Origin of the sequence: Oceanicoccus sp. KOV_DT_Chl, from assembly GCF_900120175.1 — a bacterium.
Lineage (GTDB): Bacteria > Pseudomonadota > Gammaproteobacteria > Pseudomonadales > Dasaniaceae > Oceanicoccus.
In genome coordinates, this window is the sequence record NZ_FQLF01000002.1 from 2017121 (window position 1) to 2074791 (window position 57671).

General features: G+C 46.6%; 51 protein-coding genes and 3 pseudogenes (1 of these 54 cut by a window edge). 30 read left to right on the top strand and 24 right to left on the bottom strand.

What is annotated here, in order from left to right; translation table 11 throughout:
• The 3 genes from UNITIG_RS13285 to UNITIG_RS13295 all read left to right on the top strand — a co-directional run.
• Positions 1-2313: the 3' portion of a CehA/McbA family metallohydrolase gene (locus UNITIG_RS13285; protein ID WP_101758814.1), read on the top strand. It extends 330 nt beyond the left edge of the window; only the last 2313 of its 2643 coding nucleotides appear in the window; its start codon lies off the left edge, out of view; it ends in the stop codon at positions 2311-2313.
• Between the two features lie 18 nt (positions 2314-2331).
• Positions 2332-3123 carry an SDR family oxidoreductase gene (locus tag UNITIG_RS13290; protein ID WP_101758815.1) on the top strand — a complete coding sequence of 264 codons (792 nt, stop codon included), beginning with the start codon at positions 2332-2334 and terminating at the stop codon, positions 3121-3123.
• Between the two features lie 238 nt (positions 3124-3361).
• On the top strand, positions 3362-4324 hold the full coding sequence (locus UNITIG_RS13295; protein WP_101758816.1) for a fibronectin type III domain-containing protein: 963 nt from the start codon (positions 3362-3364) through the stop codon (positions 4322-4324).
• Between the two features lie 60 nt (positions 4325-4384).
• On the opposite strand, the gene UNITIG_RS13300 is transcribed toward UNITIG_RS13295, so the two are convergent.
• The 3 genes from UNITIG_RS13300 to UNITIG_RS25620 form a co-directional block, all read right to left on the bottom strand.
• Positions 4385-4966 carry a TetR/AcrR family transcriptional regulator gene (locus UNITIG_RS13300; protein WP_101758817.1) on the bottom strand — a complete coding sequence of 194 codons (582 nt, stop codon included), beginning with the start codon at positions 4964-4966 and terminating at the stop codon, positions 4385-4387.
• Positions 4967-4983: 17 nt separating this feature from the next.
• On the bottom strand, positions 4984-5751 hold the full coding sequence (locus UNITIG_RS13305) for an SDR family NAD(P)-dependent oxidoreductase (protein WP_101758818.1): 768 nt from the start codon (positions 5749-5751) through the stop codon (positions 4984-4986).
• Between the two features lie 64 nt (positions 5752-5815).
• Positions 5816-6664, bottom strand: a complete 849-nt coding sequence (locus tag UNITIG_RS25620; RefSeq protein WP_101758819.1) for an SDR family NAD(P)-dependent oxidoreductase — start codon at positions 6662-6664, stop codon at positions 5816-5818.
• A gap of 126 nt (positions 6665-6790) precedes the next feature.
• Here UNITIG_RS25620 and UNITIG_RS13315 point away from each other — a divergent pair, with 126 nt between their 5' ends.
• The 10 genes and pseudogenes from UNITIG_RS13315 (at position 6791) to UNITIG_RS13360 (ending at position 15504) form a co-directional block, all read left to right on the top strand.
• Positions 6791-7564 carry an enoyl-CoA hydratase gene (locus UNITIG_RS13315; RefSeq protein ID WP_101758820.1) on the top strand — a complete coding sequence of 258 codons (774 nt, stop codon included), beginning with the start codon at positions 6791-6793 and terminating at the stop codon, positions 7562-7564.
• A gap of 61 nt (positions 7565-7625) precedes the next feature.
• Positions 7626-8648 carry a TIGR03617 family F420-dependent LLM class oxidoreductase gene (locus UNITIG_RS13320; protein WP_101758821.1) on the top strand — a complete coding sequence of 341 codons (1023 nt, stop codon included), beginning with the start codon at positions 7626-7628 and terminating at the stop codon, positions 8646-8648.
• A 12-nt stretch (positions 8649-8660) separates the two neighbouring features.
• Positions 8661-9092: a thioesterase family protein gene (locus tag UNITIG_RS13325; protein WP_101758822.1), complete on the top strand. Its 432-nt coding sequence runs from the start codon at positions 8661-8663 to the stop codon at positions 9090-9092.
• A complete protein-coding gene (locus UNITIG_RS13330) occupies positions 9092-9931 on the top strand; it encodes an acyl-CoA thioesterase II (protein ID WP_101758823.1) in 840 nt (279 codons plus the stop codon). The genes UNITIG_RS13325 and UNITIG_RS13330 overlap by 1 nt, the downstream gene beginning before the upstream one ends.
• Before the next feature lie 54 nt (positions 9932-9985).
• Positions 9986-10938, top strand: a pseudogene (locus tag UNITIG_RS13335) (DUF808 domain-containing protein).
• A gap of 68 nt (positions 10939-11006) precedes the next feature.
• A complete protein-coding gene (gene trmY, locus UNITIG_RS13340) occupies positions 11007-11600 on the top strand; it encodes a tRNA (pseudouridine(54)-N(1))-methyltransferase TrmY (RefSeq protein WP_101758824.1) in 594 nt (197 codons plus the stop codon).
• Between the two features lie 37 nt (positions 11601-11637).
• On the top strand, positions 11638-12843 hold the full coding sequence (locus UNITIG_RS13345) for an SAM-dependent methyltransferase (protein WP_101758825.1): 1206 nt from the start codon (positions 11638-11640) through the stop codon (positions 12841-12843).
• A 65-nt stretch (positions 12844-12908) separates the two neighbouring features.
• Positions 12909-13772: an MliC family protein gene (locus tag UNITIG_RS13350; protein WP_101758826.1), complete on the top strand. Its 864-nt coding sequence runs from the start codon at positions 12909-12911 to the stop codon at positions 13770-13772.
• A gap of 47 nt (positions 13773-13819) precedes the next feature.
• Positions 13820-14746, top strand: a complete 927-nt coding sequence (locus tag UNITIG_RS13355) for an ABC transporter ATP-binding protein (RefSeq protein ID WP_101758827.1) — start codon at positions 13820-13822, stop codon at positions 14744-14746.
• Positions 14743-15504 (top strand): ABC transporter permease, encoded by a 762-nt coding sequence (locus UNITIG_RS13360; RefSeq protein WP_101758828.1) that lies wholly within the window; start codon positions 14743-14745, stop codon positions 15502-15504. The genes UNITIG_RS13355 and UNITIG_RS13360 overlap by 4 nt, the downstream gene beginning before the upstream one ends.
• A 677-nt stretch (positions 15505-16181) precedes the next feature.
• Here the strand turns inward: UNITIG_RS13360 and UNITIG_RS13365 are convergent.
• The 4 genes from UNITIG_RS13365 to UNITIG_RS13375 all read right to left on the bottom strand — a co-directional run bounded on the left by UNITIG_RS13365 (position 16182) and on the right by UNITIG_RS13375 (position 20241).
• Positions 16182-17741: a long-chain-fatty-acid--CoA ligase gene (locus UNITIG_RS13365; protein WP_101758829.1), complete on the bottom strand. Its 1560-nt coding sequence runs from the start codon at positions 17739-17741 to the stop codon at positions 16182-16184.
• Positions 17742-17827: 86 nt separating this feature from the next.
• A complete protein-coding gene (locus UNITIG_RS13370; protein WP_101758830.1) occupies positions 17828-18970 on the bottom strand; it encodes an acyl-CoA dehydrogenase family protein in 1143 nt (380 codons plus the stop codon).
• A gap of 75 nt (positions 18971-19045) precedes the next feature.
• Positions 19046-19360: an acyl-CoA dehydrogenase family protein gene (locus UNITIG_RS24380; RefSeq protein ID WP_235015385.1), complete on the bottom strand. Its 315-nt coding sequence runs from the start codon at positions 19358-19360 to the stop codon at positions 19046-19048.
• The gene (locus UNITIG_RS13375; RefSeq protein ID WP_235015386.1) at positions 19333-20241 is read right to left on the bottom strand and encodes an acyl-CoA dehydrogenase family protein; all 909 of its coding nucleotides are present in this window, start codon (positions 20239-20241) and stop codon (positions 19333-19335) included. Before UNITIG_RS13375 ends, UNITIG_RS24380 begins: the two co-directional genes overlap by 28 nt.
• 288 nt (positions 20242-20529) lie before the next feature.
• Between UNITIG_RS13375 and UNITIG_RS13380 the strand changes: the two genes are divergently transcribed.
• The 4 genes from UNITIG_RS13380 (at position 20530) to UNITIG_RS13395 (ending at position 23917) form a co-directional block, all read left to right on the top strand.
• Entirely contained in the window at positions 20530-21234 is a 705-nt protein-coding gene (locus UNITIG_RS13380) for a TetR/AcrR family transcriptional regulator (RefSeq protein ID WP_101758831.1), read from the top strand.
• A gap of 98 nt (positions 21235-21332) precedes the next feature.
• Entirely contained in the window at positions 21333-22301 is a 969-nt protein-coding gene (locus UNITIG_RS13385; RefSeq protein WP_101758832.1) for a bifunctional MaoC family dehydratase N-terminal/OB-fold nucleic acid binding domain-containing protein, read from the top strand.
• Positions 22302-22312: 11 nt separating this feature from the next.
• Positions 22313-22735, top strand: coding sequence for a MaoC/PaaZ C-terminal domain-containing protein (locus tag UNITIG_RS13390; protein WP_235015387.1), 423 nt, complete (start codon positions 22313-22315; stop codon positions 22733-22735).
• 12 nt (positions 22736-22747) lie between these two features.
• Positions 22748-23917 carry a lipid-transfer protein gene (locus tag UNITIG_RS13395; RefSeq protein ID WP_101758834.1) on the top strand — a complete coding sequence of 390 codons (1170 nt, stop codon included), beginning with the start codon at positions 22748-22750 and terminating at the stop codon, positions 23915-23917.
• A gap of 395 nt (positions 23918-24312) precedes the next feature.
• Here the strand turns inward: UNITIG_RS13395 and UNITIG_RS13400 are convergent, their stop codons facing one another.
• Positions 24313-24999, bottom strand: a complete 687-nt coding sequence (locus UNITIG_RS13400; RefSeq protein WP_101758835.1) for a TetR/AcrR family transcriptional regulator — start codon at positions 24997-24999, stop codon at positions 24313-24315.
• A gap of 20 nt (positions 25000-25019) precedes the next feature.
• Between UNITIG_RS13400 and UNITIG_RS25110 the strand changes: the two genes are divergently transcribed.
• From UNITIG_RS25110 to UNITIG_RS13420, 4 genes are all read left to right on the top strand, one after another.
• Positions 25020-25679 (top strand): sulfotransferase, encoded by a 660-nt coding sequence (locus tag UNITIG_RS25110; protein WP_101758836.1) that lies wholly within the window; start codon positions 25020-25022, stop codon positions 25677-25679.
• The gene (locus tag UNITIG_RS13410; RefSeq protein WP_101758837.1) at positions 25604-26257 is read left to right on the top strand and encodes a sulfotransferase; all 654 of its coding nucleotides are present in this window, start codon (positions 25604-25606) and stop codon (positions 26255-26257) included. The genes UNITIG_RS25110 and UNITIG_RS13410 overlap by 76 nt, the downstream gene beginning before the upstream one ends.
• A gap of 648 nt (positions 26258-26905) precedes the next feature.
• Positions 26906-27946, top strand: a complete 1041-nt coding sequence (locus UNITIG_RS13415) for a Rieske 2Fe-2S domain-containing protein (RefSeq protein WP_101758838.1) — start codon at positions 26906-26908, stop codon at positions 27944-27946.
• A gap of 109 nt (positions 27947-28055) precedes the next feature.
• The gene (locus UNITIG_RS13420; protein WP_101758839.1) at positions 28056-28613 is read left to right on the top strand and encodes a hypothetical protein; all 558 of its coding nucleotides are present in this window, start codon (positions 28056-28058) and stop codon (positions 28611-28613) included.
• A 48-nt stretch (positions 28614-28661) separates the two neighbouring features.
• Here UNITIG_RS13420 and UNITIG_RS13425 read toward each other — a convergent pair whose 3' ends face one another.
• Together UNITIG_RS13425 and UNITIG_RS13430 are read right to left on the bottom strand one after the other, a co-directional pair.
• Positions 28662-29312: a hypothetical protein gene (locus UNITIG_RS13425; protein ID WP_101758840.1), complete on the bottom strand. Its 651-nt coding sequence runs from the start codon at positions 29310-29312 to the stop codon at positions 28662-28664.
• Between the two features lie 246 nt (positions 29313-29558).
• Entirely contained in the window at positions 29559-30761 is a 1203-nt protein-coding gene (locus UNITIG_RS13430; protein ID WP_101759283.1) for an alkane 1-monooxygenase, read from the bottom strand.
• A gap of 111 nt (positions 30762-30872) precedes the next feature.
• Between UNITIG_RS13430 and UNITIG_RS13435 the strand changes: the two genes are divergently transcribed.
• Positions 30873-31538, top strand: coding sequence for a TetR family transcriptional regulator (locus UNITIG_RS13435; protein WP_101758841.1), 666 nt, complete (start codon positions 30873-30875; stop codon positions 31536-31538).
• A 100-nt stretch (positions 31539-31638) separates the two neighbouring features.
• Here UNITIG_RS13435 and UNITIG_RS13440 read toward each other — a convergent pair whose 3' ends face one another.
• The 4 genes and pseudogenes from UNITIG_RS13440 to nirB all read right to left on the bottom strand — a co-directional run bounded on the left by UNITIG_RS13440 (position 31639) and on the right by nirB (position 38775).
• The gene (locus tag UNITIG_RS13440; protein WP_101758842.1) at positions 31639-33534 is read right to left on the bottom strand and encodes a DmsC/YnfH family molybdoenzyme membrane anchor subunit; all 1896 of its coding nucleotides are present in this window, start codon (positions 33532-33534) and stop codon (positions 31639-31641) included.
• Between the two features lie 73 nt (positions 33535-33607).
• Positions 33608-35827 carry a molybdopterin oxidoreductase family protein gene (locus UNITIG_RS13445; RefSeq protein ID WP_101758843.1) on the bottom strand — a complete coding sequence of 740 codons (2220 nt, stop codon included), beginning with the start codon at positions 35825-35827 and terminating at the stop codon, positions 33608-33610.
• Positions 35828-35893: 66 nt separating this feature from the next.
• Positions 35894-36226 (bottom strand): nitrite reductase small subunit NirD, encoded by a 333-nt coding sequence (gene nirD, locus UNITIG_RS13450; RefSeq protein WP_101758844.1) that lies wholly within the window; start codon positions 36224-36226, stop codon positions 35894-35896.
• A 12-nt stretch (positions 36227-36238) separates the two neighbouring features.
• A pseudogene (gene nirB, locus UNITIG_RS13455) lies at positions 36239-38775 on the bottom strand (nitrite reductase large subunit NirB).
• Positions 38776-39158: 383 nt separating this feature from the next.
• On the opposite strand from nirB, the gene UNITIG_RS13460 reads away from it, so the two are divergent.
• Positions 39159-40625: a NarK family nitrate/nitrite MFS transporter gene (locus UNITIG_RS13460; protein WP_101758845.1), complete on the top strand. Its 1467-nt coding sequence runs from the start codon at positions 39159-39161 to the stop codon at positions 40623-40625.
• Positions 40626-40712: 87 nt separating this feature from the next.
• Positions 40713-42455, top strand: a complete 1743-nt coding sequence (locus tag UNITIG_RS13465) for a bifunctional protein-serine/threonine kinase/phosphatase (protein WP_101758846.1) — start codon at positions 40713-40715, stop codon at positions 42453-42455.
• A gap of 72 nt (positions 42456-42527) precedes the next feature.
• Here UNITIG_RS13465 and UNITIG_RS13470 read toward each other — a convergent pair whose 3' ends face one another.
• Entirely contained in the window at positions 42528-43004 is a 477-nt protein-coding gene (locus UNITIG_RS13470) for a peroxiredoxin (protein WP_101759284.1), read from the bottom strand.
• Positions 43005-43178: 174 nt separating this feature from the next.
• Between UNITIG_RS13470 and UNITIG_RS13475 the strand changes: the two genes are divergently transcribed.
• From UNITIG_RS13475 to UNITIG_RS13490, 4 genes are all read left to right on the top strand, one after another.
• Positions 43179-43604 (top strand): universal stress protein, encoded by a 426-nt coding sequence (locus UNITIG_RS13475; RefSeq protein WP_101758847.1) that lies wholly within the window; start codon positions 43179-43181, stop codon positions 43602-43604.
• 57 nt (positions 43605-43661) lie between these two features.
• The gene (locus UNITIG_RS13480; RefSeq protein WP_101758848.1) at positions 43662-44270 is read left to right on the top strand and encodes a class I SAM-dependent methyltransferase; all 609 of its coding nucleotides are present in this window, start codon (positions 43662-43664) and stop codon (positions 44268-44270) included.
• A 33-nt stretch (positions 44271-44303) separates the two neighbouring features.
• Complete coding sequence (locus tag UNITIG_RS13485) at positions 44304-44609, top strand: DUF1330 domain-containing protein (protein ID WP_101758849.1); 306 nt, start codon at positions 44304-44306, stop codon at positions 44607-44609.
• 152 nt (positions 44610-44761) lie between these two features.
• Complete coding sequence (locus UNITIG_RS13490) at positions 44762-45598, top strand: 23S rRNA (adenine(2030)-N(6))-methyltransferase RlmJ (RefSeq protein WP_101758850.1); 837 nt, start codon at positions 44762-44764, stop codon at positions 45596-45598.
• Between the two features lie 115 nt (positions 45599-45713).
• Here the strand turns inward: UNITIG_RS13490 and UNITIG_RS13495 are convergent.
• Positions 45714-48045, bottom strand: a pseudogene (locus tag UNITIG_RS13495) (Tex family protein).
• 133 nt (positions 48046-48178) lie between these two features.
• The gene (locus UNITIG_RS13500) at positions 48179-49381 is read right to left on the bottom strand and encodes an HD-GYP domain-containing protein (protein WP_235015388.1); all 1203 of its coding nucleotides are present in this window, start codon (positions 49379-49381) and stop codon (positions 48179-48181) included.
• A gap of 230 nt (positions 49382-49611) precedes the next feature.
• On the opposite strand from UNITIG_RS13500, the gene UNITIG_RS13505 reads away from it, so the two are divergent.
• Positions 49612-50604, top strand: coding sequence for a GGDEF domain-containing protein (locus UNITIG_RS13505; RefSeq protein WP_101758851.1), 993 nt, complete (start codon positions 49612-49614; stop codon positions 50602-50604).
• Between the two features lie 75 nt (positions 50605-50679).
• Here the strand turns inward: UNITIG_RS13505 and UNITIG_RS13510 are convergent, their stop codons facing one another.
• The 4 genes from UNITIG_RS13510 to yrfG form a co-directional block, all read right to left on the bottom strand.
• Entirely contained in the window at positions 50680-52272 is a 1593-nt protein-coding gene (locus tag UNITIG_RS13510) for a phosphoenolpyruvate carboxykinase (RefSeq protein ID WP_369809201.1), read from the bottom strand.
• Positions 52273-52463: 191 nt separating this feature from the next.
• Positions 52464-53318 (bottom strand): Hsp33 family molecular chaperone HslO, encoded by an 855-nt coding sequence (gene hslO / locus UNITIG_RS13515; protein WP_101758853.1) that lies wholly within the window; start codon positions 53316-53318, stop codon positions 52464-52466.
• A gap of 7 nt (positions 53319-53325) precedes the next feature.
• Positions 53326-53766, bottom strand: a complete 441-nt coding sequence (gene hslR / locus UNITIG_RS13520; RefSeq protein WP_101758854.1) for a ribosome-associated heat shock protein Hsp15 — start codon at positions 53764-53766, stop codon at positions 53326-53328.
• Between the two features lie 63 nt (positions 53767-53829).
• On the bottom strand, positions 53830-54504 hold the full coding sequence (yrfG, locus tag UNITIG_RS13525; protein WP_101758855.1) for a GMP/IMP nucleotidase: 675 nt from the start codon (positions 54502-54504) through the stop codon (positions 53830-53832).
• Between the two features lie 680 nt (positions 54505-55184).
• Here yrfG and UNITIG_RS13530 point away from each other — a divergent pair.
• Entirely contained in the window at positions 55185-55427 is a 243-nt protein-coding gene (locus UNITIG_RS13530) for a hypothetical protein (protein ID WP_101758856.1), read from the top strand.
• 41 nt (positions 55428-55468) lie between these two features.
• Here the strand turns inward: UNITIG_RS13530 and UNITIG_RS13535 are convergent, their stop codons facing one another.
• From UNITIG_RS13535 to fic, 3 genes are all read right to left on the bottom strand, one after another.
• Positions 55469-55717, bottom strand: coding sequence for a hypothetical protein (locus tag UNITIG_RS13535; protein ID WP_101758857.1), 249 nt, complete (start codon positions 55715-55717; stop codon positions 55469-55471).
• A gap of 135 nt (positions 55718-55852) precedes the next feature.
• Positions 55853-56056, bottom strand: coding sequence for a hypothetical protein (locus tag UNITIG_RS13540; protein ID WP_101758858.1), 204 nt, complete (start codon positions 56054-56056; stop codon positions 55853-55855).
• A 348-nt stretch (positions 56057-56404) separates the two neighbouring features.
• Positions 56405-57526 carry a protein adenylyltransferase Fic gene (gene fic / locus UNITIG_RS13545; RefSeq protein ID WP_101758859.1) on the bottom strand — a complete coding sequence of 374 codons (1122 nt, stop codon included), beginning with the start codon at positions 57524-57526 and terminating at the stop codon, positions 56405-56407.
• Positions 57527-57671 lie beyond the last annotated feature (145 nt).

The window sequence follows — 57671 nt, forward strand, 5'->3', positions numbered from 1 at the left end:
ATAAGCGCGCTTCAAGCTAAAGACTTCGCCACAGTAACAGTGAATACCGTAATGGACGGTGTGGCGATGAGTACAGAATATCGGCTGCAAGCAGATAAGCCTTCCAGTTTATTGATCCATCAGAGTTTGCAGCGGCAAGCGACCGGGGATGCTTTGACGATGATGGCATCAATGATCATGCACCCACGTGGCGCGCTTAAACCGTTTACCCTCGATACCGTAACGGGAGAATACTCTTTAGGTTTTCAGCAGCCTGCAGTTGATACCAGTCGAGTAGGGGATATTTTGTCGGCGGTTTCTGCAGCTGATTTGCAGGTTTTGGTGGGTACGAATAGGGGGGTACAGGGTATAAGTTATGGTTTGCGGTTTAATGCCGCTAACCGGGTTGATCAAGCAGGTAATAAGCAGGCGCTAAAACGGTTTTTAATTGCTAGCGATACGTTCACGATGCAAGGGTATTTTCCGCAACCCTTCTATAGTTTTTCGAATAAACCCTCGTGGCTGGATTTTCTCATTAGTCAATTTTTCGATATAGAGAGAGAGGAAATTATTGAGGTCGAGCGAGAAATTATTGTCGGCGCCGCGGCTGATGTCGCGGCGGTTACCAATCAAATATATCAGGGCCGTTGGATTGAAGGTGTGCTGGATACTGGCACTGCGGCAATTGAAATTCAGGATGCTGAGGGGCGACCGCTAAGCTTTACCCGTACCGATAACAGCGGAAAATTTCGACTTAAGTTGCCTGAAGATACCGGTGCTCATAGGATTAAGACGATTACCCCTTGGGCGATTAAAAATCATCAATTGCGTTCTACAGAGTCCAATCCGGGTGAAATTAAAACTGGCGCTGTAGCGCGTATCCATTTACCTCGCGGTAAAGCCATGAACATAATCTTTAAGGGTTTGGAGGAGACAGCTGATCCCGTATTGATGAATGAGCTGACCGGGATGACAGTTGGTGGCGAGCCATTTCTCACCGGTGCTGAGAGTAATCGGATAAGTCTGGCCGGTATCGACAGTGATATTCGGGAGGTGTTAGTGGCGCCGGGAAAATACCGTGTCATTGCCGGTAGAGGGATAGAGTATAACTTGCAAGAACGTGTTCTGGATTTGAACGCAGATGATCTCTATGAGCTGGATTTTAAAATGCCGCGTCGAGTCGTTGATACGGCAGGTTTAATTGCAGCGGATTTACATGTGCATAGTGGTATCAGTATGGATTCCAGTTTATCGCCTAGGCAAAGAGTGATTGATTTTGTCGCGCAAGGTGGCGAAGTGATGGTAACGACAGAACATAACATCAGTTATGACCTGCAGCCGGTTATCAAGCAGCTGCAACTGGAAAAAGAAGTGGTTGCGATTGCCGGCGTTGAATTAACAGGTATGGCCAGGAGCACGGCTGCGCCAACCACTATCGGCCATTCCAATGTGTTTCCGGTAAATGTCGATGCGGATGCATTTATGGGTGGCACGTTAGCGTTTGAAGGCAAACGTCTGGGAGATGTCATTAGTCTATATAAGCAACGCTTTCCAGATAGTTTATTTCAATTAAATCACCCTCGATCAAAAGCCTATGATAGTGATACTGCATTTTTAAATCATTTATCCATTGGCGAGAGCTATGACAATAAACAATCCTTGCACGACGCACCGAATCATTCTTTATTACAGCAACATGATAACAACGGTACTTATAGAGATATTGATTTTGATGCAATTGAGTTACTCAATGGAGAAGAGATCGAACAATATTATCTTATAAGAGAGGATTGGTTTTCATTTTTACGGCAAGGTTTTTTTAAAGTCGGCACCGCCAATAGTGATTCCCACTTTAGTCATCAACTAGTGGCTTTGCCGAGAAATTACATCAAGGCGGATGATAAAGAGTTAGTGAATATAAACGTGCCCAATTTTATTTCGGCGCTTCGAGCAGGTAATGTCTTTGGTACCACAGGTCCAATTATAGATGTGAGTGTTAATGGTGTATCGCCTGGTGGTACTGTTATTGCGCAAGCGGCCACTTTGCTAGTAGCTGCTGAATCCGCAGAATGGGTAAACATAGATACGTTGAAAGTATTTATTAACGGCGAACACTCTCACACGTTAGCTATAGCAAACGGGGATACAGTCACTCTGAATTTAGAATTTACTCGTGATAGCTTTGTCACTGTAGAGGTGAGTGGTAAAGCGGAAGAACCTTATACGCTGGTGGCACCTGGATTTATCCCTTTGGCTTTTTCTAACCCGGTGTTTATTGATGTGGCTGGCGACGGCTATGTTCCGGTTTCCTTGCTGGAAGAGAAGTCGAAATAGCAGCGGCCCGGGAGGTCAATGATGAATGTTTTTTCAAAAGAGATATTGCAGAACAAGGTAGCGTTGATCACAGGCGGGGCCACCGGTATTGGTTTACAGATTGCACACACTCTGGCTGCACATGGCGCCAGCGTTTTTATCTGTAGCCGCAAAGAGCCGGTGTTGCAACGTGCAGTTGAAGAATTGCTTGCAGCGGGCTTCGAGGCTGCATATGGCGTTTGTGATATCCGCCAAGCCGATCAGGTGGAGTGTGTTATAGAGCAGTTACTGAATCACTACGGGCGATTGGATTTCGTCATTAATAATGCAGCGGGTAATTTTCCGGCGCCTATTAGCGGGATTTCGTATAACGGCTTCAAATCGGTTGTCGATATCGATTTGCTAGGCACCTATAACGTTACTAAAGCCAGCTTTGAGCGTTACTTAAAGGCCAACGGTGGGAGTATTGTCAATATCAGTGCGCCATTTCAGCAAGGCGGTGCAGCTTATCAATCCCATGTGGCTGCAGCCAAGGCCGGTGTTGATTCATTAACACGTAGCAGTGCGGTAGAGTTCGGTCCTTACGGTATTCGGGTCAATGCAGTCGCTCCGGGAGCTACTGCTGATACTGAAGGTATGCAGCGATTCACCCGCGAGGTTGACGCAATGGAAGTGAACAACCCGCTGGGCGCTGTGGGGCATAAAAGTGATATTGCTAATGCGGTGTTGTTTTTGCTCAGTGATGCCGCCAGCTATATAACCGGGCAGGTATTAGTAGTCGATGGCGGTGCCAGCATTGACCTCTTTAAGCTCGGTAAAATTAACGGCTAGGTACAGCTACTTAGGTATTAAAATCAGCCTCATAGGTAGAAGTACCTAACAGATATCGCCATTACGAAGCCCATTATTTGAACCCCATCGCAGCTTGCTGACTTCTGTAAAAGCAGTTCACAAAATCTATTTTCTTCGCTCGTTTAATTTTTAAATCTCTTTATTATCGCTTCCCAAGTTGAGGGACTTATTAGCGCCGCCCGGATCGCGGTTTTCATATCTAAACGAGGGTAAGGTCATGAAAGCTGTTTTAAAGAATGTTTTAGCATTAGTTTTTTTGCAGATGTTTGTTATGTCTGCTTATGCGGTAAATGTTGAGGATTATCGCTCCTATACTGCAGATGTTGCGGCGAAAAAATTTGAAGGTTTTTTGTCCTGGAGTATGAGTAACAGAAATGTGCAACGCTATGACATAAGCTATCAAATGAATGTGAGTGAAGAGTCAGATACTTGTGGTATGAATACTCCGCAGCAGGTATCGATCACCAGCCCTGAACAAGTAATCAGTTTGATTAATAATATGCCAATTGCTGAGGTGCGGTTTGATGTTACCGCTTTTGATGACCAGGGTTCAGGTAGCAAATGGTTGGTGTTAATCAACAAAACTATTGATTCACCAATTGCAACTTCAGGTTTTTCTCGCGACTTTAGCGATCTTAGTTACGATACTGCTAAGTCAAGAATGGTAGATGGTGTTCTAGGCTGGTATCAGAATAATAGAGATGTTGAACAATATGAAATTACTTATCTTGATGTAAATTCAGGTGCTGAAAAAACAGTAGTAATAAATACCAATACTGAGTTAAGCGCAGTCATGGATCAGTTGAGTGCAGGTAATTACAAATTCATCGTCGATACTGTTTTTACTTCTGGGGTTGTAGCTACTCGTGAGCTGGCTTTTAACAAACTGGCCTCAGACCTGCCACAATCTAAATCATTGCAAATCGCCTGGAGTGCACCAACTACTCGCGAGAACGGTACTGAATTAAAAGCGGGTGATATTGCTGGCTACGAGGTTTACTACACGGCAATGAGTAATAGCAATGCTTTGGCTGATGAGTTGATTGCTATAGAGGGTAATCAAACAAGCTTTCAGTTAACGGACTTAAATGCCGGTGAATATCACTTCGCTATCGCCACCATCGATAATACTGGTTTGAAAAGCAATATTTCTGAAGTGGTAACCGTTACGATTAACTAATACGATAATTGAAACATTCTAAAACCCCGGTCAGGTTAGCCTAGCCGGGGTTTTTTTATTTTAACGAGGCGCAATCATATCTTCCCACAGTTTATCAACTTGCACCCTTAACTCTTCAAAGTTCCTATCTTTAGCATGTGCCATGCTCATCAAGGTACGGCGAAAAACCGCCCAGCCCAAACTTAAGGCAAAGCCACTAGCAAGTAATACCGAGGCTTCAACGCCGTTATAAATTTCATTGTTTTGTTGACGCTTTTCCAATTGTTTTAACGTGGTGGCGATATAGGGACTGGGAATACTGTTGAGAATCATATCCTGCCCTTCCAATGCTGCAAAAGTCATTAAGCGCCACAGTTGCTCGTCTTGCATGACTGCTCTAATGGACGTTTCCAGCATGGCTTCACCATCGGTGGCTGCAGTCTCATCGAAAATGCCCAGACGATTAAAGCGCTCTTCAAAAACGGCTTTGATCAAGGTTTCTTTATCACCAAAATGCCGGAACAATAAAGAGTGATTAACGCCCGCTTCTTCGGCTAAGTCGCGAACAGAAACAGAAGCCATGCCGCGCTGGGAAAATAAAGTAATGCCAGCTTCGATTAGCGCCTGTTTGACTTGCTCTTTGCCTCGGGGAGTTGCACTCACGGGTTTATTCCTGCTGCTTAAAGTAAATAGGGGTTAACCATAATGCCACCATCGACAATTAACGGATGGCCGGTAATAAACGAGGCACGATCGGAACATAGATAAGCGGCGGCATCGGCAATTTCTTCGGGTTTCCCCAGCCGTCGCATGGCGTGAGTCCCCTCGACTTTTTCTCTGGCACCGGGGACTTTGTCTAAATAATTGGCCATGCCGCGGGTTAAAATGCCGCCGGGACAAATGGCATTCACGCGAATATTTTGTTGCGCATATTCGCCGGCAGCGGTTTGTGTTAAACCAATCACGCCGGCTTTAGCGGCGGCATAAGGCGCTTGAAATACTTCACCCTGAATACCCGCCAGCGAAGAAATATTGACAATGGCACCGCCACCGGTTTTTAACATGGCGGGGATTTGATATTTCATACACAGCCAAACGCCTTTTAAGGTGACGGCTTGTGTTAGGTCCCAGTGCTGTTCTTCGGTGTCAGCGGTTAACGCAAAACTGGCACTGCGAGCAGCGTTGTTAACGGCGCAGTCGAGGCGACCAAAGTGGGTGATACAATCAGCCACCATTTTTTTTATTGAATCATGTTGGGAAACATCGGCAGCAATAAAAATAGCCTCGCCCCCTTCTTTATTAATGGCATCGGCGGTGGCCTGTCCCAATTCAATTTGTCGATCAACGACGGCCACCTTCGCGCCGTCTTTAGCAAACATCAGGGCTGTGGCTTGGCCTATACCTTCTCCGGCACCGGTAATTAGCGCTACTTTATCAGCTAATAACATACTGTGATTCCTTGTTAGGTGTGACTGGAATTTTTAGGTTGCCATTCCGGCAGAAGTTGATATTTCAAACAGTGTTTTTGCGCGCTGATCGTCTGCCCCTGAAATTGCTCAGCGTCAGCAGCGGTGGCAAGCCAGGCAATGACTGCCGCGGGTACCGTGGGTGGGGCGCCGCCAAACATCTCGGCGCGGTCATCAACCAGCCCTTTTTCCAGCATGTTCTCGGTGACGATAAAACCCGGCTCGACATTGAAGAAATGTATGCCCGAATTTTTATGCTCGACATGTAAACAACCCACCATGCGCATAAAAGCAGCTTTGGAGGAAGAATAGGCAAAGCCCCAGCCACCTTTTTCGGGGTGGCTGGCGGATCCATCATGCCGGATGCGGACACCATATTGATAATGCAGCCGCTGTGCCGCTCGAGCATGTGTGGCAGGCAATGTTGTATCAGTTGCATCTGCGAATAAATATTGCCTTGATATATGGTTTGCATGATATCCGCAGTCAGTGTGGCTACCGGGGCCATCAGTCCGGGACCTTGGTAAATGCCGTTGTTGAGGAGCAGATCAATATGGCCAAAGTGATCAATGGCCTGTTCGTAGGCGGCGGTAATGGAGTCGGTATCCAGCAAATCCATGCGAATCGGCAAGGCCTTGCGGCCCAGCGCCTGCACCTCTGCTGCGGTGGCGTTGAGGCTACCGGTGACGGCGCTGGTATCGGATTGAAACGCGCCGCGTTCATGTTGCTCGCCATCATGCAGGGTGCGGGCGGTGATCACCACGTCAAACCCCTGTTTGGCCAAAGCCAGTGTGGCTTGCTTGCCAATACCGCGGCTGGCGCCGGTGATAAAGGCGACTTTGTTGTGATTGCTTGTGGTTTTTTGATGCATGGAATTGCTCCTGTTTCGTTCCATGTGGAGTGCAGGTGCTTGTCTCTGATAATGAGTATACGCCGGATAATTAAATTTGTAACCACTTGGTTGCAAATAGGCTGAGGCTTGGTTACTGTGTCGTTTGATCTATTTGTCAGGAGCTTTGCCATGAATTCCCCGATTCACCTTGAAAAAAAATCTGGCTATGCGGTGATTACCCTCAATCGTCCCGAGTCGATGAATGCGTTGTCGCGACAGTTGCGAGAGCAATTTGTAGTGGCGTTTCGCGATTGCCATCAAGATGACGCGATTCGAGCCATCGTGGTCACTGGCAGTGGTAAGGCATTCTGTGCAGGCTTTGATTTAAAAGAAATGGCCAGTGGTGAGCAGAGCAATGTGGCGGAAGCTTCCGAGAATGAAATGACTGCGGTGATGGACGCATTTGACGGCCCCATTATCGCTGCAGTTAATGGCCATGCGATCACCGGTGGTTTTGAATTAGCGCTGGCCTGCGATGTGATAATTGCCTCCACCCAAGCCAAATTTGCCGATACCCATGCCCGGGTCGGCATCCTTCCCGGGTGGGGTTTAAGTCAGCGCTTGCCGCGTTTAATCGGCTTGTCGCGGGCCAAAGAATTATCTCTCACCGGTAATAGCATTGACGCCCAGCAGGCGCTGGCCTGGGGTTTGGTAAATCGCGTCACCGAACCGGAACAATTAATGGCGCAGGCTGAGCAGTTAGCACTAGATATGTGCAGCTGTGTGCCGGCCATTGTGACCCAGTATAAAAAGCTGATCGATGACGGTTATAGTATGCCGCTAAAGGAGGCTTTGGCATATGAGGCCGCGCTGGGGATGGAGTCGGCAAAAGCCGCCAGTGCAGCCATGATTGCGATGCGCCGCGAGCAAGTCATTGCGAGGGGGCGTGACCAAAGCGAATAAATTTTTTTAACGTTATACCAATAATTTGCGCATTAACAATAGTACCCATAAGGATGCAGTGATGTTTAAAGTCTACGCCACCACCCCAGAAACCATGAACCCTGCGGACATTATTGCCCATGCTCGCCGCGCTGAAGCGATGGGTTATGACGGCTTAAATGTTCCCGATGCGGTGCATGACGGTTTTTTGTTATCCGCTATGGCGTTAAATGCGACCACCACCTTAAAAGTGGGTACCGGTGTGTTGGTGGCCTTTCCACGCAGCCCGATGCAAGTAGCAGTGGCCGCATGGGATTTACAGCAGTTGTCTAACGGTCGCTTCGAGTTGGGGCTGGGCACCCAGGTAAAGGGCAATATTGAAAAACGTTACAGCACTAAATGGACTGCACCGGTGCCGAGAATGCGTGAGTATATTGGTTCATTGCGCGCTATTTTTGATAGTTTTCAAAACGGCACAAAATTAAATTTTATCGGTGAGCATTATCAATTTACCAAGTTGCAGCCATTTTTTAATCCTGGACCCATTGAGCATCCGCAGTTACCCATTTATATGGGGGCGGTAGGGCCATTGATGACAGCGCTAGCCGGTGAAGTATCAGATGGCATGATTACCCATCCGACTAACACTCCACCGCGTTATATGCGTGAAGTCGCTCTGCCGCGATTGCAAAAAGGCGCGGATAAAGCGGGGCGGAGTTTAGCTGATGTAAATATCATTTTGAGTGCGTTGGTTGCTACCGGTAAAGATGATGCGACCGTCGCTGCCGAAAAAGAAAAGCAGCGCAATTTATTAGGCTTTTTATATTCGACACCATCCTATTGGCCGAGTCTGGAATTATTTGGCTGGCAACATAAAGGTGAACAATTATTGCAAATGACTCGTGAAGGAAACTGGCAAGATATGCCAGCAATTATTGATGATGACATGCTGGAACAATTTGTTCCTATTGGGCGTTACGATGAGATAGTTGGGATTATGCAGCAGCGTTATAGCGGTCTTTCCACCATGATCAATTTCCCATTGCCTGATGATCCTGCCGATGATGTGCTAGCAGAAAAAGCCATTGCTGCATTAAAGGCCTGACAAGGAATTTTCATGCCAAAAATAGATATTACGTTTCCCGCGCAGGTATTATTTAGCACTGATATAACTGTCCATGACAGTTATATTAATCGCGGCAATCACGTCGGTAATAGTCGCTATGTGGATTTGTGCAATGAGGCTACGTTGCGATTTTTTCGCAGTCGCAATACAGCGGAATATACGATTGCTAATCAGGTGCTATTAAATAGTGGTTTCTCCGTGCAATTAAAAACGGAAGCTAAATACGCCGATGTGCTAACAGTGGAACTGGGAGTAGATAATTTTCATCGCTGCGGTTGTGATTTTATCTATAAGATAGAGAATAAAAACAGTGACCGCGTGATAGCGCTGGCAAGTTTGTCCTTTTTAAGTTTTGATTATCAGCTGGGAAAGGTGGTTGACGCATCCGCGGCCTTCAGGGATTTTTTTAAGGTGCATAGCTAATGGCCGCCAAAGCCGCAGTAGAAAAATTAATTCAAAGCTTTCAATTAGAAAAAATTGCTGCCGATCATTATCAAGGCCGTTCTGATGAAAGTTTTATTGAGCGAATCTATGGTGGGCAAGTGGTGGCGCAGGCGGTGAGTGCCAGCCAGCATTCGATAACAAATAATTTTCAGTTACATTCTTTCCACAGTCACTTTTTACGCCCGGGTAATCCTAAAAAACCGGTTGACTACAAGGTGGAAGCATTGCGTGATGGTCGCAGTTTTTCCACTCGCAGAATTACTGCGTTACAAGCGGATAAGGCGATATTTTTGGCAACTTTGTCTTATCAGGTCGAAGAGGAGGGCTATGACTATCAGGCGCAAATGCCAGCTGTGGCAAATCCAGAACAACTAATCACAGATCGGGAGCTGTTTAAAGCGGTATTACCTGATTCTGGCTATGGCTGGCCGATTGAATTCCGGCAGTGTGATCCTATGGATTTTAGTGACCCTCAAGCGAAATCGGCCAGTGCCTATGTGTGGTTTAAGGCCGCCGCAGAGGTAGGGGATGATCCGCACTTAAACCAGCAGTTACTCGCCTATGCCTCGGATAACCCCATTTTGTCAGCAGTGTTACGTCCTTTAGGATTTACTCCTTTTAGCCCAACGGTTGCCACCGCGACTTTAGATCACAGTATTTGGTATCATCGCCCCTTTCGTATCGATGATTGGCTGCTGTACGAAATTCACGGCGAGTCGGTCAGTGCGGGTCGCGGTATCAGTCGCGGCAAAATTTTTAATCAGCGTGGCGAATTAGTGGCTAGTGCTATGCAAGAAGGTTTGGTGCGTCGGGTCTGATTAACTGCAACTAACTGCGCTAGCTCAAATCAAAAATAACACAGTGAGAAATACATGGCAGGGGTGGGCTTACTCGCATTAATCGATGATATCGCGACATTGCTGGATGATGTGGCGATACTCACCAAAGTCGCTGCGAAGAAAACGGCGGGGTGTTAGGCGATGACCTGGCGCTGAATGCGGAGCAGGTTTCAGGTGTGCGGGCGAATCGGGAACTGCCCGTGGTGTGGGCCGTCGCCAAGGGCTCAGCTTTAAACAAGTTGATTTTAGTACCGGCCGCCTTATTGCTGAGCGCATTGACTCCCTGGGTCATTATGCCCTTGCTGATGCTGGGTGGCGCATATCTATGCTACGAGGGCTTTGAAAAAGTCCTGCACAAAATATTCACTCCTGACGATGTTAGTGAGCATGCAAAAAAACTGGACATCCTAAGCTTGCCGAAAGCCGAGATCCTCAAATTTGAAAAAACCAAAATCAAAGGCGCGATCCGAACCGATTTTATTCTCTCCGCCGAAATTATTGTAATTGCGTTAGGCTCAGCTAAAGACGCGCCCTTTAATCAGCAAGTATGGGTAGTTACTTTAATTGCGATAGCGGTGACGGTAGGCGTATACGGTTTAGTCGCGGCGATTGTAAAACTCGATGATGTGGGTTTTTATTTTTTAAAGGCGAAAGTGGATAGTACATTTGTCGGTGTAAAACATGCGTTGGGTAGAGGTATATTATTATTCTGTCCGCTGTTAATGAAAACGCTGGCAATTGTGGGTACTGCCGCGATGTTTTTAGTCGGTGGCGGGATTTTAGTGCACGGTATCCCGCATTCCCATGAGCTTATTGTTGCGGTCAGCCAACAGGCGGCAACGTTAGAGGCAGTGGGTAGCATAGCTGCAGCGCTAACGCCGACGCTATTAAATGCGTTAGGCGGTATGCTGGCAGGCGGTTTGGTATTTGTGGTGGTTGCCGCAATCCAGAAAATAGTCGGCACCCGAACTACTGCTGATGAATAAAAAATAGTATATTGCACGTCGATAAGGCCTTGAGCAATCGATCCAACTGACTAGTAGATAACCTTTCCATGCGCACTTTTGTTTTGCGAGCCCGAGCCGCCCCCACCGACAGTCAGCAGTTATTAGCGGCGGTGGGTCAGGATGCGCATACCGAAATTTTGGCGCATACCTTGATGAATGCCATCTTTGTGGCACAGTCCCATCGCCCGGATGTAGTTGTGCATCTGATATTGGAAAGCACTCAGGATTATTCCCGTACCATCACGTTTACTTCCAATGAATTGCGCGATATCGGTGGCTTTCACGAGCAGGCCTTACTCAATAAAATTGCCAGAGCGCTGGATTTATCAAAGGGGCTAAGCAAAGAAGAGTACAGGACTGTAGAGCCCGGCATTGCCGTTCGCACCATCAGCTTTGAAAAACTGGTCGCTGAGCTGGCTAATGATCACCAGCTCTATATGATGGACAAAAAAGGTGCGGCTATTCGAGAACAACAATTTTCAGATAAGCCCTGTTTTTTATTAACTGATCATATCCCCATGCCCAAAAAAAGCTTCAACAGTTTAAAGCGCTTGGGAACAGAAAAAATCAGCGTGGGCCCTACCATGCTATTTGCGTCCCAGTGTGTGGTATTGATACATAATGAGCTGGATCTTTGCTGATCTACTAATGGTTATACCCTTCAACAGATAACGACTTATGTCCACATTAAGTAGCGACGAAACATTAACCACTTTCATCAATATACTGAAAGACGCTATCAGCAGGCAACGTCTGGAAAGGTTGTTGCTCAGTAAATACCGCGGTGACGAAAAAGACTTACAAAGAATCACCATTCGGTTGATTAACTTACGCCAGCAATTAACACTGTCCTTTGTGTATAGCTATAAAACCCGGGACATTACTAAAAATTATAGCCCCGACGAAGCCTTGAGTTTGGTCAGCGAGTTAATGAGTAGTGACTTTAAAAGCGCGCATTTATCAACCGCTTCTGAAACTATACAACTGGAAATTTCCAAGAAGGGAAAAGTGTCGCTACACACGCATAAAGCTTCTGTGAGCAGTGACCATCAAGGTACGAAAAGTGCCGATCATAACCGCCACAAAAAACGCTTCGTTGATATCAACAGACCATTCCTGACCGCCTTGGGGGTTACTGATAAACAGCAGCAATTAATTCCATCCATGTCGAAAAAATGGAAACAGATCAATAAGTTTATAGAAGTATTTAGTCAGGCGCTTGAAAATTCCGGGTTGAACACAGAGCAAGCATTAAACGTAGTTGATTTTGGTTCAGGTAAAGGTTATCTCACCTTTGCTATCCACGACTATTTAGCCAATGAATTACAGAATTCAGCCGCAGTGACCGGGGTAGAGTTGCGCGCCAACCTTGCAGAGCTTTGTAATAATATTGCCAATACCTTGGATCATGGCGGCTTACAGTTTGTCTGCGGTGATGTGCAAACCCATGCCCCGCAACATACCGATGTCATGATTGCCCTGCATGCTTGTGATACGGCTACCGACTATGCCATTCACTACGGTATTCGTGCCCAGGCTTCTATTATTATGTGCTCGCCTTGTTGCCATAAACAAATACGCCCACAAATGGCCAGTCCATCGCTGTTGCAACCGATGTTGAAGTACGGTGTACACTTAGGGCAGCAGGCGGAAATGGTGACCGATTCGCTGCGGGCATTATTGCTGGAGGCCAATGGCTACACTACCAAGGTGTTTGAATTTATCAGTTTGGAACATACCAATAAAAATAAAATGATTTTGGCGGTAAAAAATAAACAGTCCACTGATACCGAAGCTGTGTTGCAACAAATTGCGGAGATAAAAACTTTTTATGGTATTGAGCAGCATTGTCTGGAAACCTTATTGGAAAGTAGTGCTGAATAAGAGTGTGTCACCATTTAGACTTAATAGGAAGTAATAGTAAATTAAACACCGTACAGGAGATTATTATGCCGATTAAGCCAAGGTTTATTAGTGGAAAAAACTACACTGGTATACGCACAGTATTTTTTAGCCTGCCTTTTATAGTGCTGTTAATAGCCTGTACAGAAAGTGATAAAACTAGTGTCAGCGCTGCATCGCTTTGTACCAATGAGTGGTTTCAGTCAGTTGAAAAAAGCGTGGTTAGTGGAGATGGGCAGGGCCATGGTCCCGACGTGGGTTCGGATGAATGGAAATCAGTGGTGGAATTTAAATTAGGTCTGCGTGGTGATGCTTCCCTGCCGGCACGAGCGAGTTCAGAGTGGTGTAGCTATATTGACCAGCGCATTCAATCGCGTCTCACTTCAGCTTCGCCATCTTTCGTTTGTAATGGTGTTAGGGAAGGTAGTATTGAAGCACTGGTCTGCGCAGATGAAACGTTAGCGGCACTCGACCGCAGTCTGGCTCAGGTCTATGCAGCAGCCACTGCAAAAGCAGGCAATGAACAGCCGCCGGTATTGAAAGCCGAACAACGAGGCTGGATTAAAGGACGCAACGATTGCTGGAAAGCAGAGGATAAAAACCAGTGTATTACTACCGAATATCAACATCGCATCGCTGAACTGCAAGCACGTTATAGATTAGTGGCGAGTAACGGCCCCTACCGTTTTAGCTGTGACAACAATCCCGCTAAAGAAGTGGTGGTAACGTATTTTGAAACCGTGCCGGCGACCTTAATTGCAGAGCATGGTGACAGTGTTTCCTTAATGTATCGGCAACCGGCTGCCAGTGGCAGTTTCTATCAAGGCGGTAATGAAAGTTTCCGGGAGCATCAGGGTGAAGCGCAAATAGTTTGGGGCTATCAAGCACCAGTAATGCGCTGCCAGTTATAAATAGTTTGAAAAATGTGTGGTACAGGAAATAACCATAGGGTGTTAATGTGCAATCTGTCATTTCTATTCGGGGCTTGAGTAAAATATATGAGCCCCATTTTCAAGCGTTAAACAACGTTGATCTCGATATTCATCGCGGTGAAATATTTGCTCTGCTCGGCCCTAATGGTGCAGGTAAAACCACTTTGATAGGTATTGTGTGTGGCTTGGTTAATCCCACGTCAGGCACAGTGCTGGCAGACGGTCATAATGTGGTTACAGACTACCGTTTGGCAAGAGCAAAAATCGGCTTGGTGCCACAGGAATTATTAACAGATGGTTTTGAAACCGTCTGGGCAACCGTTAATTTTAGCCGTGGCTTATTTGGTAAGCCGCGCAACCCGACCTTTGTAGAAAAAATCCTGCGCGATTTATCCCTGTGGGAAAAACGTCATGCCACAGTTATGACATTGTCTGGTGGTATGAAGCGACGGGTAATGATTGCCAAAGCGTTATCCCATGAGCCGGAAATTTTATTTTTGGATGAACCCACCGCCGGTGTTGATGTCGAGCTGCGCCGGGATATGTGGGAAATGGTACGCGGCTTACGTGCTCAGGGCGTGACCATTATTTTAACCACCCATTATATTGAAGAGGCCGAAGAAATGGCCGATCGGATTGGCGTGATCAACAAAGGTGAGATTATTCTGGTTGAAGAAAAATCAACGCTAATGAACAAGCTGGGGAAAAAGCAGTTGACCTTGCAGTTGCAAACCCCCTTGGACACTATCCCGGCAGGGTTTGAAGCGTACTCACTGGAGTTAATAGAAGACGGTAACTCGTTGTTGTATACCTTTGATGTACAGAGTGAGCAGAATGGCATTGCGGCCTTGCTGAAACATCTGGATCAGTGTGGTATCGATTTTAAAAATTTACATTCCAGTGAAAGTACTTTGGAAGATATTTTTGTTGATTTAGTGAAGGTGAAATCATGAATATTTACGCGGTTCGTGCTATTTACCGGTTTGAAATGGCGCGCTGGTTCCGTACATTGACACAGAGCATTATCTCGCCGGTGATTTCAACTTCGCTATACTTCGTGGTATTTGGTGCCGCCATCGGTTCACGTATGGGTGAGATTGATGGGGTTAGCTATGGTGCCTTTATTATTCCTGGCTTGCTGATGTTGTCACTGTTGTCAGAGAGTATTTCAAATGCCTCTTTCGGTATTTATTTCCCTAAATATTCTGGCGCGATCTATGAGCTGCTATCGGCCCCAGTGTCGATGGTAGAAGTGGTGATGGGTTATGTGGGTGCAGCGGCGACTAAATCTACGTTGTTGGGCTTGCTTATTTTGGCAACGGCCAAATTATTTGTGGATTATCAAATAGAGCATCCATTTTGGATGCTGGCCTTTTTACTGCTGACCGCTTTAACTTTCAGTTTATTTGGTTTTATTATTGGTATTTGGGCTGATGGTTTTGAGAAATTACAAATTATCCCGCTGATGATTATTATGCCCTTGACGTTTCTTGGCGGTAGTTTTTACTCTATTTCAATGTTGCCACCGCTGTGGCAAAAAATTGCCCTGCTTAACCCCGTGGTGTATTTGATTAGCGGTTTTCGCTGGAGTTTTTACGGTGTATCTGATGTTAGTGTCGGTATTAGTCTAGGGATGATTGGGGTTTTTTTGGTGGTTTGTATCGGCGTGGTGGCCTGGGTTTTTAAAACGGGGTATAAAATTAGGTCGTGATGTTGTCAGGCCCAGAGCTACATACTTCGATTTTTGTTTTCATGCTTAATGTTTTAGTGTTGTTGTTTTTAAGCAGTATGTCGGGGTTGCCCGACAGCAAGTCACTTCTTCTTTGCTTGCTCAAAGCAGAAGTAACCAAGAAGACATTGCACCCCGGTTGTCGCCTCCTTCGGGGTACAGTTAATAATAAAACGCCTTAGCGTATTTGAATCAAACATTCGGTCGCTCTAAGGGCCGCAAATTTCCTCCGTTGCTCGACTCCTTTTAGGGGAAGAAAGTCAGGGACATGAATCGCGTTGCGATTCACTGAAAATAAAAAAACAAAACTGAACGCATATCGAAAATGTTAGACCTGCCTCTAAGAAACTATTGGTACCATGCGTATTCAAAGTGATGGTCAAATCGATACTTTGTTGAACCGGAGTACCTGAAAGAGGTTTTCTAACGAAGATCGTGCCAACGGTTTCTAGCAGGGGTCAGAGCAAAATTTTACTAACTACGTAAAATTCTTGGTCTGACCCCGCTCCGTGCCACCCAAGGTTGTGACGCTAGCAAAGGCGGTTTTGGGTTTTGGGTTCAACCGGTGATAGCAACACTACACTTGATCCAACAATATTCAGAGTGATTTAGGAAGGGCCTTCAGGTTGATACCAGGCATCAACCTGAAGGGGATGTGATTAAAACGGCGCAGGGTCTGGAAACTGTTTTCGCAACTGCGGTTTGAGGATTTTACCGGAAGGGTTGCGCGGCAGGGCATCGATAAATTGATAAAGTTGCGGCACTTTATAGCCCGCTAAATTGGCTTTGCAATAAGCTTTAATCGATTCAGCGGTAGGTGAAGTGCCCGGTGCTGCAACAATAATCGCCAGCGGCGTTTCACCCCATTTTTCTGAAGGGATGCCAATAATGGCTGCTTCCTGAACTTCGGGGCAGGCAGCTAAAGTATTTTCCAATTCAGCGGGATAAATATTCTCACCGCCAGAAATGATCATGTCTTTTTTACGATCACAAATATAAATAAAACCTTCTTCGTCCACCGTGCATAAATCACCGGTATAGAGCCAGCCATCTTTTAAGGTTTCGGCGGTGGCTTCAGGTTTATTCCAGTAACCCAGCATCATGTGTTTGCCGCTTAATATCAGCTCGCCCACTTCGCCGCCACCGGGTGTCACTTCTTCGCCATTGTCTTTGACGACTTTCGATTCGGTATGCATTTGTGTTTTGCCGATGGAGCCGGCTTTGCGTTCGGCATCTTGCGCTAATAATAAGGTGCCCGGGCCGCAGGATTCGGTGAGGCCATAGGCTTGTGGAATAGCGATACCCAGTGTTTCATACTGTTTTAATAATGAAACAGGTACCGGTGCTGCGCCTACGGCGATCCAACGGATGCTGGAAATATCGTATTGCTTTATTTCCGGTGTCATCAACATAAATTGCAATAAGGCAGGAACCAGTGAAGTAATGGTAACTTTTTCTTCACAGATGGCTTTTAACATTAGCGCCATATCCACATCGCGCATCACAATGCCAGTACCGCCGCGGTGCACGAGCAATGATACCGGCGACAAACAGCCGACATGAAACATCGGTAGCGGTAATAAAAAACGGTCATCGCTGCGCATATCCGACGTCGACATGCTGGTGAGTTGCGACCACAACATGCCTTCGTGGCTGTGCATCGCCCCTTTGGGTAGGCCGGTAGTTCCCGACGTATACATAATAAATAATAAGTCTTGGTCGTAAGCTCCGATGGTTGGCTCCTGCGTAGAAGCGGCCGCGCATAACTGATCATAATCTTGTGCAAAGCTGGCTAATGCTGCGGTGCTGGCAATCGCATTGATGCGTACAAAATGTTGAATCGCCACCTCCTTGTTTGTTTGCACTTGGGCAACGGTATCGTCAAAGTCGGCATCATAAAGTAAAGTGATAGCGCCGGAATCGCCAACAATAAAAGCAATTTCATTGGCGACCAGGCGCCAGTTGACCGGCACCATGACCGCGCCAATTTTGGCAATGGCAAAGTAACTTTCAATAAATTCGATACCGTTTTTCATTAGCGTGGCAATACTATCCCCCGGTTTGATACCTTGCGCTAATAAGGTATTGGCAATGCGATTGCTGCGCTGATTCAATTCGGCAAAAGTAAAGCGGCGACCACGCTCTACTTCCACAAAAGCTTCGCCGTTGGCGTTTATCTGTGCACGTTTGCTGAGTAGTTGGCCGATATTTGTTTTCATAAGTGTTTCCAGTCGCAAGCTTGGTGTTTTTTAAAATGGAAAAAGGGTTGCCGAAGCAACCCTTTACAGTCAATAAAAATGATCAATTATACGCGCAGCGACTGCAGGCCAATGCTGTCATCGCTGGCCAGTAATGCTCCCAGTTTTTCAATTTGTACGCTACGACCGCCGAGGATCATACCGACATGTTTGGCCCACAAAAAATAACGGTGAATGGGGTATTCAATATCAGCGCCAATACCGCCGTGCAAATGCTGGGTACGGTACACCACGCGATGTCCCGCTTCGGCGGCATACCATTTGGCGATGCGTACTTCTGAGCGAGCGTCCTGTGCAGATTCAATTTTATACAGTGCTAACCAATAGCTGGAACGAATGGCTTCAACATCGATGTAGGCATCTGCTGCTTGCATGGCCACTGCTTGAAAGGAGCCAATCGGTGCGCCAAATTGTTTACGCTCGCAGGTAAACTCGGCAGTACGTTTTACCGCTTCTTCGGTAATGCCGACTTGTTGTGCACACAGGGCTAATTCTGCCCGCAGTTCCAGCCAGGCTAAAATTGATTCGCCGTCGCCAGCATTGCCAAGTACGGCGTCGCTGTTGACGGTTACATTATTAAGCGTAATAGACGCTTCTTTTAAACCTAAGCTGGATTGTTGGCCGGTTAATGCCAGTTGTTCACTATCGATAATAAATACCGTTTGTTTGCCATCGCTGTTGGTGGCTGGGACTAGAATGGCATCGGCATACAAACCGTCGACAACAAAATCCAGCTGCCCATTTAAAATCCACTGCTCACCTTTTTGGCTGGCATTGATACGGCCTGCGGCAGCCTGACTGACGCCGAGTTCGGAAATAGCCGCGGTCAGTTTTTTATCGCCGCTGGCTAACGGTGTCAGGTATTTTTCTTTTTGCGCCGTGCTGCCGAATTCAATAATGGGTAGCGCACCCAATACCAGGCTGGCAAATAATGGAATCGGTGCCACCCGGCGACCTTGCTCTTCCAGTAGCATGCACAGTTCGGTTAAACCTAAACCGGTGCCGCCAAATTCTTCCGGAATGGTAATGCCGAGCAAACCCTGCTCGCCCAGTGTTTTCCATAAGGTGTTATCGTAGACATCGTCGTTGCGATCAAAACTTAATAAAAATTCGTCGGTGGCGCTGTCAGTAAAAATTTGTTGTGCCAGATCGCGGATGGCGATTTGGTCTGCTGAAAATGAAAAGTCCATAAGCTTGGTCTCTTTCTCTATTGTGTATTCACATCCGCCAACAGGCGGTGATATTAACGACTATCTATTCGTTGATTAACGGTGGCGGGGCATACCCAAACCAAAGTTGGCAACAATGCCGCGCTGCAATTCGTTAATGCCGCCGCCGAAAGTATTGATCTGGCAGCGCCGGTACTCGTGTTCCAAATCGCCATACAAAGCTGCAGCGCTGGAGCCCGCTCTAACCAAAGTATTGGGGCCAATGGATTCCATTAATAATTGGCAAATTGATACCAATCCTTCGGTCGAAAATACTTTTAGCGCTGAGGCCAATGCCGGGTTCATATTGCCCTTATCCAAATCCCAGGCCATCCGGGCGTTCATTACGCGCATGGCCTCAAGTCGCGCCATGGCTTCGGCGAGGTTGGCTTGAATTCGGGTTCATCAATCGGGCGCTGGCCCTTGTTGTGGGCTTGAGTGCTTTCGGTGCGTGCCCAGTTAAGAGTGCGCTGAAATAATTTCCACCCCTGGATGCCCCATGCCGCTAAGCCGACGCGCTCGTGGTTAAGCTGCGACATAATCAAGCCCCAGCCTTTATCGAGTTCACCAATCATCATCGATTTATGTACGCGCACATTGTTGTAGTAACTCATATTGGTGCGGACGCTACCGACTGTGTGGATAGGCGCAATAGAAAAGCCGGGGTCTTTGGCATCAACGACAAACATCGTCACCCCTTTGTGGCGCACGTCTGGAGTAGTACGTGTGGCCAGCCACACATAGTCCGCGGATTCGGCGGCAGAGGTGAACACCTTGGTGCCGTTGATCAGGTAATAATCGTTGTCGTCAGGATCGAGGGTGGCAGTGGTGCTAAGTGCCGCCAGATCGGTACCGGCATTGGGCTCGGAGTAACCAATCGCAAAATGGGTTTCACCGGAGGCGATACCAGGCAAAAAGCGCTGCTTCATTTCTTCGGTGCCGTAGTCCATTAACGCGGGCCCGACAGTATTCAGGGTCACGAAAGGAATGGGTGCCCCTGCTAATAAGGCCTCTTCAAAGAACATCAGTTGCTCGGCAGTAGTCGCGCCCTGGCCGCCGTATTCCTTGGGCCAGCCAATCGCCAGCCATCCATCCGCGCCCATTTGGCGAATGATCTGCTTGTACAGATCGCCGCCTTCAGCATTGGCGGGATTGCGAAGTTGATCGGCGATATCCGGGGTAATCAACTGGCTAAAGTAGTCGCGCAGTTTCTTGCGCAGTGCTTTTTGGTCGTCGGTATAGTCGATAATCATGGTTTGCCTTCTCATTAAATGGCGTCAGCTCAACTGGCTGACGGCACGTGATTTGGTGGGTTAGCGCTTGCTGTTGACCCAAAGCATGGCGGTATTGTTGATACCTGCCGGCTTATTCAAAGTGCATCGTTTGCAGTAGTTGATACGTTGCACCGGTGAATAGGATCATATAATATTGAATTTGAATTCAATTTCAACAATAATCGCTTTCCAGCGGTTAATTTTTGTCTGAATCGTGGTGGCTACCGTTGATGGTAGTGCACATTCAGGCTTTTAGGGTGATGGCTAATGGCTTCTGCGGCAGCTAAAAAATCAGCGACAACAGTAAAAAGCGCCAAGGGTGAGAAGGCCAGAGCCAAGCTCAAGAGTGCTGCGTTGCGGGTGATGGAGCAGGTGGGCTATCACAAGATGCGGATTGTTGATGTGACCGCCGAGGCCGGAGTGGCATCTGGGCTTTTTTACCATTATTTCAAAGACTTAAAGAGTTTGACTCTGGAAGTGCTGGGTGATTTTGTGTCCCATTCGCTGCAATTGGAAGACATTGAGAAAGATGTGCCCAAGGGCGACTGGTATGAGCGTATGCTGGCCCACAACCGTTTGGTAGTGCACTCTTATGCGGAGCGGCCTGGCATTATGCGCTGTTTGTTGCAGCTGGCGGACGAAGATGAAGACTTCTCGGGTTTGCTGCGACAAAATTTTATTGAGCAGTTGAGCTGGTTAACCCGGCAAATGCCCAAGTTATTCCCGGAAGCGGCGATGTCAGAGCATCAGTCGATGATGGTGGCCTTTACGCTGGCGGGCACTGGCGAAATGGTATTGCGGGATTACTATATCAATCGCGAGCCAGTGCTGGTGGCAGAGGCTCTGGATGCCGAGCAAATGGCAGAATTAATTACCGTTATTTTTTATCGCGGTTTGTTTTTGGAAAATCCACCTTCCGAAAAATTAAATTACACCGCTAATTTGGAAAAAGTAAGGCGTAGAAAAAATTAAGTTTGGGTGGGGAATGCTAACGGTTTGATGCAGATTGCATCGTCATCACTGGCTAGCGTTTTACCATTAATCATTTTACTAACGATTAGGACGGCAGCATGACTCCTGAAGAAACCAAAGCGTTTGAAGCAAAAATTTACGCCTATGTAGGCCGTGAAAACGGGCCACCAAAACAAGGCAATGACGATGTCAACCCGGCGATGATTCGGCAGTGGGCTGAAATCATGGGTGACGAACTGGGTATCTACACTGATGCCGAGTTTGCAGCGACAACCAGCAAAGGCGGCATCATTGCCCCGCCAGCGATGTTGCAAGCCTGGAGTATGGAAGGCTACCCGATGGCGGCAAATCCGGCTAAAGATGTACAGCGCGAATTACATAGTGTATTTGATGAAAACGGTTTTACCGGTGTACTCGGCACTAACACCTCCACTGAGTTCTTCCGCGATTTAAAACCGGGTGATGCGGTAACCGCCCATACCATTATCGATAATATTTCCGAACAAAAAGCCACTGCTCGCGGCATTGGTTATTTTATTGAAACCGTCGCTACCTTTACTGATCAATTAGGTGAAGAAGTGGGTCGTCAGGTGTTCCGGGTATTAAAATTTATTCCCAATGACAGCAATAGCGCTGCTGCAAGTACCGCTGATGACAGCGCACCGGCAACACCAGCGCGCATTCATGCACCACGGGGTCACGACAATGGTTGGTGGTGGAATGCCTGCGATGAAGGCAAAGTATTAATTCAGCGCTGCAAATCGTGTCAGACGTTACGTCATCCGCCTCGGCCAATGTGTGGTGAGTGTCAGTCAATCGAATGGGATTCCATTGAGTCGACACTGGACGGTGAAATTTTCAGTTTCACCACACTGCATTATCCTAAAGTTCCGGGTTATCAATACCCCTGCATAGTCGGTGTTATTTCCTTAGCAGAAGGTACGCGTCTGGTCGCCAATATCGTAGATATTGATTACGAAGATGTAGTGATTGGCATGAAAGTGAAAGGCGCAGTGGAGCAGGTTGATGAAAAAACCATGCTACCCGTCTTCCGTGTAGTGAAATAAGGGGAGTGATGATGACAACTACAACCGTATCCTTCGTCAGTGTTAATGTTGGCGATAAATTACCGAGTACAGAAATTCCGATTACTTCATCGCTGATTGTCGGTGGCGCTATTGCCTCCCGTGATTTCACTACCGTGCATCATGATAAAAAAGCCGCTCAAGCTGGCGGCCTGCCTGATGTGTTTATGAACATCTTAACCAGCAATGGTTTAATGGGTAGCTATGTCACCAACTGGGCCGGCGTTGATGCCACCGTTAAAAAAATCGATTTGAAATTAGGTGCGCCTAACTTACCCGGTTTTGTGATGACCTTGGTCGGTGAAGTAAAAGCCAAAGACGACGCCAGTAACACCGTTGATATCGAAGTCGTTGGTGAAAATAATGTGTGGGGCATGCATATGGCCGGCACTGTAAAAATACAATTACCGCAATAAGGAGCGCATAGCATGGTTAAAGATAAAGCTGCAATTGTCGGTATTGGCAGTACCGAGTTTTCAAAAAATTCCGGGCGTTCTGAATTACAACTTTCAGCAGAAGCGGTTAAAGCGGCACTCGATGATGCCGGTTTAAAACCTTCCGATGTCGATGGCATGACCACCTTCACCATGGACACCACCGACGAAATCGAATTAGCCCGTGCCGTCGGTATTGGTGACATTACGTTTTACTCACGCGTCCCTCACGGCGGTGGCGCAGCAACCGGTTTGATTCACCAGGCGGTGATGGCAATTGCTTCCGGCATGTGTGAAACCGTGGTCTGCTATCGCGGTTTAAACGGCCGTTCAGGACACCGTTTTTCAGAAGGCGTTTCCGGTGAAATCACCACCTCCGATGCCATTCACTGGGGGTGGTATACACCTTCAGGTTTAATGACACCGGCGTCATGGGTATCCATGTATTCCGAACGCTATATGCACCTGGCCGGTAGAGAGAGAGTACAAGAAGCATTGTTTGAAATTGCCTACACCACTCGGCAACACGGTGCCTCAAATCCAGCAGCAATGTTTCATGGCCATCCTTTTGATCGCGCTGAATACGATGCGCAGAAAAAAATCGTTGGTCCATTAAAATTATACGATTGCTGCTTGGAATCTGATGGTGCTTCAGCGGTAGTCATTACCCGTTCCGACAAAGCCAAAGATTGCAAAAACGGCGGTGTATCCATTAAAGGCGTAGGCCAGTGTGCCGCCGCCAATATGGAATCCATGACCTCGTTCTACCGCGATGAAATCGCCGCCATTCCGTCAATGGATGTTGGTGCTCGGGTAGCGTACGAGCAATCAGGTTTAACCGTAGACGATATTGACGCCGCTGTTATTTACGATGCGTTTACGCCGATTGTGTTATGGCAATTAGAAAGTTGGGGCTTTGCAGAAAAAGGCGAGGCCGCAGATTTTGTCAACGCTGGTAATTTACGTTTGGACGGTCGCTTACCTTGTAATACGCATGGTGGGCAATTATCAGAAGCGTATATTCATGGTGTTAACGGTATTGTTGAAGCAACGCGGTTGGTGCGTGGGACTTCGGTTAATCAACCGAAGAAAGATGTGAATCACGCGTTGGTGACTTCCGGTGTTGGTGTGCCTACGGGTGGAGCGATACTTGGGAAGATGTAGGTTGGGTTGGTTTTTTTCGGGGGAAGTTTGGGGGCTGCTATTGCGGCCCTTTTTTTATTGTTTGCCGGTTTCGCCCGGCGGCAAGTTACTTCATTTTTCAAAAAATGAGACTAAGAAAAGTGAATTCCATCGGGTACAACCCCTTCGTATCTAAATTGTCATTCCCGACCCCGATCGGGACAAAAGCACGAAGTGCGTTGAACGCCTGTTTTATTCAAGGGGGCCCGCAGGGTGTACCTAAAACGCTTCACGGGGCAGGCTCAGCGGAGCGAATCATCCAGAGCTACGGAGTGATTATTTCTATACCTATGCCGCAGTTTAATCATTAAGTTTAAACTACCCAAGCAATCAAAACTTAAAATCAAAAAAACTCAAACAAAAAACCATAACTACAATTACCCCGAAGCCTTTAACGCTGCAATCCCGGCAATCGAACGGTCCACCGTCGCACACCACAGAGCCTCGAAATGATCAACAGCCATATACTTACCGAAGTTCGCATAGACGGGGTCATTCCATACCGCGCGGTTACGCTCCACCACCACCGAATCACTCGCACCCAGTTGCAGTACCGCAAAACCCACTACCTCCCACAACAGGCTCTGAGCCTGCCGCGCAGCATCTTCCTCCGCAAGTCCCGCCTGCTGAATTAGTCCAGCCAATTCTTCCAGCTTGGTCACAATGGCGGCAGACGACGCGACCAGGGCGATCAACTGCATCAGCTCCGGGCCCTTGACCATCAATGCCAAAGAGCGGTTCATCCAATCTCTTATGGCGATGTCCCAGCGATCTGCTGCACAATCTACAGCCATGTCTTTTAGCGCCAATGCCGCCAGCTCGGCAAGCAGATCGTCCTTGTTTCTGAAGTAGTTGTAGATTGAGGTGGGTGCCGTTCCTAGGCGCTGGGCCAAGCTGCGGATAGTAAATGCTCCCTCACCCTCCCGGAGAATAAGCATAGCGGTGTTAAGGATGTCTTCCCGACTGGTTTGGGGCGGGCGGCCAGATTTCTTTTTTGTCATCTTCAGGTTTTTTATTGACTTTATGAACGGTGTTACATAATTATATATTGTAACGCTGTTCATAAATACCCCGGAGGATTAAAGTGTCGTATCCATCACCCCAGCAACCTGTCTCTATCAAGCTGATCAATCGATTGGGCCGGGTGCCTCGCCAGCTAGGGCTGTCTGCGCCTTCGCTCGCTCCGGAGAAGTTAATCGTCAAGGCACAAAAGCAGACCGGGCTCAGCGACTTTGGAGATGACAGCTTCCGGTTGGGCCTTGATAGACTCACCGCAGCTTTAGAAAACGAGGCAAGGTTATCGACGATTGGCCGCATCGCTGCTCATGGCATGTTGCTCGACAATCTGAAGATACGTCTGCAGTTAACTGACTATCGCAAACAACGCCCCGTCGTCGCGGAGCAACTTATCAAGCGCCCGCTCTTTGTGCTGGGTCTGCCGCGCACCGGCACCACCATCCTCTATGAATTATTGGCGCAGGATCCGGCCCACCGCGCACCGATGAGCTGGGAGGTATCGCAACCCATACCGCCGGCACAGTTGCAGACATTCACAACCGACCCGCGAATCCCCGTAGTGGATAAGATCCTGCAACAAACGGAAATGCTGGCACCGGGTTTCAAAGCTATTCACGCAATCGGTGCCGAATTGCCCAGGAGTGCATTGCGATGCTGGCCTCCCATTTTATCTCTGATCAATATGGCGCCAGCTTTTTCATACCGGGCTATCGCCGCTGGGCGCTAGACCAGGACATGGGCGCGGCTTACCAGTGGCACTACCACTTTCTGCAGCACCTGCAGGTGGATTATATGAAAGAACGCTGGGTACTGAAAACCCCGCCCCACCTCGCCTACCTTGACAGCATCGTCAATCAGTACCCCGACGCGGCCATTGTTCAAACTCACCGCGCGCCCATGGATGTAATGGGCTCTACCGCCAGCCTTGCCTGCACCCTGCACAGCGCCTTTAGTGATGATATCGATCCCATAGCCGTCGGCCTGTCGGAAGTAGAATATTTTGCCGAAATGATAAAGCGCGGTATGGCGCAACGCGAGGCTATGCCGGATCGGGAGAGCCGCTTCTTCGATGTGCAGTTCAGCGACATTATCCGTGATCCCATCGCGGAGATAGAAAAAATCTACCGCCATTTTGATTTTGAATTTACCGACATTGCCCGTTCCGCTATGCAGCACTACCTGGACAATCGGCCACGGGAAAAACACGGTAAACATCATTACACCCTGGAGCAATTCGGTTTAAACCGAGATAAACATGGCCCACTCTTTAGCGATTATTGCCAGCGATTTGGATTAAAGGATTAAAGGGGTCGTAACGAATATTTATTGATCAATACAAATATCCTGCCCAAAGAATTATCTAATTAATTTTCAGTGAAGCGCAAAGCGATTCATGCCTTTGACTTTATTCCCCTAAAAGGAGTCGAGCAACGGAGGAAAATAACGGGCCTTAGGGCAAACGAATGTTTGACTCAAATACGCTAAGGCGTATTTTCGCCCTTGCGGGCGACCTAAAGGTCGTCCAAATTGCAGTGCAATTTGTGACTCAAATACACTGGGGAATATTTTCACCCTGCGGGCGACCTATAGGTCGTCCAAATTGCAGTGCAATTTGTGAGTAGCGCAGTGTACCCGCAGGGTGAGTAAAGCGAATAAAGAAGAAGTGACTTGCTGTCGGGCAACTCCGACAAACTACCCAAGAAATTTTAACTTAAAATTTAACTCCGACATAAATAGAAAATATGAACTCCGTAGCACTTGATTCCCGCGAAGGCGGGAATGACAAGGAGAAAAAAGTGGGGTCAGATCAAACTTAAAACCCCTCCAAAAACCCCCAATAAATCACAAAGTGATTCCTAAAGCATAAAAGGCTAAACTCCCCACTCATAAAAATTAAAATAATAAACATCGCCCGGTTTAACCCGTTAAAACCCAAGCGAAAAAGGAATTCCTATGACCACCAAACGCCACCACCTCCCCATCCCCTTCGGTTGGTACTGCATTGCCTACAGCGACGAAATAGCGGTAGCTGAAGTAAAACCAGTAAAGTACCTAGGACAAGAGCTGGTGTTATATCGCACCGAGAGTGGCACCGCCTCAGTCAGCGAGGCTTATTGCCCACACCTCGGCGCCCATATTGGACATGGTGGGTTAGTCATTGGCGAATATATCAGTTGTCCTTTTCATGGTTGGCAATTTAATGGCGAGGGTCACTGCGCAGCGATTCCTTATGCGAAAGCGATACCGAAAAAAATTGTGGGTGTCAGTAGTTTGTTTCACTATCCGGTAGTAGAGGCCAATGGTGTGGTGTGGTTTTGGTATCACCCCGAGCGCGTTGAGCCTTTGTTTGAGGTTGAAGAGCATCAACTGATTCAGGATGGTAGTTGGCTACCGACGTACCGCAAGTATGAGTGGATTGTTAATACGGCGGTACAGGAAACAGCTGAGAATGCAGCGGATCAGGCACATTTTGTTTTTGTGCATGGCAGTGAACATATGCCTAAGCCAACAGTGGAGTATGCGGGCCACCAGCGCTCGGCCTATTTCGATGGCTATCTTCCTGGCACTGACCCCGATGGCCCTGAGCGTTTTGAAATTAAAATGCTGACGGCAAATAGCGGCCCCGGACATACCTGGCAACACTTTAGCGGCATGTTCGAAAGCTTTATGCTGGGTTTAATTACGCCAATTGATAGCGATAGCTTGCACATGCGTTTTGCTTTTGTGCTTAAAGATACCACCGACGCGGGTGAACTTTTTATGCTGGATGCTTATGTTGATGAAGTAGTGCGCCAGGTCGAGCAGGACATTCCCATCTGGAATCATAAAACCTTTCGCACCGAACCTGCCTTGTGCGATGGCGATGGTCCTATCGCCCAATTTAGAAAATGGTTCCGGCAGTTTTATGCTGAGTCGGATTTGGTTAATTTAGTCCAGCAGGCTGAACTCCTTGGTGTGCCGACGCTACCAATGGCTAAAGGTTCTAAAAATTAGTGTTAACTTTGAGCAAAAATATTTATATTAATTAAAAATTTAATACTGGTTATTCTATAAGCTGCAAAGTCAATACAATAACTGTGAATGAGGTGAGTAGAGTTTATTTATGAATAGAATAAAAATAGTAAGTGTTTGCTTGGTTGTGTTATTGATTTCCGCTTGTGGTACCAATGCACCAATTTATGAAGGGTCTGTTGAAAATGTGAAACAATTGAAGAAAATAGACTCCAGTGGTGTTGCGGTTGGAAAATTTAGCGCAGCTACGGCTGGAGTTAAACGCATTAGTATTCGCACTAACCCATTAAAATCACCGCATGGAAAAAATGTAATTGATTACTTGCGGTACGCACTTGAGTTTGAATTGGAAAAGGCGGGATTGCTTAGGGCTGACGCTAATAAAGTGATTGACGCGGTTGTTTTCCGGAATGAAATAAATGCTGAAGGCTTCGTTACCGGTAATGGTCTAATCAGTATTGAATTCAGTGTGATTGAGGATGGAGCTGATATTTATAAAAAAACATTCACTGTCACTAGGCAGTGGAACTCATCATTTGTTGGGGCCATAGCCATACCAGCTGCGTCTAGTAATTATCCTATGATGGTTGAAGAGTTGCTGGGTAAATTGTACGGCGACGCGGATTTTATAAAGGTGCTGGCTGATTAGATTTTTTTAGCAATAAGGCCGTATTTCTACGGCCTTAAACTGTTTTTTCTATAGCGTTGCCTGATTGCTTAATAAATCCAGTAACGAGTATTTTAGCTGCTCTTTTTCAATCATCTCGCTGATAACCGTTTTTATCTGGTTGATCAGTACTTTCTGTGAAGTAGAGCCAGGGTCATTGGCCATCATAGGAATAAACCAAATGCCAATCCAGGTAGTCATGGAGTCGGTGTTCTGGAGCGCTAACAGAGAAGATGTATTATCTTTTAATTCTGATTTAAGCGTAAAATTGTCTGTCGCGGCTCCAGGGATTACGCCAAAGGTAAATCCAGTAATAAAACCTGATACCGCCGCCGCACCCATCTCACCGTGGTTATAAAAGTGTAATTGTAAGGTGTAGTCCATTTCTTCTTGTTTGAATTTGTCGAAAGTGAACTCAGAGAATAACCCGCTATTTTTGAGATAATTTTCAATAACAGGTTTTAGTTTATCTTTGGTTTGGGTTATTTCCGTAGCGCTAGAGTTATTGGGGTCGCCAAAGAAGAATTTTAAATCCACATACACCTTGGGTTTGTTTTCATAGGTGGATACGTCTGGCATAGATTCTACTACTGGTATTTCCTCGTTATGAAAAGAGGCGCAAGCGCCTAACAGTGTAGTGATGGTTATTAATAGGGCGTACTTAATCAATTTGGTGGGCATTTCAAGGTTTTCCTTATTATTTAATGTTGGCAATAATATATAGCAATAGATTCAAAAACAAACATTCATTGCTGAAATTAAATTCATACTTCAACTGGCTGATTATAATGGGGTGACGAATATTAATTGATCATTGCGTGTACATTAATTAAAGAGTTAACTCGATGGTTTTTTAGTGAATCGCAAAGCGATTCATGCCGTTGATTTTTTCTCCCCTAAAAGGAGTCGGGCAACCTCCGACAACCATCAACCCTTAAGCATCTGCCATTGCTGCCGCAACAAATCCATCCCTTGCCGGGTCATCGCGAAAATTCCATTTTTATCTGGCAGCTTGTACCCATCATTTTTCAAATATTCATTCGCCAGACTGCGATCGCCGTCATAGTGCGCAAGCACCCGCTTATCCATCACTCGAAACCAAAGAGCTGGAATATAAGCCAGCAGTATCATTGCAGCATAGCCTGATGGCAGTTGCGGGCTTTGATCAAAATGCCGCAGTAATTGGTAGGGACGCGTCGGGTTGGCGTGGTGGTCAGAGTGCCGTTGTAGCTGGAACAATGTGATATTGCTATAAACGGTATTGCTATTCCACGAATGCAGCGGTGAACATTTTTCATAGCGGCCGTTGTCCAGCCGCTGGCGTTTCAAGCCATAGTGCTCAATATAGTTAATCACCTCCAGCAGCGAAATTGCTTGCCAGGCTTGGGCGAGAAACCACAGCGCTGTCCACCAGCCACCAACGCCAAGGGCTAGCAATAGTATTAATAAGGAGCCAGCCCAGCCCTGAAGGTTTTCATTGCGCCAATGCCAAACTGAACGTTGTTGACGGTTGAGTTTTTGTTTTTCGAGCTGCCAGGCTGAACGCAGGCTACCGAAAATAGTACGCGGTAAAAAACGCCAGAAGCTTTCACCTAGCTTAGCGCTGGCCGGATCCTCAGGGGTGGCGACTTTAACGTGGTGACCGCGGTTATGTTCCACCAGAAAGTGGCCATAAAAACTGGGCATTAAAGTGATCTTTGCCAGCCACTGCCCCAGCTTGCCACGTTTGTGGCCGAGCTCATGGGCGGCATTGATGCCGTAGCCATTGATAGCGCCAAAGGTTAGTGCCCATGCCAACCAGTCCCAGCCATGTAGTAATGCCGAGGCTGCTACCCACACCCCAAACCCCAGTGCTAACCACTGCAGCAGCGGGTAGCAGTAAACAATGCGCTGATAGAACACATCGTTAACAAGGCTAGCGTTTACCTCGTCGCTGGGGTTAATCGAATTTTCGCCGAGCAGGAAGTCGAGTAGAGGAATAAGCAAGGTTGCGTAAATAACGCTCAGCCACCAAAACAACGGGTTGCCGCTAGCGGTTACGAGTGCGTAACTGACAAAGGGTAATGTTGGCATCAGCAGGCTTAGTAGCCATAGCGGGCGCTTTTGGATGAGGGCATTGGCGGTAGTCATGTGGTTGCTCCGATACAGGTAAATAATAAGCTGCCAGGAATTTGTTAACACTTGTGCACTAATAAGTTTACGCATGTAAACAAATAAGTTAACGCTTGTAAACAACTATTTTTGACTGTTGGCTGTGTTAATATCGCCGCCATGACTGATACCACTCTCACCTCTCAAGCACCCACCAAGCGGAAAAACACTAGGGATAAGCTGCTAAAGGCCGCGTTATCGCTGGTTGCAGAAGATCGTGGTGGCTTGGCTGGCCTCAGCCTGAGGGAAATTACTCGTCGTATCGGTGTTAGCCCAACTGCCTTTTATCGTCATTTTCCCGGTATGGAAGAGCTGGGTTTAACCTTGATTCACGAGTCTTGTGAAAAGCTACGCACACAATTGGCGGCAGTCAGTTCGGATGGGGAGATGCAGGCGCGTGTACACAGTACGGTGGAAGTTTTTCTGACTTTTGTCGTAGAGCAGCGGGATGTATTTGTGATGATCGCCCGTGAGCAAGCGGGGAGTTCAAAAAAAATGCGCGCAGCGATTGGTCATGAGATTGCGCTGACAGAGCAGTTATTAGTACAGGCCTGGCAAGAGCGAGGCTTACCCGATATGCCGATTGAACAATTACATCGCGTGGTCAGTATGAGTATCTCGCTGGCATTTAGTACCCTGCCCAATGTGCTGGATATGAATAAAAATGACAGTGAAGGTATGGCTGAATTGGCGGCAGAACTTGAACAGCAGCTGGCGTTATTATTATTAGGTGCTGCCGCGCTAGCAGGTTTGTAAAGCTGGCAATCCCCCCTAAGAAATCAAAACTTTGATAAAAAATGAAAGTCAGTACTCAATAATTTCTAGCCTCTAGCCTCTAGCCTCTAGCCTCTAGCCATCAATGCAACGGCGCTACCCCAACCTGCGGCATATCCGCTAGACCAATATCCCGAGCATGTTGCTCAAATCCTTTATTTTTCCAAAAGAACGCACCGGGCATCGTGGTTGGTACTACTAGAACATAAAACAGTGCGCGACCAATTAATGCACTGGCGATCATCGAAAGTGCCAATAGCGACCACAGCGTTAAACTGAATACCGAATCGCTGCCCCATATTCCAAGACCCATCACCGCGACTAAATTTAAACCGATCAAGATATTTCTCAACAGATAAGTATTACCAAAAGTAGTGCGCTGAATATAATGCGAAGCGGCACCTTCATGGTTGGCGGCGGATAAATCTTTATGATGGGTATAAAGTCCTACTGCTTCCAGTGACAGACCGGCAGTCATTAGTACGGCGAGGGTGCTCAATAAGCTGTTGACTGATTCGTCCAGGAATAAAAACACCGGTACTGAAATGGCAGCGATAACTACGGCACCCAGATTTAACATGGTGCCAAAGAAACTGGCGGCGGTATGCCAGTGATCCCAAAACGGCCGCGCTTTGATGCGGTAGCAGCGGTACATATAGTACAGCGCAACCAAGCCTGCCGGGACAGCTAAGGCAGCAAAAATAAAAGCGATAACTTGGGCGATGCTACTGAATTCAGCCAGTATGGGCAGCAGTTCAACTGCAAAAAAATTACTTGGTAGTGATGCCAATAAATGCAAGCCAACACAAGCCATAAATATAACAATGCCCAAGCCTTCCCGTGCAACTGGCGAGTGGCGCAGGTTATTGAAGCCGCGATAAAAACGCATGGGTTTACCCAGGTGAACGGTGGACATTAACAAGCCCAATGCAATCAGGCCAACGGCTAATGCTAGCAGTGGAATATATATATCAGAGTTGGCGACGGTAGCGAGTGCTTCAACACCCAATAATTTTCCGAAAAATAAAGTGATGAATAAACCAATGGCAGCTTGACTACTTAGAGTGAAAATAACCAAGGGGTTTTCCCGGCTGCTTAATCGAGCCAGGTTCCATGATTTTTTCAATCCGGTTTTTTGATCGACCATTGGCTGGTAATTGCCGTTGCCATCTTTTTTGTATTTCACTGGCATAGAGTCTGTGCGAGTGACTTCGTCAGGCATAGCTTTAGTTTGTTGAAAGCGAATATTGGGTTTGGAGATTTCCGGGCTAGGGAAGCCGGGAATACAGGTGTCTATGTGATCGCGATTTTCCGGCATGTTTTCGACCACGCCAAAATTCAGCGCATTACCCAGGCAGGCAGAAACACAGGCTGGCTTTAAGCCGACTTCCAAGCGATCTACGCACATATTACATTTTTCAACTTGACCGGCAACGGGGTCTAATTGCGGTGCGTTGTAAGGACAAACCCAGGTGCAGTAACCGCAGCCAAAACAAATATCCGGGTCCTGAATCACTGCGCCGTATTCTTCGTGTTTGGTATAAGCGCGAGTCGGGCAGCCTTTCAAACACACCGGATCATCACAGTGATTACAGGCCATGGAAATATTCATGCGGGTGTAGTCTGGATAACTACCGCCTTCTACATAACCGACTGAGCGAAAACTGATATGTGCGGGTAAATCATTTTTTTCACTACAAGCCGATTCGCAAGCGTGACAGCCGATACAGTTGTCAGCGGTAAAGTGAAAAGCGTGTTGTTTGTTGCGATTGATATTAAAACCAATTTCATCGACGCCATTGATATTCAAGCTGACGGTATCTTCCAGTTGAGCTAGTTCGATAAGATTGCCGTAGCGATTGTGAGTGTCGCTCTCAATATCTTTTAGTTTGGCATATTCCGGTTCATTATCGCGCAATGGAAAAAGCGAGGTAGATGAACGCTTTTTTTCAATAGGATCAAATAATTCTACAGTCATAATCAGTTACTACATTATCCAGTGTGTATTGCCCAGTAAAAATAAGTCAGACAAAAATGCAAAATGAGCCAGATTAAAAGGCGCGCATTTTTACATTTAATTCTGCTGCTGCTTGCTGGTCAGTTTTTTCTACCCGCACCGAACATTGTTTAAAGGCCGGTTGGCGCGAATGTGGATCTAATAAGCCCAGCGATAAACGGTTCACACAATCGTGATAGTGAAACGGAATAAACACCATGTCTCTGGGGATACGTTGAGTTAATTGCGCCATTACCACTGCGTCGCCACGGGGTGAAACCAGTTTCACATATTCCATATTGGCAATGCCCAGTTTAGCGGCGGCATCGGGGTTGATTTCCATATACGGTGTGGGGCTGAATTTATTACAGTTGCCGACTTTGCCCGTACGGGTACGGGTGTGAAAATGTTCCACTACCCGGCCGCTGTTTAACCAAAAAGGGAATTCTGCGCTGGGCTTTTCGTTATTGTCGGTCCACGGCAGGGCTAATAGCTTGGCTTTGCCGTCGGCAAACTGGAACACGCCATCGGTATATAAGCGCGGGTCACCCGTTTCATCTCCTTCACGCATAGGCCATTGAATACCGCGTTGCTGCAGAATTTTTTCATGACTCATGCCAGAGATGTTTAACATTCTGTCGGCGCCATTAGCCCCTTTATCGCTAACGGTTTCGCCGTCGCCCTTGGACAGAAACTTCATTTCATCAAATACATCTGAACTGTCTTCCGGAAAGCTCATATTGGCATAGCCATCCCAGCGTTTGGCCAGCTGATTAAAGATCCATAAATCAGGCATAGAGTTAGCAAGTGGTGATTTCACTGGTGTTACCAGATTGACGCGCCGTTCAGTATTGGTAAAGCAACCGGATTTTTCTGCCCATACAGAAGCGGGGAAAAACACATGAGCATATTGATTAGCTTCGACATCGGCATAGGCATCCTGCACTACACAAAATTCTAACTGCGCCATAATTCTGCGGATGCGACCAGTATCAGCCATAGACGTCATTGGATTGGTTGCGACCAACCACAACGCTTTTATTTCACCACGTTCAATAGCGGGAAAAATATCGGTCATAAACATGCCGCGTTTTTTGGGAAAAAACTCTGGGTCAACGCCCCAGTATTTTCCAATCTCTTCGCGGTGCTGTTCGTTTTCTAACGCGCGGTAGCCGGGTAGGCCTGAACAAGAAGACCATTCACGGGTACCCATGGCATTACACTGGCCGGTGATCGATAAGGAGGTGCCGCCGGGTTTACCGATATTGCCAGTAATTAAATTCAAATTATTAATCGCAGACACACCATCAGAGCCGTGGGTGCTTTGGTTAATACCCATTGTCCAAATACTCATAGCAACACCTGCATTGGCATAGATGCGCGCTACTTTGCGAATCATGTCTGCATCAATACCGGTAATGCCGGCTGCTGTTTCAGGGTCGTATTGTTCAACCAGCTTTGAAAATTCTTCAGCGCCGTTACAGCTCGCTTGAATATAGGCGCGATCTTCCAGGCCTTCTTTTAAAATGACATGGGCCAAGGCGTTAAGTAATACCAGATCGGTGCCGGGTGTAATAGGTAAATGAATATCAGCAAATTGGGCAAACATAGTGACACGGGGGTCGACCACAATGACCGGGAATTTACGTTTTTCCAGTGCTTCTTTTAAGCGCCAGTAAATAATCGGATGCTGTTCAGGAAGATTGGAGCCAAAGGCTAGTAAACATTCGGTGGTATCAAAATCATCATAGCAGCCCGGCGGGCCGTCGGAGCCGAAAGACCGTTTGTAACCGGATACGGCAGAAGCCATGCAGAGCGTGGTATTGCCATCGTAATTATTAGTACCGATTAGACCGCGGGTCAGTTTGCCCAAGGTGTAAAATTCTTCTGTTAAAATTTGTCCGGTGGAAACGACAGCTACCGAGTCGCGCCCGTATTTATCTTGAATGCGTTTAAACTCAGCCGCCGTTTTATTAAAGGCGGTATCCCAGTCAGTGGTTTGCCAGGCTTGGGTAAAATCATCGCGAATCAACGGGTCTGTGCCGCGACCTTTGGCTTCAAAAATAGCCGCTTCGGTTAAGCCTTTGATACAGAGTTTGCCTTTATTGACCGGTGCATCAGCTACACCGCGGGTAGTTACTGCTTTGCCATTTTTATCAATGCCTACTTCAATCGCACAGCCGGTAGAGCAATAGCCACAAGTGGCGTATTTCCAATCGACGACACCTTTATCAGGTAACTTAATTGGATTTTTCTTACGGCGACCAAATAACATGAATGACAACCCTGATTAAATAATTGGTTTTTAGTTTGCACGGAGATGACAAACGGTTAGGTGTGATTAAGCAGATAACTGCACCATTTCGTTTTCAACTCGTACCTGCCAGGTTTTTAATTGGGTGTCCTGCTCTTCAATACACTTGCCCGTCTGCAAACAAAAATGTTGCTTGTAAATAGGCGAAGCCACTACCACGCGGTCAGCGATAGAGCCGATGATGCCACGCGAGAGTACGTTAGCTTTAGAAAAGGGATCGTGATTGTGAAGGGCGTAGACGGTATCATTGCCACTTTTTTGGACGCGGAAAATGGCTACCTGTTCACCATCAATCAGTGCGCAGCGACCGGCATTGGGAACAATTGCATCAATATGACAAATATCTTTCCAGTTACTCATGATGGTAATCCTCTAGGCAATTTCTTTAACAGCAATTAATTGCTCGCGTTCAAATTCAGTGGCGGGACGAATTTGTGCGCGCTCTTTAACAAATACCACATTGCTATCGCTGGTGTCGCTATTCACAAAGTGTTCAAAACGTTTTACTTTTTCCGCATCGTCTATAGTGGTTTTCCATTCGCATTGATAGGTTTCGACGATGTGTGCCATATCGGATTCTAATTCTGCACAGAGACCAAGCTTGTCATCGATAATGACCGATTGCAGATAGTCGAGACCACCTTCCATATTGTCCATCCATACTGAGGTGCGCTGAAGCCGATCGGCGGTGCGGATATAAAACATAAAGAAGCGATCGATATACTTAATTAACATGTCGTAATCGAGATCGGTAGCAAATAGATCCGCGTGCCGCGGTTTCATCCCGCCGTTACCACAGACATACATGTTGTAACCGTTTTCGGTGGCGATCACACCGACATCTTTACTTTGTGCTTCTGCACATTCACGGGTGCAGCCCGACACGGCCATTTTTAATTTATGCGGCGAGCGCAAGCCCTTGTAGCGGTTTTCAATTTTAATCGCCGCGCCGACAGAATCCTGTACGCCATAGCGACACCAGGTTGAACCGACACAGGATTTTACGGTACGTAAAGATTTTCCGTAGGCGTGGCCGGTTTCAAAACCTGCATCCACTAATTCGCGCCAAATGCCAGGCAATTGATCACTGCGAGCACCGAATAAATCCACTCGTTGGCCACCGGTGATTTTGGTGTAAAGATCATATTTTTTTGCCACTTGGCCTAACACAATTAATTTATCTGGGGTAATTTCACCGCCGGCAATACGGGGTACTACTGAGTACGTACCGTCTTTTTGCATATTCGCCATGAAATAATCGTTAGTGTCCTGCAGGGCGTGGTGTTTGTCTTCAAGGATATAATCATTCCAGCAGGCGGCTAAAATAGAGGCAGTGGCCGGTTTACAAATATCACAACCGTGGCCGGAGCCGTGCTTATCTAGCAAGTCAGTAAAGTTGGTGATTTTTTCTACTTTGATAAGGTTGAATAAATCCTGACGGGTGTAGGGAAAGTGTTCACAAATATCAGTGTTTACTTCATAACCCAAGTTGGCTAACTCGCTGTTCATCACTTGTGTGGTCAGTGCCGCACAACCACCACAGCCTGTCGCTGCTTGAGTAACTTCTTTTAGCGCAGACATATTAACCGCACCATTAACGATAGCAGTAACCAGGTCGGCTTTGGTGACGTTGTTACAGGAACAAATCACCGCGGTGTCTGGTAGCGCGTCAACACCTAGAGCAAAACCGCCACCATCAACATTCGGCAGAATCATACTTTCTGGCTGTTCGGGAAGCGCCATGCTGTTAAGGGCAAATTGCAGCAGGTTGCTGTAATCTTCGGCATCGCCAACCAATACAGCGCCTAGTAAATGTTTGCGCTCGGCGTCGACTACAATCTTTTTATACACGCCTGCTACTTGATTGATGTAGGTGTAGGCTAGCGAACCGGGAGTGTTGCCGTGAGCATCGCCAACAGATGCGACATCTACGCCCATCAGTTTTAATTTGGTGCTCATGTCAAAACCGGTGAAAGTGCTGACGCCGGTTTCAGTCAGATGTTCTGCGGCAGTGACGGCCATGGCATTGCCAGGGGCGATCAGGCCGTAAATGCGACCGCTCCATAAAGCGACTTCACCGATAGCGTAAATGGCTGGATCGGAGGTTTGGCAGTAGTCATTGACTACAATCCCGCCACGCTCGCCCAGTGCTAATTGCGCTTGACGGCCTAAAGCATCCTGGGGCGAATACCGGCTGAAAATAAAATTAAATCAGTTTCGAGTTCTTCGCCGTCGGCAAAGCACATCTTATGTACGCACTCATCGCCGTCGATAATTTGCTGGGTGTTTTTCTGGGTGTGTACGGATACGCCCAAGGCTTCAATTTTGCCGCGTAACATAGCGCCGCCGCCATCATCGACTTGCACCGCCATTAAGCGTGGCGCAAATTCCACAACATGGGTTTTTAAGCCTAAATCTTTAATGGCTTTAGCGGCTTCCAGGCCTAATAATCCACCGCCAACAACCGCGCCGACTTTAGCGTTTCGCGATGCCTGGGTAATGGCTTCAAGGTCTTCAATAGTGCGGTAGACAAAGCAGTTGGCACGGTTATGGCCAGGCACTGGCGGTACAAACGGGAAGGAGCCGGTGGCTAATACGATTTTGTCGTAGCTAACGGTGAGACCTTTTTCCGAGGTTAAGGTGTTGTTATCACGCTGAATTGAAACTACTTTGTCACCCAGGTGCGAAACAATATTGTTGGTTTGATAAAAATCTTCGGGGACCATATTCAAATCGGCAGCATCACGGGTTTCAAACCAGGCTGTTAGATGTACGCGATCGTAGGCAGCGCGGGGCTCTTCACCAAATACGATGATACTAAATTGCTCAGCCTTACCACTGGCGACTAGTGTTTCTAAAAATTTATGGCCGACTGGACCGTTACCGATAATTACTAGACGTGTTTTCATGTTGTTCCCACTGCAATCTATATCCAACAAAAGAAAGACTTCTGCCTCCATCTATCAGCTAGTTTTGCAACCTTTGTGCCAGTCTCTTCATCTCTATAAATAGTGTGCTCTAGAGCTCTTTTTTGAGAGTTGCGCCCCTTAAGTGTGCGGTAATTTCCTTGCTTATCGATTTTTGCACTCTAATTGGTCGCATCGAACTTTTCGTTTGTGTGTCATAAGCGTGCATAAAGAAGTATTTGTGTTTTATATCGGTGCGCAACTTTGCTACCAGTGCGTTTATTGCGCGCTTAGGGTGGTTTTTTTGGTGCTTTCCTTAACTGGCATAGCGCTTGCTCTACTGCTGATAGAAATTCCGTATTTTATGAATCAGGAGCAGTAGCATCATGAGCGGTAAGCTTAATATTTTTGAGTTTTCTAACCCGGCGATTAGGACATTGCATGTCAGTTGGATCGCGTTTTTTATTACCTTTGTGGTGTGGTTTAGTCATGCTCCGCTGCTTGCCTTCATTAAAGAAGCCTTTGATTTAAGTTCGCAACAGGTTAAAGCGCTGTTGATTTTGAATGTTGCGCTAACCATTCCCTCGCGCATCGTGGTGGGGATGTTGGTAGATCGTTTTGGTCCGCGCATTGTGTTTAGTTTGCTATTAATGTCGGCGGCATTTATCTGCTGGGGCTTTGCGTTGGCAACCAGTTACGAAATGCTGGCATTGTTCCGCTTTCTCTGTGGGTTTGTCGGTGCTGGGTTCGTAATCGGTATTCGCTTGGTAGGTGAATGGTTTCCAGCCAAGCAAGTCGGTATTGCAGAAGGTATCTATGGCGGTTGGGGAAATTTTGGTTCTGCTGCGGGTGCGATGGTGTTGCCATCGTTGGCATTGTTATTCGGTGGTGACGATGGCTGGCGCTATGCGATCGCCTGCTGCGGTGCGTTGGCTTTTGTCTACAGTTTTATTTTTTATTCCGCTGCACGTAATACGCCTAAAGGATCAACTTATTTTAAGCCTAAGCGTTCCGGTGGCTTGGAGGTAACGAGTAAAAAGGATTTATATTTTTATCTGGCTATGAATATACCTATGTATATTGCACTGGCAGTATTGACGTGGAAATTATCGCCCAGCAATCTTGGTTTGTTATCCGCGCTGGCGACAAATATGTTATATGGCATCTTGGCGGTGTTGTTTGTCATTCAAACCAGCCAGATATGGAAAGTCAATAAACAGCATTTGAATGAAGGTGTTGCCGATATTGATAAATACAAATTTAAACAGGTCGCGATTTTAAATTGGTCTTACTTTGTCACTTTTGGTTCAGAGCTAGCAGTAGTATCAATGTTGCCGCTATTTTTTATGGATACATTCGAGCTTAGTGCGGTGACTGCTGGTTTACTGGCTTCAGGTTTTGCCTTTATGAATTTAGCTGCACGGCCAGGGGGCGGTTGGTTAAGCGATAAAATGGGGCGTAAAAAAACTTTGTCTGTATTAATTGCCGGTTTATCGGTGGGGTATTTAGTGCTGAGTCAGATTGATAGCCACTGGTTTATTCCGTTAGCCGTGATTGCAACAATGTGTTGTTCCTTCTTTGTACAAGCGGGAGAGGGGGCTGTGTTTGCTATGGTGCCATTAGTAAAGCGCCGGATGACCGGTCAGGTTGCCGGTATGACTGGCGCCTATGGTAATGTGGGCGGCGTTACCTACTTAACGGTATTGTCCTTTGTCGATGCGTCTACTTTCTTTATGGTCATTGCTGCTTCGGCCACCCTTTGTTTTATGCTGGTGCAGTTTTTGGATGAGCCAAGTGGCCATACGGCTGAAGTGATGCCCGACGGTAGTGTGGCACTGATTGATGTGGCTTAATGAGCAACGTGTAGACGTTAAAACCCTATTACTGTGACTTTACCAAGGCTGGAGATTCTCCAGCCTTTTTGTTGTTAAGAAAACGCTATGAATGCGCCCGACTTACATTTGCAATCCTTGCTCCAGCTATCGGTTGGTCAGGCGACTAATGCCGGTGTAAAGTCCGTCAATGAGGATTCAATCGGGATACGGATTCCCGATGGTAGTTTGTTAACCACCAAAGGTGCGGTGGCATTAATTGCTGATGGCGTGAGCGCTGCCGAAGGGGGGCGAGAGGCCAGTGAAACTTGTGTACAAAATTTTTTAACGGATTATTTTTCTACGCCAGAGTCCTGGACGGTAAAAAAGTCAGCACAGCGGGTGCTGACGGCATTAAACCGGTGGCTCTATGGCCAAAGTCAGCGTTTTTCTGGGGAGCATAAAGGGTATCTCACTACCTTAAGCTGCATGGTGTTTAAATCCCATAATGCCCATATTTTTCATGTTGGAGATAGTCGGATATACCGGTTTCGTAACGGTGCTATAGAACAACTAACACGAGACCATGCTCTCGCTATTTCTGCTAAGCAAACCTATTTAACACGGGCGATGGGGCTGGATGTAAAGCTGGATGTTGATTATCGATCGGTAAATTTAGAGCTGGGTGATATATATATTCTCACCACCGATGGCATTCATGATTTTGTTAGCGATAAAAAGCTAATCGCGATCATCAATGACAACCCGGATGATTATGAAGATGCTTGCCAGAAAATATTAGCATTGGCGCGGGCTAGCCACAGTGATGATAATTTAAGTTGTCAAATAGTGCGGGTAGATAATTTACCTAAACAGGAAGTCAATGACGTCGTTTCCAAGTTAACTGCTTTGCCATTTCCTCCGTTTCTATCAGTGGGCAGTGTGATTGATGGTTTGACTGTGGTTCGGGAATTATATGCCAGCACCCGAAGCCAGTTGTACTTGGTTGCAGATGAAGCATCCGGCAAGCAGTATTGCATGAAAACACCTTCCGTCAACTTTGAAGATGACCCTGCCTATATCGAACGTTTTGTGATGGAGAGCTGGATCGGGAGCCGCATTAATAATGTGCATGTGGTTAAAGTCGTTGATCGGCAACAAAGAAAAAGTTGTTTATATTATTTAACGGAATATATTTCCGGCCTGACATTAACGCAATGGATGAAAGAAAACCCCAAGCCGCCAGTAGAGGAGGTGGTGTATTTGGTCGGCCAGATAGCGAAGGGCATTCGCGCGTTTCATCGTCGTGAAACTTTGCATCAGGATATCAAGCCGGACAATATTATTATTGATAAAAATGGCGTGGTTAAAATTTTGGATTTTGGCTCCTGTCATGTGGCAGGTATTGCCGAAATTGATAACCCATTGCAACAGGATATTGCTTTGGGTACTGCTAGTTATTCAGCGCCGGAACATATATTAAAAAAATCACCGACTTATCAGGCCGATACGTTTTCTCTAGCTGTAATCAGTTATGAAATGCTGACTGGGCAGTTGCCCTTTTCCGGAAAGCTGGAAAGTTGTAAAACATCCCAGGATTTTTTAAATACAAAATATACGCCCAGTTATCAGCTTAATCCGTTAGTACCAGTGTGGATTGATGGGGCGCTAAAAAAATCGCTACGTTTTAGCCCTGAGCGCAGGCATCAGGATATTCCCGAATTTATTCATGAATTGCAGCATCCCAATGAAAAATATCTGGCGATAGGGTTTCGGCCGCTGGTTGAAAAAGATCCGGTGTTATTTTGGAAGCTGGTGGCGGGAATATTACTGGTAACGCAGTTAGTGACAGGCTATTTTTTGTTGCCCTAAGCAAGCTGAAGTTTATAAATTGGCTTGATGGCAGGGCTGCAGAATAGATATTGCAGCCCTGCCATTCTATGCCTATAGCTGAGCTAATACTGCATCAGCGGCACTGGCTTCAATCGCTTTGGCATCAACACCTAAATAGGTTACTACGCCATTATCGACAATCATCGCGTAGCGCTGACTGCGAGTACCCATACCGAAACTGCTGCCATCTAATTCCAGACCCAGTGTTTTAACATAGTCGCCGCTGCCGTCTGCGGCCATGATAATCTCTTCGGCATTTTGTGCTTTGCCCCAGGCATCCATAACAAATACATCGTTTACCGAGGTGCAGATAATGCTATCAACGCCGTTGGCTTTAATTTTGTCGGCGTTTACCACAAAGCCAGGCAGGTGGGTCATTGAACAACCTGGCGTGAATGCGCCGGGTACAGCAAGCATTACTACTTTTTTGCCGTCGAACAGTTCGCTAATAGTATGTTCCTGTGGACCTTCAGCGCCCATTACTTTGAAAGAGCCTGCGGGTAGTTTATCACCTACTTGAATAGTCATTTTATACTCCATTAATACTTGCTTATGATTAAAAATTGTTAAAAACAGCGGGCGATGGTAACAGAAAGTTGTGTAAAGCACAGCTTTGTCGCCGTTACGTGAACCGGCAAACTGCTTTATACTGAGAAAAGTGCTCATTCGATAGTCTGTTGGAATAGGACAAAGGAGGAGGCGATGTACCGGCATATATTAGTGGCGATAGATTTATTGGATACCGATATAGCGGTATTAAAAAAGGCTTGCGAAATAGCTAAGACATATAATGCCGACGTCAGTGTCATTCATGTTTGTGACGCCCATGTTACCGGCTATGGTGAAGCTACGGCAAAACACCATATTGCCAATGATATGCAGATTAAGCAGCAGTGTTTTCCACTCATAAAAAGCATGTTGCAGCAGGTTGATAGCGAGCACGTTAAGACCGAATTATTATTCGGAAGACCAGCCGATGTTATCCATCAGTTTGCTGAACAGAAAGATTGTGATTTGATTGTAGTGGGTAGTCACGGTTACAGTGGGGTTAAAGCATTACTGGGTTCAACAGCACATAAAGTGCTCCACGGCGCACAGTGTGACGTCCACACCGTGCGAATTATCTAATTAAATTTGTAAGGCTATTTCTTGTTACTACTTTGCCCTCTTTGTAACGGCTCTCAAATGCAACGGTATTATCAGGACTCACGCCGTAATTATTTTCAGTGTGAATGCTGTCAGTTAGTGTTTGTCGATCCGGCGCAGCGCTTAACCAAAGAACAGGAAAAAGCCGAATACGATTTACATCAAAACTCGCCCGCTGATACAGGTTACCGTCAATTCCTGAGGCGTTTGTGCCAACCTATGTTGGCTATGTTACAGCCAAACTCCCACGGGCTGGATTTTGGTTGTGGGCCGGGCCCGACCTTGTCGTTAATGTTTGAGCATGCGGGCCATAGCGTGAATTTGTACGATCATTTTTACTGCAATAATGAACTAGCACTGGCGGAGCGTTACGACTTTATTTGCGCGACAGAAGTGATTGAACATTTGTTTGAACCTGGGCGTGTACTCAGGCAGTTGTGGCAGCTATTAAAGTTTGGCGGAGTAATGGGGTTGATGACTAAGTTGGTAATAGATCAAGCGGCCTTTTCCGGGTGGCATTATAAAAATGACCCTACTCATGTATGTTTTTTTAGCGCAGCCAGCTTACAATGGTTGGCGGCAGAACTGGGAGCGGAAATAACAATTATTGGTAGCGATGTGATAGTGCTGTCGAAGCCATATGCTTAATCAAGTAGGTTTTTAATACAAAAGGGAGCCGATATGTATTTTGAAAGAATTATGGGAATTCAGGTGATTGACGATGAAGAATATCAAAAATACCGAGAGGCGATGATGCCGATTCTGGATTCCTTTGGTGGTCGTTTTGGTTATGATTTTAAAGTGTCAGAAGTATTAATGTCGAAATCTGATAATGAGATTAATCGGGTGTTTACGCTGGAATTTCCCAATAGTAAAACGATGCAGGAATTTTTCTCTAATCCTGCCTATATAAAAGTGAAGAATAAGCACTTCAAACCCTCGGTTGCGAGTACCACAGTGATTTCGATGCATGAGCGCAATAGTTGATGCCGCGGACATATATTTTCTCTAAACAGCGACATCTCTGATGGTATAGGCGCTAATAGTAGAATAAGCTCCAGCTTTTGAGTGACTTCTACACGGCAAAAGTGTAGAAGTGCTCCTTCTTATTTAATAGTACAAACTCCAGAGATGCCGCCTTGCTAAGCTATAGACATTCATTTCATGCCGGTAATTTTGCCGATGTCCTCAAACATATTGTATTGGTGGAGATATTAGAGCATTTGGTGCAAAAAGAAGCGCCATTTGAATATATTGATACCCACGCAGGTGCTGGTCTATTTAATCTACATTCCACCCATGCCAAAAAACTGGAAGAGCATACGGGTGGTATTGGTAGCTTGGATGCGGCTCAACTGCCGCAGCTGTCATGCTATTTTGAATTGGTCAATGGCTACAATCGCGGCGGCACATTAAAGCATTATCCAGGCTCACCAGCCTTCGCCCAACATTTTTTGCGGCCGCAGGACAGAGCGTGGTTATACGAGTTACATCCTGAAGACTATCAGTCATTGCGAAAAAACATGCAAAGCAATAGAAAAATACGAGTAGAGCATGAGGATGGGCTTAAAGGCATGATGGCGGTAGTGCCGCCGAAAAGTCGCCGTGGCTTGGTGTTAATTGACCCTTCCTACGAAGTTAAAACGGAGTACGACCAGGTATTTGATGCGATTAATAAGGCGCATAAAAAGTTTGCTACTGGTATTTATGTTTTATGGTATCCCGTGGTAGAGCGTCGCCAAATTGATGTGCTGGAAAAGAAATTTAAAATGAGCGGCATTAAAAATATTCAGCGTTTTGAGCTGGGGGTTACTGCTGACACTAAAGAACGTGGAATGACCTCATCAGGATTGTTTGTGATAAATCCGCCCTGGAAACTGTTTGACACAATGTCGGCGGTATTACCGGTGTTAGCGCAGCAGCTTGGCCGGAGTGATGGACAGTTTTATAAATGCGACATTATTGTTGAAGAATAAGTTACAGGCCCGCTGAGTAATGAGGGGGAGGATGGATAAAGACCATCCTGACTCCCCCGGAGTATTTACCAAGTATTAAGGCAGCCCTGTAATCAGAGCTTTGCCAATCTGCCCGTCAGGATTTAACTTTTAATTTTCCGGCATTGGCAAATAGATCGGCAAAGGTGCCTTTTTTCTGTTCCGCAGGCGTGCTTTTTGATTGGCCTTTGTGAGCGTGTCGTTTGTTGTTGCCTTCACTGCGGGGAGTATTTTGTTTCGGCTCAGCTTTGTCACTTAAACGCATGGTCAGTGCGATGCGTTTTCGATTGGCATCGATTTCCAATACTTTAACTTTGACGATGTCGCCCGCTTTCACCACGGTGCGTGGGTCTTTAACAAACGTATTGGATAGGGCAGAAATATGTACTAGTCCATCCTGATGTACGCCGATATCGATAAAGGCGCCGAAGTTGGTGACATTGGTTACGGTGCCTTCCAAAATCATATCTTCTTTTAAATCCGATATTTTTTCTACGCCGTCTTTGAATTCTGCGGTTTTAAACTCCGGACGAGGATCTCGGCCTGGTTTATCCAGCTCGCTGATAATATCCTGCACGGTAGGTAAACCGAATTTTTCATCAGTAAATTTCGCTGGGTCCAGTGATTTCAAGAATTGACTATCGCCTACAATGGCGCTGATGTCACGCTGACTTTGTTGCACGATTTTTTCTACAATGGAATAACTTTCCGGGTGTACCGCGGAAGCATCCAGCGCGTTATCGCCACCCACAACACGCAAAAACCCGGCGGCTTGTTCGAAGGTTTTATCACCAAAACGTTTAGCTTTTTTCAGTTCTTCGCGATTTTTAAACGAGCCTTGCTGATCTCGCAACTCAACAATATTGTTGGCGATAGTGCTGTTTAATCCTGAGACTCGACTTAACAAAGCGCTGGAGGCGGTATTTACATCGACGCCAACGCTGTTTACACAATCTTCTACCACGGCATCCAGTGATCGGGCTAGTTGCGTTTGCGATACATCGTGTTGGTATTGACCTACGCCGATAGACTTAGGATCCAGTTTTACTAACTCGGCTAACGGGTCTTGTAAGCGGTGGGCGATAGAAATTGCGCCGCGAATGGTGACGTCCAAGTCGGGGTATTCTTTAGCTGCGTATTCGGAGGCCGAGTAAATAGAGGCGCCAGCTTCGTTAACCATTACTTTTTTAAGTTTAAGCTCAGGGTGAGCGCTAATGATATCGCCAACAAAACGATCAGTTTCGCGGCTGGCGGTGCCGTTGCCAATCGCAATTAATTCAACATTATGTTGTTTCGCCAGTTTGATAATGGTTGCTGCAGCTTCAGCAATTTTATTTTGTGGCGGTGTAGGGTAAATGGCACAGTGATCTAACACTTTACCATTGCCGTCAACCACGGCGACTTTCACTCCGGTGCGCAAGCCGGGATCCAAACCGATGGTGGCTTTGGGGCCAGCGGGGGCCGACCGGCAAAAACGCTGATAGCTTCCTGTTCGGCACTTTCACGTAACTGCCCATCAAGTCCGTTTCAAGATGGGTGTAAAGCTTAATTCGCCAGGTCCAGCGTACCACTTCCCGCAGCCATTTATCGGCAGCCCGGCCTTGGTCACTTATATTCCAGTGCTCGGCTATCATGGCTTCACAGGGTTGCGGAGCATTTTTATCATCGGGGTTGCGGAGCATTTTTATCATCGGGGTCGCCGGTGACAATGGCGAGATTTAGAAAGGCTTCATTGCGGCCGCGAAACATAGCCAAGGCGCGGTGCGATGGCGTGGTTTTGAGTGGCTCGTCGTGCTCGAAATAATCGCTGAATTTACTGCCTTCCTGTTCTTTACCATCAACCATGCGCGAACTGAGCTGACCTTCCTGCCATAAAAAATTACGCAACTTGGCGAGTAAGTCGGCGTCTTCGCTGAAGCGTTCCATTAATATATATTTCGCACCGTCCAGAGCAGCTTTGCTATCGGCAATACCTAGCTCAGTATTGATAAACGTTTGTGCTTGTTGTTCGGGTCTAAACCGGGGTCATTGAAGAGTGCGTCTGCCAATGGTTCCAAGCCTGCTTCAATCGCAATCTGGCCTTTGGTGCGACGCTTGGGTTTGTAGGGAAGGTATAAATCTTCCAGACGATTTTTGGTGTCGGCGGCAAGAATATCTGACTGTAATTCAGGGGTTAATTTTTCCTGTTCGCCAATGCTTTTAAGGATGGCTGCGCGACGATCTTCCAGCTCGCGTAAATACCGCAAACGATCTTCCAGTGATCGCATTTGAGTATCATCCAAACCGCCGGTCACTTCTTTGCGGTAGCGGGAAATAAATGGCACGGTGGCCCCTTCATCTAATAGCTCAATGGCAGCGGTGACCTGTGCTGGTTTTACATTGAGTTCATTGGCAATTTGTTGCGAAATTGAAGAAAGGAGGTTGCTCATGTTGATTGGATACCGCAAATTTTTATGGGGGGCTATTATGCAAAAAGCAGCGCCTGCTGGGCAGCTTGTGATGCAATTATTTTTTTGCTAAGGAAGTGTTTTTTGCTGCTTTGTTAACCGATTTGGTGGTTTCTCAACCGGCTTCGGCAGTACCAAGTTCGTGGTATTTTTTTAGGTCGATACCGAAGGCGTCATCGGATAGCAAATGGTTAATTTTTAGTAGCTTGCCATTGGCATCGGTGGGTTCCTGGCTGAGGTCAATTTGTCGTTCGTCACACGGCTTTTTATCCTTGCCTCTGACGATCAAAACTTTGGGTGAATTGCGATGTTCAATGGCCGAGGGCAGGATAAGGCCGATTTCACCGTTGCTCATTTCGGCGACACTACCAGCGGGGTAAATCCCAATTGCTTCGACAAAGCGGTCAACCAGGATGGGATCATAATGACTGCCTTTGGCGCCGATCAAAATGCGTAAACCTTCCAGTGAGGTTTTGGCCGGGCTATAAACCCGTTTGCTAGTGATGGCATCATAGGTGTCAGCAATGGCGACGATACGGCTGAAGTAGGAGATTTTCTCTGCCGGCAGTGCTCGCGGGTAGCCGCGACCGTTGAGTCTTTCGTGGTGGCTATAAGCCACATTAGCGACTTCATCAGTAATATCGGATTTGGCGGTTAGAATTTCGTAACCCAGGGTGGTGTGGGTCTTCATAATGTCGAATTCTTCCTCGCTGAAAGCCCCTTCTTTATTAAGGATTTCCAGCGGTATTTTGGATTTTCCCATATCGTGCAGCATGCCGCAGAGGCCAACGACCTCCAGGTCCGCTGGAGATAAACCTTCCGCACGCCCCAGGATGATAGAAAGCAAGCCAACATTCAGGCTATGCCGTGCGGTGTATTCATCGACGTCTTTTAATAGCCCTAACCACATCATGGCTTCTTGATTGGCGATTACACTATCAACGCATTGTTTTACCGCTTTTTTGGCGACAGAGGTTTCGAAGGTTTGGCCTAGCTCTAGGTTTTTGAAAAACCCTTTGACGACGCTTTTGGCTTGACGGTGAGCACTTTTAGCCTGTGGTAAGGCCTGTTGGAATGATTGGGTATTGTTATAAGCCTGACGTTTAAGGTTTTTAGCCGAAATTTCTGTTTTCTTGGCTTTGGCCGCGACATACACATACTTGCAGCTGGCTTTAAGCTTGCTTATCTCCGCTTCAGTGGTTATGCGAAAGCCGTGTACGGTAAAGGGTGATTCCACCCAGGGGCGGTCTAGCTCCACAACCTTCATGCCCAGAGAAAGTCGATCACAACTGATTTTTAATACGGTATCGTTACTCAAGCTGCTACTCTTTGTTAACGTATCTGGGAGCGATTTATTGTTATTAGGCAGATGATTCTGCTTTCTTAATTTTAGCTGTATCTTACTATAGACGTTTTTAGGGGCAAAATTGGCATTTGTACTTATTCCAAAGAAAAATTATTCCCGGTTGTACAATTTATTGTCACATTGGATAATAAATCGCTATATTTCATAAGGTTAATCCACTGAAAATTTAACGCAGAGTAGATATGTCTACACAAAAAGTAGTCGACGGGCTGGAGCGGTTGACGGGCTTTCGTGATCGCAAGCTCATTCAGCAAAGTCTGGTCAATACCTTGCTGGAATTGGTGCCGAGTTATGGTCACCGTCTTTATGATGTGAAATGGAAACAAGACGGGCTGGACGTGGAGTTGTTGGTAGAGGCTATCAAGCCGGAAATATCAAGCTCAGCAGAAATATCCGAGCCGTTGATGGTAATTATGCGCCAATCGATTGAGTCCAGGCAGGCGATTAAATCGGAATCGGATCATGGTGTGACGGTGGTTATTCCGTTGCGTATTCAGGGTGAGTTAGGCGTGGAGGTTTTGGTACAGGAATGTATAAAGCTTGATGACGAGCAGTCGGAATTAACCCATGGCCTACTACATATATATTCCAATTTTTTATCGCTGGTTAAAGAGCATATTCACGATCATCTGACGGGTTTGCTTAACCGGGCTACGCTTGACCAGAAAATTAATAATATTATTAACCATACTGGGCCGGTAGCAGGGCGGCGTAGGAAGGAGCCCGACTATTGGTTAGCGGTGATAGATATCGACCGATTCAAGATCATTAATGATAATCATGGGCATTTATTTGGTGATGAAGTATTGATTTTATTGGCGCAGTTAATGAAAGAGACTTTTCGTGATGTGGACAATTGTTTTCGCTACGGTGGCGAAGAATTTTTAGTGTTGTTACAAGTTGAGGATGGTCTACAAGCCAAGGCTGCTTGTCAGCGTTTTTGTGATGCGGTGGCAAGTCATCGGTTTCCACAGGATTTGTCAGTCACTGTTAGCATCGGTTTTGTGCAAATTACCGATCAGGAAAATGTGTCTTCAATTATTACTCAGGCTGACAGGGCGCTTTATTTCAGTAAGCAGAATGGTCGTAATCAATCGAATAGTTTCGAAGAGTTAGTGGCGGCAGGCAAGTTGTTGTTTGGGCCGAAAGCGGATGATGGAGTAGATATTTTTTAGCGTTGATTATGAAATGTATAGATACAAAAAAAGGGGTGGCTTTTAAAGCCACCCCTTTATGTTTGGTACGCTTGATCAGGCTTTGGGACCAGCACTAATAATGGCGTCAGAGACATCAAACTTCTTGATATTGTCCTGAAACAGATTGGCCAGTTTAGTCGCTTGTTCATCATACGCTGCGTCGTTATTCCAGGCTTTACGGGGGTTGATATACTTATCATCAACGCCAGCAATCGCTTTCGGAATAGTGAGATTCAGTGCGTCAAGGTGTTCGGTTTCAGCGTCGATTAAGGAACCATTTTGCGCGGCAGAGACGATCGCGCGGGTCACTGGAATCGGGAAGCGTGAACCTTTGCCACCTTCGCCACCGGAACCACCAGTCCAACCGGTGTTAACCAGATAGACTTGAGAATCAAAGTCTTCAATTCGTTTCATCAACAGTTCGGCATATTCGCCCGCTGGACGAGGCATAAACGGGGCACCAAAACAGGTAGAGAATGTTGGGTGGATACCGGCTTCTGCACCGATCTCAGTGGAGCCAACGCGCGCGGTATAGCCAGATAGAAAATGAAAAGCTGCGGCTTCTTTGGACAGGATAGAAACCGGAGGTAATACCCCGGAAACATCACAGGTCAGGAAGATAACCGTTTTTGGTTCGCCAGCTGCGTTAGCGATCACGCGCTTTTCAACATGCTCTAAAGGATAAGAGCAGCGGCCGTTTTCGCTTAAAGAGGTATCGTCATAGTCAGCAGTGCGATTGTCATCCAGTACTACGTTTTCAACGATGGCGCCGAAGCGAATGGCATCCCATATAATCGGTTCGTTTTCCTGGCTCAGGTTAATCGTTTTAGCGTAACAGCCGCCTTCAATATTAAAGACCGCGCCTTTGCCCCAGCCGTGCTCGTCATCACCAATCAAGTAACAAGCAGGGTCTGCAGAAAGGGTGGTTTTACCGGTGCCGGACAAGCCAAAGAATAGCGTCGTATTACCTGCCTCATCGACGTTGGCAGAGCAGTGCATTGGCATTACATCTTTTTCAGGCAACAGGAAGTTTTGTACTGAGAACATGGCTTTTTTCATTTCACCGGCATAGCGCATGCCAGCAAGTAATACTTTGCGTTGGGCGAAGTTGACCAGCACTACACCATCAGAATTAGTACCATCGCGCTCGGGCTCGCATTCAAAACTGGCTACGTTAAGGATGGTCCACTCTTCTTTAGACTTGGGGTTGTATTTTTCTGGGCGGATAAACATATTGTGGGCGAACAAACCTTGCCAGGCGGTTTCGGTATTAACCTGGACAGGAATATAGTGGTCGTCATGCGCCCCAACATGCAGTGTTGCCAGAAAACGATCTTTTTGTGATAAATAATCTTCTACACGATTCCACAGCGCATCAAATTTGTCTGCATCAAAAGGACGGTTTACTGAACCCCAGTCAATCGCGTCAGCGGTTGAGGGCTCTTGTACCACAAAGCGGTCGGCTGGAGAACGGCCAGTGCGTTTACCTGTGGTAATGTAAAGTGCGCCGGTATCGGTGAGTTGGCCTTCGCCGCGTATGAGTGCCTGCTCGATTAGTGCGGAGGCAGATAAATTACTGTGTGTGGTCATGCGTGCTGTTTTCCTGTCTAGTGGTCCTAGTGTCGTGTCCGGGCTGGCTTTATTAATTGATCGTTTTGTCATCGGTTAGATTAAACGGAACTCCACCGTAGCCAGTCTTCCGAGGCGCGCCATTATGGCAAAAAAGCGGAGCGTAAGCTAACCCCTTTATGGCATTTTGCCGGACTTTTTAGGTAGTAAAACTACAAGACGAATACGCTGGGAGCCACAGCCCGTAAGGGTTGTTGACAGCCAGTCTGTTAATGCACCGTGGCTTGAAACAGCTTGTCTATATCTGGTTGGGCAAACTGATAATGCTGGTGACAGAACTCACAATGGATCTCAATACTGCCCTGGTCGGCAATAATTTCTGTGAGTTCTTGCTGACCGAGGGTGCGCAGCGCGCTCAGGGTCCGCTGTTCAGAGCAGCTGCATTTGAATTGCAGCGGGGTGGGGTCAAAGATGCGTACCTGCTCTTGATGATAGAGCCGGTACAGTATCTGGTCGAAAGGTAGCGCAAGCAGCTCGGCTGCGGTGATGGTATCGGCAAGTTGAGTGAGGTGCTGCCACTGTTGCTGACGCTGTTCCGGGTTGATGTTGTGGCTGGCGGGTAACTCCTGTAGCAACATGCCAGCTGCTTGCTGATGATCGCAGCTTAACCATATCCGTGTAGACAGTTGCTCGCTCTGCTGAAAGTAGCCTTCCAGGCATTCCGCTAGATTAGCGCCATCAAGGCTAACAATACCCTGATAGCGCTTGCCCTGTTTAGGTTCGATGGTGATGCTTAATTGGCCATTAGCTAACAGCGTTTTGAAATCATTACTGCGGGCGTCTTCTGCACCTCGGGCAATAGCGCGCAGGTCATTTTCTGAAGTCGCTTCAGCCATGATTAATGGGATCTCGCCATCGCTGCGCGCTTGTAAAGTAAGAGTGCCTTCAAATTTAAGTGTGGCACTTAGCAGGGCGACGGCAGCAAGAAATTCACCTATCAGTTGGGCGACAACCTCAGGATATTGATGGGTATTCAAACTATCGTGGTAACTCTGGTCCAGTCGACTAAGTTCGCCACGGATATCGGTATCATCAAAAATAAAGCGCTGTAACTGGTCGCTCATATTGGGGTTATTCCTGCTGTTGTTCTTGTTGGCGTTGATTTTTAAAACGGTGAATTTGTCGCCGCTGTTTTTTGTTAGGGCGTTCGGCGGAAATTACGCCAAGCCCGCGCAATGCCTTGCGTTGGCCGGCATTGGCTTCGCGTTTATTGATGCTGTCTGCAGTCTCGGCGTAGAGTAATACTGCGTATTCGGCGCCACGGCGCTGGTCTGAGAGGGCAATGACTTCAACTTCTTTTTCATCCCAGCCCAAACGCAGGTTTAGCATGGCGCCAATTTCTACTTCTTTGCTGACTTTGCTGCGAGCACCGTTGTAGTGGACTTTGCCGCCTTCTATTGCTTGTTTGGCCAAGCTGCGGGTTTTATAAAAACGTGCCGCCCACAGCCATTTATCCAGCCTTACTTTGGCGACGGGAAAGGGGTGAGCGCTGTGTTGGGTGTTGTCAGTCACGGTCTGTTTTTTGGCTGCAGTCGTTGTAAGTAAACGTCTCTCTTCGCTTGGTAGTCAAGGTATTCAATGAGCTGGCCGGATATCCGTAATCGGCATAATTTCATCAAAGTGATGGATACCAGGGAAGTGCGTCTGTTGTCGCTTGGCCTGCTTGCTATCAGGTTGTAATAGCGTGAGTAAATGTTTGATTCCATATTGCTGGGCTGATTCTAGCACGCTAGCGTTGTCGTCAATCAATAAGGTTTTGGCGGGGTCAAAGGGGTGGCTGCTACGCATGTGCTTCCAGAAATTGCGGTCTTCTTTGGGTGCACGAAAGTCATGGGAAACTACAATTTGATCAAATAAATCGCTTAGACCCGTACGACTCATTTTGATATCCAGCCCTTTGCGGTGCGCATTCGTTACCAGTATGACGTCTTTGTTACTGGCTTTGAGTTGCTGCAAAAACTCAAGTACAAAGGGTCGAATTGCAATCATATGTTGAATTTCGCGCTTTAATGCAGGGATATCGAGCTGTAATTGTTCGGACCAATAGTCCAGACAGTACCAGTTTAGCGTTCCTCGTTCCCGCTCTAGCCGGGTGATTAACTGCTCACGGCTATGTGCTTCATCCAGCTGATGAATAGCAGCATAGCGTTGTGGAAGATGGTGCAGCCAAAAATAATTATCAAAATGCAGATCCAGCAAGGTGCCATCCATATCAAGTAGAACGGTGTCGATGATTTGCCAGTTAATCATGGGGTACTACCTGGTTGAAGGTGTTGGCTTGCACGCTGGCGAGCTCTGTAAAGGTGCTGTTAATTGCGGCTGGCAATTATGCAGGGGTAGCACTGCTTTGTTAAGTAGAGTGGGTGTTTGTTTGTTAAATAATGATTAAATTCAACACTTTCAATGGCTTGGGGCGCCAGACAAATTTAGGGTAAGCGTTTTTTGCTGTTTTCAGTAGCACTGGCTCTGACGTAGGTGCTTATCGCTGACAGTCTTCTGTTTGTGCTTGCAGGTTGTAGTTTTTTTACCGTTTTGTTGGGGTGTTAGAATGGTAATTATTGTTTTTATCAGTCAGTTTGCGCCGCTGGTGTTCTGACAAGGCCGATTAGGGTAAAAACTAGCGTTGAAACTAAATCGTCTTACACCATTCGGTCTTTAGATCTTTCCGGTTTTAAAACCTGGTTATTGGAAAAATTATCCGTTGCAGGCTTGTTTTTCCTCGGTAGAAGGAGGATCTTAGGGGTGTTGCTCAGTATCACTATGCCTCCTAATAATCGGCTTAGTATCGATATAACAACAATAGTCTCGATAGCAGGAGCGGTTGTTTTCAAGACACGACGTTAAATACCAGAAAGAGTGAACCCAACTTTTGCCTCTTTGGGCAAAGGCTATAGGCGTTACTCTCTCATGTTAGGGTAGGGGCATTTAAAATGAAGCAAGCAATCGGTTCGCTGGATCTTAATCGGCCACAATCTCGGTATGAAACTGCTGGCGGTGTAAGTCTGCAAAATATCAAACCTGTAAAAGAAAAACTTCTGGAAGAATTGGTCGAACTTGAAAAGCAAATGAAAGTGCTGGAGGCGGGTTCGGCGGCGGTGGATTTTTCAATGCTACAAACCTATAAAGAAATGATTCATAGCCGAAAAATATTTTTTAATGAATTGAATCGCTAATAGCGTTCGGTCTAATTGACCTATTCAATACAGGGTCGGCTCTATTTTTTCTTGAACTGGTCTTTAGGTTTAAGCTCAGTATCAGGGGTTGCTGGTAATAATTTTTCGCTAATTAATTCTTCCGCATAATCCACACTTAACCACCAAGGGATCGCATTAAAGCTGCGGTTGCGACGGCAGCCGCAGCGCTCTTCTCGCCGATCTAGCCCGGATGGTATAGAAATATTTTGATTTCGGCGATTATTCTTGCCGCGGCGATCACTAAAGATCGAGGGTTTAGATTCTTCCACTCCTAGTATCCCATAAACATATTGTATTTATTACTACGCAGGTCACGCTGCCATGGTCAGTATAGTAACAGAAATTTTTTAAAAAATATGGCGGTTGACTAAATCAATATGAATAACAACAGCAGGATTTTATTACTATTCGCTGTTTTTATCGGCCCGAGGTACAGCCTTCAGGTGTTGAGAAACGTAATCCACTTTCAGCCACCAGGGAGCGGTATCGGTTTGACCAAATGTTCGACGTCGGCAGGGGTGATTCAGTTTTTCTGCTGAAATGCTGCCATGACGCCGGTCTTCAAAAAGACTATTCTGATAATTATTGAGCTCATCTGCGGTAATCATTCTGGGTATCCTTCCTTACAACGATTAGTCTGTTATGTAAACTAGCATCGGTGCGTCATAATGACTGTGAGAAATTAACCGCTATTTTTGGTATTAATAAGGATTAACGGAAAGGGCTGTGGATGAATCTAACCACGGTGATTCGATGATTTCGTCGGGCAAAAGAAAACCCGCAGTCGTTGCCAAATGCGGGTTTACTTAAGAATAATGGTGCTGGTCGTGTCTCCCCAACGTTTGATTCAGCCTTGTATTCTAAGGGGGGTGATTCAGTTGGCTTTATATAAGTACCGTCAATCTGCTGAGTGGCGCGTTAATAATTAATATTGGGGTAACTGGGCCTTAGAGATTTTATTCAGGGGTTTTTTCAGCAAAGTAGGGCACGATTTGGTAATTTTCATAGGTGAATAAGCTCATCAGCTGTGGATGAACAAAGAGTTTTTCTTTGCCCGATGCCAGCTCTTCGAGCACGCCAATATCGACCAGTTGTTTTAAGTAGCTGGAGGCCGTTTGGCGCTTGGCAATATTACGCTCTACCAGATTTTGAATACGGCAATAAGGCAGTTCGAAAATAAGTTGTACTAATTCATGGCTGTATATTTTGGGCAGGCTTTGCTGAATATGTTGGCTGGTATGTTCGTTCAGGTAGCGCACCTGCTTGATTTTTTGCGTGGTCCAGCGCGACATTTGGGTAACAGCATCTAACAGGTACAGTATCCAGCTTTGCCAGTCGGCATCGCTGGTCACTTTGTTGAGTAGGCGGTAATAATCGGCTTTTTTCTGCAAAATGTAGCGGCTTAAATACAAAATGGGCAGCGTGAGCAGTTGCTGTTCAATGAGGTACAACACATTGAGAATTCGCCCTGTGCGCCCATTGCCGTCGGTAAAGGGGTGTATTGCTTCAAATTGATAATGCGATACGGCCATTTTTACCAATGGGTCCAAATCGTCTTGCGCATGCAGAAATGTCTCCCAGTTACTCAGTAAGTCGCGAATGTGCGCTGCCCCTACTGGTGGGGTATAGATAATTTCTTTGCTTGTTTGATTAGCGATCACAGTGCCCGGTACTTTGCGCACATCCATCTGGGCATCTTTAATTTGCGAGCAAATGGCAATGGCGGTATTGGCGCACAGCGGCCGTTCACGAATACCCAGGAAGCCTTCGTAGAGTGCTGTGCGGTAGCGCAATGCCTCTTTGGTGGCTGGATCGGCTGAGGTGCCGCTATCTGAGTATTGAAACAGGCGATCACTGGTCGTTAGGATGTTCTCAATTTCAGAACTGTCTTTCGCCTCAAGCAGGGGTAGCATGTTGATGAGCAGCCCCTGATTTGGCAGTAATTCTCCTGCTTGCTTGAGCTCGGCCAATGCCACTCTGGCTTCAATACAGGCTTTTAATACCACCGGTGTTTCAAGCTCTATGGTGGGCGGCAAATGAGGAATGTCGTTATAGGGCTGGTCGGGTTGCCATGGCATGTTTAAATTCTCTTCTTTTTTCGACACATGGAGAGGGTATGTCGATTGTATCGTCATATCAATAAAATATGGCGATTTTTTGTATTAATTTAAACATGAAGATATCTTGTGTTTGCAAACTGTCATTTTCTGTATGTATATTGCC

Bases quoted from the DNA above. Each gene is read 5' to 3' on its own strand.
- UNITIG_RS13290 (WP_101758815.1), top strand. From the start codon at position 2,332: ATGATGAATGTTTTTTCAAAAGAGATATTGCAGAACAAGGTAGCGTTG.
- UNITIG_RS13295 (WP_101758816.1), top strand. From the start codon at position 3,362: ATGAAAGCTGTTTTAAAGAATGTTTTAGCATTAGTTTTTTTGCAGATG.
- UNITIG_RS13305 (WP_101758818.1), bottom strand. From the start codon at position 5,751: ATGTTATTAGCTGATAAAGTAGCGCTAATTACCGGTGCCGGAGAAGGT.
- UNITIG_RS25620 (WP_101758819.1), bottom strand. From the start codon at position 6,664: ATGGAACGAAACAGGAGCAATTCCATGCATCAAAAAACCACAAGCAAT.
- UNITIG_RS13315 (WP_101758820.1), top strand. From the start codon at position 6,791: ATGAATTCCCCGATTCACCTTGAAAAAAAATCTGGCTATGCGGTGATT.
- UNITIG_RS13320 (WP_101758821.1), top strand. From the start codon at position 7,626: ATGTTTAAAGTCTACGCCACCACCCCAGAAACCATGAACCCTGCGGAC.
- UNITIG_RS13325 (WP_101758822.1), top strand. From the start codon at position 8,661: ATGCCAAAAATAGATATTACGTTTCCCGCGCAGGTATTATTTAGCACT.
- UNITIG_RS13330 (WP_101758823.1), top strand. From the start codon at position 9,092: ATGGCCGCCAAAGCCGCAGTAGAAAAATTAATTCAAAGCTTTCAATTA.
- trmY (WP_101758824.1), top strand. From the start codon at position 11,007: ATGCGCACTTTTGTTTTGCGAGCCCGAGCCGCCCCCACCGACAGTCAG.
- UNITIG_RS13345 (WP_101758825.1), top strand. From the start codon at position 11,638: ATGTCCACATTAAGTAGCGACGAAACATTAACCACTTTCATCAATATA.
- UNITIG_RS13350 (WP_101758826.1), top strand. From the start codon at position 12,909: ATGCCGATTAAGCCAAGGTTTATTAGTGGAAAAAACTACACTGGTATA.
- UNITIG_RS13360 (WP_101758828.1), top strand. From the start codon at position 14,743: ATGAATATTTACGCGGTTCGTGCTATTTACCGGTTTGAAATGGCGCGC.
- UNITIG_RS13365 (WP_101758829.1), bottom strand. From the start codon at position 17,741: ATGAAAACAAATATCGGCCAACTACTCAGCAAACGTGCACAGATAAAC.
- UNITIG_RS13370 (WP_101758830.1), bottom strand. From the start codon at position 18,970: ATGGACTTTTCATTTTCAGCAGACCAAATCGCCATCCGCGATCTGGCA.
- UNITIG_RS24380 (WP_235015385.1), bottom strand. From the start codon at position 19,360: ATGGCGCGACTTGAGGCCATGCGCGTAATGAACGCCCGGATGGCCTGG.
- UNITIG_RS13375 (WP_235015386.1), bottom strand. From the start codon at position 20,241: ATGATTATCGACTATACCGACGACCAAAAAGCACTGCGCAAGAAACTG.
- UNITIG_RS13380 (WP_101758831.1), top strand. From the start codon at position 20,530: ATGGCTTCTGCGGCAGCTAAAAAATCAGCGACAACAGTAAAAAGCGCC.
- UNITIG_RS13385 (WP_101758832.1), top strand. From the start codon at position 21,333: ATGACTCCTGAAGAAACCAAAGCGTTTGAAGCAAAAATTTACGCCTAT.
- UNITIG_RS13390 (WP_235015387.1), top strand. From the start codon at position 22,313: ATGACAACTACAACCGTATCCTTCGTCAGTGTTAATGTTGGCGATAAA.
- UNITIG_RS13395 (WP_101758834.1), top strand. From the start codon at position 22,748: ATGGTTAAAGATAAAGCTGCAATTGTCGGTATTGGCAGTACCGAGTTT.
- UNITIG_RS13400 (WP_101758835.1), bottom strand. From the start codon at position 24,999: ATGAACAGCGTTACAATATATAATTATGTAACACCGTTCATAAAGTCA.
- UNITIG_RS13410 (WP_101758837.1), top strand. From the start codon at position 25,604: ATGCTGGCCTCCCATTTTATCTCTGATCAATATGGCGCCAGCTTTTTC.
- UNITIG_RS13415 (WP_101758838.1), top strand. From the start codon at position 26,906: ATGACCACCAAACGCCACCACCTCCCCATCCCCTTCGGTTGGTACTGC.
- UNITIG_RS13420 (WP_101758839.1), top strand. From the start codon at position 28,056: ATGAATAGAATAAAAATAGTAAGTGTTTGCTTGGTTGTGTTATTGATT.
- UNITIG_RS13425 (WP_101758840.1), bottom strand. From the start codon at position 29,312: ATGCCCACCAAATTGATTAAGTACGCCCTATTAATAACCATCACTACA.
- UNITIG_RS13430 (WP_101759283.1), bottom strand. From the start codon at position 30,761: ATGACTACCGCCAATGCCCTCATCCAAAAGCGCCCGCTATGGCTACTA.
- UNITIG_RS13440 (WP_101758842.1), bottom strand. From the start codon at position 33,534: ATGACTGTAGAATTATTTGATCCTATTGAAAAAAAGCGTTCATCTACC.
- UNITIG_RS13445 (WP_101758843.1), bottom strand. From the start codon at position 35,827: ATGTTATTTGGTCGCCGTAAGAAAAATCCAATTAAGTTACCTGATAAA.
- nirD (WP_101758844.1), bottom strand. From the start codon at position 36,226: ATGAGTAACTGGAAAGATATTTGTCATATTGATGCAATTGTTCCCAAT.
- UNITIG_RS13460 (WP_101758845.1), top strand. From the start codon at position 39,159: ATGAGCGGTAAGCTTAATATTTTTGAGTTTTCTAACCCGGCGATTAGG.
- UNITIG_RS13465 (WP_101758846.1), top strand. From the start codon at position 40,713: ATGAATGCGCCCGACTTACATTTGCAATCCTTGCTCCAGCTATCGGTT.
- UNITIG_RS13470 (WP_101759284.1), bottom strand. From the start codon at position 43,004: ATGACTATTCAAGTAGGTGATAAACTACCCGCAGGCTCTTTCAAAGTA.
- UNITIG_RS13475 (WP_101758847.1), top strand. From the start codon at position 43,179: ATGTACCGGCATATATTAGTGGCGATAGATTTATTGGATACCGATATA.
- UNITIG_RS13480 (WP_101758848.1), top strand. From the start codon at position 43,662: ATGCAACGGTATTATCAGGACTCACGCCGTAATTATTTTCAGTGTGAA.
- UNITIG_RS13485 (WP_101758849.1), top strand. From the start codon at position 44,304: ATGTATTTTGAAAGAATTATGGGAATTCAGGTGATTGACGATGAAGAA.
- UNITIG_RS13505 (WP_101758851.1), top strand. From the start codon at position 49,612: ATGTCTACACAAAAAGTAGTCGACGGGCTGGAGCGGTTGACGGGCTTT.
- hslO (WP_101758853.1), bottom strand. From the start codon at position 53,318: ATGAGCGACCAGTTACAGCGCTTTATTTTTGATGATACCGATATCCGT.
- yrfG (WP_101758855.1), bottom strand. From the start codon at position 54,504: ATGATTAACTGGCAAATCATCGACACCGTTCTACTTGATATGGATGGC.
- UNITIG_RS13530 (WP_101758856.1), top strand. From the start codon at position 55,185: ATGAAGCAAGCAATCGGTTCGCTGGATCTTAATCGGCCACAATCTCGG.
- UNITIG_RS13540 (WP_101758858.1), bottom strand. From the start codon at position 56,056: ATGATTACCGCAGATGAGCTCAATAATTATCAGAATAGTCTTTTTGAA.
- fic (WP_101758859.1), bottom strand. From the start codon at position 57,526: ATGCCATGGCAACCCGACCAGCCCTATAACGACATTCCTCATTTGCCG.